A 50,517-nucleotide genomic window follows, 5' to 3' on the forward strand; every position below is an offset into this window, starting at 1 on the left:
GCTGCCGGGGGCCGCGCCGGTGCCGCCGTCGGTCTCCGCGCCGCCCCGGGGCGCCGTGCCGCCTGACGCGGCCGCCCCGCCCGTGCGGGCCGTGCCGGCGGTGGAACCGCCTCCCCCGGTGGTGTTCTGCCCCTGCCCTGCGGGCGCCTCGTACCCGGCCGCCACGTACAGCTTGCGTACCGCCTCGACGGTGGCCGGTCCGTACGTGCCGTTCACCGCCGTCCCGTACAACGGCTGCAGCGCGCGCTGCAGTTGCTGCACGTCCGGCCCCTTGTCGCCCGCCTTCAGGTCCCGGTACGCGGGAAAGCGCCCGGGGAGCAGCAGGACCGGCCGTCCCGACACCTCCGCGACGACGGCCCCGGCCTTGAGGCTCTTGCCCGCGGCCGCGGGCAGGGCCGTCACGACCGCGCAGTCGGTGCCATGCGGCCGGCCGCCGGTGATGGTGGTGCGGGAGGCCGTCTCGACCTTCCCGGTCAGCTCCATCCTCTCGACGAGCTGCTGGTCGGACACCTTTCCCGTGATCTGGGAGGGCGGGGGCGCGGCGGCGTCGGCGGCACGCTGCTCCGGGGTTCTGGCCTGGGAGGCGATCCACCAGACGGAGCCGGAGCTGCCGAACAGCACGAGGACGACGGCGGCGACGACCAGGCCCCGCCTGGACCTGCGCCGCGTGTCCGTCGCCCGCCCGGCCGACGGCTGGGCCACCTGGGTCTCATCGGGGTCTTCGAGGCTCATGACAGTATTAGGACGTCTCTCGCAGTAGATCCTGGGCCTTGCCCTTGGCCTTCGTGATGAGTTCCAGCCACGCCGTGATCTCCGCCTCGTGCTTCACCAACGAGGCGGCCGAGGCCCGACTCTTGGCCTCCCGAGCCTTCGTGTTGAGACCGGCCTTCGTGCCGCACTCGGCATCGGTGGTGGCCTGCTTGATCTCCGCACGCTGCGCGTTGTCGAGCGCCGCGGTGTCACCGTCGGGGATATTCGCGTAATGCGCGAGCGCCGATTCCCGGGCCTTCTCCGGAGTCGCGATCTCCGGATATCCGCCGGACTTCATGCAGGAGGACCACTCCGAGAGCGCCTTCTGATATCCGTCGTCATCGGCGAGGATATTCGCGCCGTTCTGCTTGACGCTGTTGTAGACCGTCCAGTTGAGCCGGAGGTATTCCTTCACGTCCCCGTACACGGCCTTGAGGGTTTCACCGCGACAGCCTTTCGACGGCACCATGACCTTGCCGCCGCCGAAGTCGAACTCCACGCCGCCCTCGGGCTTGTCGACGTACCCGTCCATGGCCATGCTGTGGGCGCGCTTGACGTCCTCGGGCAGGGCGTCGAAATCGTCCAGGTTCTCCGGGGACTTCTGGTTGTCCGACCTGCGCGGGTCCGCCCCGTAGCCCACGGTGCGGGCGGTCTCGGCCGACGGGGAGAGGTCCTCGCCGCGCTTCTTGCCGCTGTCGGTGGCGGTGCCGCCCGCCGGGAAGACCTTGAAGCCCTTGTCGTTCATGCACTTGCGGATCAGCTTGGTCTCCGCCTCACGCTCCTGGTCCAGCGCCGCGTTGGCGCTGTCGAGCGCCGCCTGCGCCCTGCGGGCCGTCTCCATGTCCTGCGGGGCTTCCTCCGAGCAGGCCGATACGGCCGCGCCCAGCAGCACCGTCACCGCGATCGCCGTCATACCCCGGGTGCGCTTCTTCAATGTCGTGTCCTCTTGAAGGTGCGGCCGGGCCGCCCCCGCGACGCGGGGGCGGCCCGGCCTTCAGGCGGTGATCAGCAGCTGCTGCCGTCGTTCAGGGTGTTGCTCGCGCCGTCGTCGTTGGCGTCCCAGTAGTAGTTCACGGAACCACCGGGGACGAGGCAGATCTCCACGCCGAACGTCATCCAGCGTCCGCCGTACGTCTTGGACGACTGTCCGCGACGGTTCCACCAGGAGCTGTCGTTCTCGTAGACGGCCGGCATGTCGATGTCCCAGCGGGCGGACTCGTACTTCGTCCGGTACATCGAGTTTCCGGTGCTGTAGTTGCTGTCCTTGTAGATGCAGAAGTTGCCGTCGTAACACGTACGGTCCACGGCCGCTGCGGACGGTGCCGCGGCGATGACGCCGGCCACGGCCGCCATCGCGATGAATCCGGCCGAAATCCTCTTACTGAGCACTCGTGACTCCCCCTCGTCGGGTGGTGACTGATGCAGTGAGAGGGCAGGGCAGCCGAAGCCCTTCCCCCCGGTCGGCTGAGATCAGGCTAGGCCACGCCCACCGGAAACAAAAGGCCAATTGCCTTTACCCAAGGGGCCGTTGATGTTTGGAATTGATCATTCACCGACGGATACCCGATGCGCGAATCCACCATTCCGGCGCACCGTCACCCACTGCGGGAACCGGGGTCGACGCAGGTCAGCCCCACGGGCACCAGGAGGGGGCGGCGGAGCGTCGCCGTAGCCGCGCCGCCCGGATGCCCGCGGTCCGGATAAACCTCGAACACGCCCTGAAAATCGGCGCGTTCGTGACGTGCGCCACGCCCTGGAGGCCGAAACCCGTGGAGCCGCGGGGCGCGCCTTCGTAGGCTGGCCCGATGGAGACGCGCGTACGGCTGGAGCCCTGGTCCGCCGGGGACTTCTGGCTGCTGGAACGCAAGAACGAGCCGATCATGACCCAGTTCCTGGGCGGCCCCGAGCCGGCCGCGAAGCTCGTCGACCGGCAGCGGCGCTACGAGGCGATGAGCGCGCGGGAGCCGGCCGCCGGCCGGATGTTCCGCGTGGTGTGGACGCCCGCGGACCAGGGCCCCGGCCCCGGCGACGACGACTGCGGCGGGCACGGGCGCGGACGCGGGCGCGGGCGCGCCGAGAGCGTCGGATCCGTCGGCTTCTGGGAGCGGGAGTGGCGGGGCGAGCCGGTCTACGAGGCCGGCTGGGGCATCCTGCCCGAGTTCCAGGGCCACGGGCTGGCCGTGGCGGCGCTCACGGAGCTCCTGGCGTACGTCCGCGCCCATGGCTCCCGCGACAGCGTCCACGCCTTCCCCGGCACCGACCACCCGGCGTCCAACGCGGTGTGTCGGCGGGCCGGGTTCGAGTACCTGGGCGACGTCGACTTCGAGTACCCGCCCGGAGTGCCCCACCCGAGCTGCGACTGGCGCTACCGGGTGGAGCCCCCGCAGGACGGGCTCACACCGTCAGGATGACGCGGCCGCGGACCCCCGGCGTCTCCAGGTGGGCGTGGGCCTTGGCGACCTCCGCGAGCGGGAAGGTGTCGGCGACCCGGAGCGTCAGCGCGCCCACGTCGACCAGATCCACCAGCCGGGCCAGGTGCGCCCCGTCCGCCGCGACCTCCTGCTCCACGACCCGGACACCCCGCTCCGCGGCCGGGGCGTGGTTCGGGATCAGGCCCACGTAGACCCCGCCGTCGCGTACGGAGCCCAGCGCGACCTCGCCCAGCACCGCCGCGTCCAGGACCCCGTCGACGGGCCCGGCCGGAACCGTGCCGCGCGGGACGAACCCGGTCGCGCCCAGGGACCGTACGAACTCCTCGTCCTCGGCGCCCGCCAGCGCCGTCACCACCAGCCCGGCCCGCACGGCGAGCTGGACGGCCAGGGCGCCGACGACGCCCGCGGCTCCGGTGATCAGCACCGAGGAGCCGGGGGCGAGCTCCAGCAGGTCCACGGCGCGGGCGGCGGTGAGGCCGGCGAGCGGGAGCCCGGCCGCGGTCACCGCGTCCACGGTGGTCGGGGCGGACGCGACGGCGGAGGCGTCGAGCACCACGTACTGCGCGTGGGTGCCCAGCGGCTTCACCGGCCCGTAGTGCAGGCCCACGACCCGCTCGCCGGTGCGCCGGCCGGTCACGTCGGCGCCGATCTCGTCGATCTCCCCGGACACGTCCCAGCCGAGACCGAGGCGCTGCCCGGCGCCGCCGAAGATCCCGGCGCGGACCGCGCCGTCCACCGGGTTGAGCCCGGCGGCGGTGACCTTGACACGCAACTGGCCGGCCGCGGGGCGGGGCACCGGGACCTCGGCCAGTACGACCTGCTCCGGACCACCGAACTCGGTCACCACGGCCGCCGACATCGTCTGCTCGCTCATCTTCGTCTCTCCCGTTCGCCGATTCGCGCGTTCGCTCGTTCGTTCGCGCGTTCTCGATGAGCACTAACCTAGGGAGAGGTACTCTCTTTTCGTAAGTACGCACTCGAAGGTGCGTACCCGACCTGGAAGTGGGGCACCCATGGCCACCAGCACCGCCGCGGCCCGCCGCGAGGAAGCACGTTCCGCCTACGACGCCTTCCTCAAGGAATGCCCCACCGGCCAGCTCCTGGCCCGCATCAGCGACAAGTGGGTCGGCCTCATCGTCAGCGCCCTCGGCCAGGCCGAGAACCGCTCCCTGCGCTACAGCGACCTCGGCCGCAAGATCCCCGGCGCCAGCCAGAAGATGCTCACCCAGACCCTGCGCTCCCTCGAACGCGACGGCCTCGTCACCCGCGCCGTCACCCCCACCGTCCCCGTCCGCGTCGACTACCGGCTCACCGACCTCGGCAGCAGCCTCGGCTGCCTCCTGTCCTCCGTGAAGCTCTGGGCCGAGAACCACTTCGACGAGGTCAGCGCCCACCGCGACACCTACGACCGAGCCACCGCGGAGGCGTAATTCGGGCGCGCCCACCACCTCGGCAATGGCATGCTGAGCGGGTGAACGGACCCGGCATTCAGCTCACCCTCGCCCCCGAACTACGCCTCTTCGCCCCGCCCAGCCGGCGCGCCGACCGCGTACCGACCACCACCGACGGCGCCTCCAGCCTCGGCCACGTCGTCGAATCGGCCGGCGTCCCGCTCACCGAGGTCGGCCGCCTCCTCGTCGACGGCCACGAGGTACCCGTCTCCTACGTGCCCCAGGACGGCCAGAACGTCGAGGTGTTCGGCGTCGAACGACCCCAACAGGTCCCCGGCGCCCCCCTCCGCTTCCTCCTCGACGTCCACCTCGGCACCCTCGCCCGCCGCCTGCGCCTGCTCGGCGTCGACGCCGCCTACGAGAACGAGGACATCGGCGACCCCGCCCTCGCCACCCGCTCCGCCGCCGAGCGACGCGTCCTGCTCTCCCGCGACCGCGGCCTGCTGCGCCGCCGCGAACTGTTCGCCGGCGCGTACGTCTACAGCGACAACCCCGACGAGCAACTGCGCGACGTACTGGGCCGCTTCGCACCCACCCTCGCGCCCTGGACCCGCTGCACCGCCTGCAACGGCCCGCTCCACGAGGCCGACAAGGAGAGCGTCGGCGACCGCCTGGAAGACGGCACGCACCGCTCCTACGACGTGTTCGCGCAGTGCACCGAGTGCGAGCGCGTCTACTGGCGCGGCGCCCACCACGCCCGCCTGGAACGGATCGTCGACGAGGCCCTCGTGGAGTTCGGCACGGCCTAGAAGGCGGGCGCGCCCGGAAGACGGGCGCGCTGGACACCGGGCGCGCTGGACACCGGGCGCGCTAGAAGGCGTACGTGTCGCCCGTGTCCAGCGCCAGCACCACGTGCTCGTTGTTGGTGTGGTTCCGGTCGGTCGCACCGCCGTTCCACCACGTGTCGACCCGCACCGCCACCTCCGGGGCCGGCTCCCGCAGCTCCAGCAGCAACGCGACGTGCCGGCCCCGCCCGTGCAACGGCAGCGGACCCGTCTCGCACACCACCTCGCGCGAACCCGCCCGAGCGCAGCCCTCCGCCAGCCGCTGCCGGTCCGCGAGGTCGGCCGACAGCCGCACCCGCAGCGTCGCGTTCGGCAGCGCGGCGGGCCCGTCGTTCTCCGGCACCAGCCAGATCCGCAGCCGCGCCCCCGACAGGGCCACCCGGCCGTGGTAGGCCACATCGGCCTCCGGCCCGTCCGCCACCCACGCGCGGGCCGACGCCTGGGCCGACCCGGGGACACCCGCGCCGAGCGCCAGCAAACCCGCCACCACCACACTTCGTACGGCACCACGGCGCACCGACACCACCTCCTCGCGCGGAGGCTAGCCACCGGCGACCCCCACCGGTCGGACCATCACACGAACGAGGGCGCGCCCACCCCCATCTGCCCTGCGTACCTTTGAGCCATGCCGATCGCCCTCCTGGCCCGCTCCGCCGCCCTCTTCCTCCTCGCCGCGCTCCTGGAGATCGGCGGCGCCTGGCTCGTCTGGCAGGGCGTCCGCGCACACAAGGGCTGGGCCTGGATCGGCGCCGGAGTGATCGCCCTCGGCCTCTACGGCTTCGTCGCCACCCTCCAGCCCCAGGGCGACTTCGCCCGCGTCCTCGCCGCCTACGGCGGGGTCTTCGTCGCCGGATCCCTCGTCTGGGGCGTCGTCGCCGACGGCTACCGCCCCGACCGCTGGGACATCGCCGGAGCCCTGGTCTGCCTCGCCGGCATGGCCGTGATCATGTACGCCCCGCGCGGCCGCTGAGCCACGCCTATGCTGGCGGGTAATCGCCCGTACGAACGACCGAGGAGCCCGCACATGAGCACGGCCGCCACCCGAACCGCCGTAGTCACCGGCGCGAGCAGCGGCATCGGCGCGGCCACCGCCCGGCAGCTCGCCGCAGCCGGCTACCACGTCGTCCTCACCGCCCGCCGCAAGGACCGCATCGAGGCCCTCGCCGCCGAGCTCACCGAGGCCGGCCACCAGGCCACCGCCTACGCCCTCGACGTCACCGACCGCACCGCCGTCGACGCCTTCGCCGCCTCCCTCGACCGCTGCGACGTGCTCGTCAACAACGCGGGCGGCGCCATCGGAGCCGAGCCCGTCGCCACCGGCGACCCCGCCGACTGGCGCACGATGTACGAGGTCAACGTCATCGGCACGCTCCACGTCACCCAGGCCCTGCTCCCCGCCCTGACCGCCTCCGGCGACGGCACGGTCGTGGTCCTCTCCTCCACCGCCGGCCACTCCACCTACGAGGGCGGCGCCGGCTACGTCGCCGCCAAGAACGGCGCCCGCGTCCTCGCCGAGACCCTGCGCCTGGAGATCGTCGGCCAGCCGGTACGCGTCATCGAGATCGCCCCCGGCATGGTCAAGACCGAGGAATTCGCGAAGACCCGCTTCCGCGGCGACGCGGAGAAGGCGGAGAAGGTCTACGCGGGCGTCGCGGATCCCCTGTCCGCCGACGACGTGGCCGACACCATCACCTGGGCGGTGACCCGCCCCAGCCACGTCAACATCGACCTCCTGGTGGTCCGCCCCCGCGCCCAGGCCTCGAACACCAAGGTCCACCGCGAGCTCTAGTGCTGTGACCGGAAAGGTCCACCGGGTCACAGCACTAGAGAACTCCCGCCGCCTTCAGGTGCGGCATGAGGGCCGCCGGCTTCAGCCCGGCGGTCCTCGCCGCGTCCAGGGCCCGCCGGAGGTCCGCCGCCAGCGTCGGCGTGAAGTGCAGCAGCACGATGTCCCCGGCCTGCAGCCGCGGCGTCGGCGGGGTCTCGCCCCAGGTGGTGAAATCGTGTGTCCAGGTGATCAGCGCCTTCACCCCGCACGCCTTGGCCGCGAGCCGCACGTCGTCGTTCACCGCCCCGTAGGGCGGCCGCAGCAGCTTCGGCGTCCGCCCGAAGGTCTCCTGGAGCCGCTCCCCGGCCCCGCACACCTCGGCGTCCTTGCCGGCCGCGTCGAGCGTGGTGAGGTCGGGGTGGCTGACGGTGTGGTTCTCGACGCCGACGCGCCCCTCCTCGGTGAGCCGGGTGAAGTACCCGGTGTCGTACGAGACCGCCCCGGGCAACAGGAACAACGTGGCGGGCACCCGCTTCTCCGACAGGATCCGCGCCGCCTCCGGATCGTGGGTCCAACCGTCGTCGACGGTGATGAAGACGACCTTCTCCTGAGTCGGCACATGCGACACGACGGGCGGCAGCCCCACCTTCGCCTGGGCGGACCCGACGGCCCCGAGGCCGAGTGACAACGACGCGAGCGCGGCGATCAGCGCGCGGGATCTCCACATGCCGCACACCTTGGTCTAGACCAACTGGCCGGTCAACCCTCCTGCAGCAAAAGGGAGTTGGCACCCCACACTCCTGGGCCCGTACGGGTGAATGCGTACGAAATGTCGGCGGGCGCGACTACGATCCGAAAGCGTGAGCCGCGAGAAGGAGGAAGCTATGGCCGTGATACAGCACGAGACCACGATCGCGGAGGCCGCCGATCGACTCTCCAAGGAACTTCCCGGACACCGAGTGGAGATTCTCCAGGGGAGGCTCACCGTGACACCACCCGCGGACGGGTCACACGCACTGTCGCTCAGCTGGCTGATCGAGAAGTTCTACGACGCCGGCGCCCGGAACGCAGGGCTGAGATACGTCCAGGGGATCGGTCTCTGGCTGCCGACCGGCTCCGACGACTACGCGATTCCGGATTTCGCCCTCGTCGAGGCCGACTTCCGCGACCACAAGGTGCAGAAGAACTGCTACGCGGCCGACGTCTTCCGCCTGGTCGTCGAAGTGACCTCGTCGAACTGGTCCGACGACATCGGCGTCAAGGTCGACAGCTACGCGAAGGCCGACATTCCGGTGTACGTCATCGCCGACCGCCACCACGACGAGGCCGTCCTCTGCTGCGACCCCCGCAACGGCTCCTACCGCCTGCGCAGGACCTACAAGCGAGGCGAGTCCATCCCCCTACCCCCGTCCATCGGAGTCTCCGTCGAGCTCCCGGTGGACCTCCTCCTCGACGGCGACGAGGCCTGACCCCGGACGCGCGGGAGCCCGGACCGATCACCATCGGTCCGGGCTCCCGCGCTCCCCCGACATCCGCGCCCGGGCCTCAGCCCTTGACGCAGATGACCTGCTTGAGCTTGGCCACGACCTGCACCAGGTCGGTCTGCTGGTCGATGACCTGCTCGATGGACTTGTACGCGCCCGGGATCTCGTCCACGACGCCCGAGTCCTTACGGCACTCGACACCCTTGGTCTGCTCCGCCAGGTCGCGCGCCGAGAACCGCTTCTTCGCCGCCGTCCGGCTCATCTTCCGCCCCGCGCCGTGCGAGGCCGAGTTGAAGGACTTCTCGTTGCCGAGGCCCTTCACGATGTACGAGCCCGTGCCCATGGAGCCCGGGATGATCCCGTAGTCGCCGCTGCCGGCGCGGATCGCGCCCTTACGCGTGACCAGCAGGTCCATGCCGTCGTACCGCTCCTCCGCCACGTAGTTGTGGTGGCAGCTGATCTCCCGGTCGAAGGAGACCTTCGCCTTCCGGAACTCCTTGCGGATGACCTCCTTGAACAGGCTCATCATCGCGGCGCGGTTGTACTTCGCGTACTCCTGCGCCCAGAAGAGATCGTTGCGGTACGCCTCCATCTCGGGTGTCGCCGCGAGGAAGACCGCCAGGTCCCGGTCGACCAGGTTCTGGTTGTGATCGAGCCCCCGAGCCACGCCGATGTGGTGCGCGGCGAGCTCGTTGCCGATGCCGCGGGAGCCGGAGTGCAGCATCAACCAGACCGAACCTGACTCATCAAGACAGAACTCGATGAAATGATTGCCGCTTCCGAGCGTTCCGATCTGCTTCATGGCACGCTCGTGACGGAATTTGACCGAATCGGTGAGGTAGTCGAACCGGCTCCAGAGGCCCTCGTACCCCTCCACCGAGAACCCGTACAGGCGTGACGGGTCCACGGGCTCCTTGTGCAGGCCCGTCCCGACCGGAATGGCCCGCTCGATCTTCGACCGCAGACCCGACAGGTCCCCCGGCAGGTCGTTCGCCGTCAGGGACGTCTTCACCGCCGACATTCCGCAGCCGATGTCCACGCCCACCGCCGCCGGGCAGACCGCGTCCTTCATGGCGATCACCGAGCCGACGGTGGCTCCCTTGCCGTAGTGGACGTCCGGCATGACGGCCAGGCCCTTGATCCAGGGGAGGGTGGCGACGTTGTGCAACTGCTGCATCGCGCTGCCCTCGACCGACGCCGGGTCGGTCCACATCCGGATCGGGACCTTCGCCCCAGGTACCTCTACATACGACATACGGAATCAATCCCCCGAGAACCACAGAAAAGTCAGAATACGCAAAAGCCTCGCTCTTGATCCCAAATGCGACAGGAGACCGGCGCCGGCACCAGCGTGTGCGATAGACATTGTGTCCAGCCGCGCCCAAGTCGCGGCAACGTATTTTCCTGACCGTCGGGGGGCCCGCCGGTCGAAGGGAGCCAGTGGACGTGCAGCGCAAGGCGGTACGGCGGCGAGTCCTGCCAGGCATCGCGATGCTCACCGCGCTCGCGGCCGGGGCGGCCGGCCTGACCGGGTGCACCAGCGGGAGCGGCGACGGAAGCACCAGCGACTCGAAGGCCGGCGGCAGCTCCGCCGCGCCCGCCCAACCGGGGAAGTACCGCAGTCTGCCCGCGCCCTGCAAGGCCGGCGCCGACAGCAAGAAGCTCAAGGGCATGCTCCCGGCCGGCGACAGCCTCACTCCCGAGCAGCGCGACCGGATGTACGCCGGTGTCGCGGACGCCTCGTACGACGGCGACCGCCACGTCGGCTGCCGCTGGACCGGGCAGAGCCCCGAGGAGACGCGGCTGCTGTCGGTCGGCTTCGAGCGCGTGGTCTCCTACGACCGGACCGCGAGCAGCGACGACGACAAGGCCAAGCAGGTCTACGTACGCCGGCTCACCGACGCGAAGCTGCCCTTCCCCGGCCCGACCGCGAGTCCCACCCCGGCCGCTCCCACCCCCGCCGCCCCGACCCCGGCGGCACCGAGCCCGAGCGTGCCCGCGGCCCCCGGGGCTCCGGTGTCCCCCTCCGCGAGCCCGTCGGCCCCCGTCGAGCTCGGATCCCGCGTCCTGGAGGACCTCGGCGACGACGCGTTCCTGGAGGACAAGCTCAGCCCCGCCGGGGCCAGCGCCGCGCAGTCCCGCACCGTGCGCATTGTGTTCCGTACCTCGAACGTCATCGTCACCATCGAGTACAGCGTGCAGCCCGCGCTGCCCGGAACGGTCCCGCCGAGCACCGAAACCCAGGACAAAGCACGGCAGTTGGCGCAGGCTCTGGCCGAGCGTCTCAGCGAGTGAGCGGTGCGCGCCGCGGTCTCGCGTGACGGCGCGCACAGCAGGCGGGCATCCGATCGGGCTACCGTTGCCCGGGTCCCGCGTCCGAAGAACAACCGACAAACGTACTGAAGGAACCATGCACCGATCAGCCTCGCGCCTCACCCGCGTTCTCGCCTGCGCAGCCGTCCCGGTGATCCTCACCGTCGCAGGGTGTTCGTCCGACTCGGGCAAGGAGTCGGGCTCGAACGGCGAGAAGAAGTCCGGTTCGTCCTCGTCGGCCAAGCCGAACCCGAAGTCCTCCAAAACCCTGGAGAAGCCGGCCTTCTCGGCGCTCCCGGACCCGTGCAAGGCGCTCGCGACGGCGACGATAGACACGCTCGTCCCGGAGGCGAAGGACAAGGCCGGGGCGGCGCCCAAGTCGAACGACCTGGCCACTCGTGCCAGCTGCGCCTGGAACGGTCTGGACGAGGACGGTCTGAAGGGTTCGCAGTACCGCTGGCTGTCGCTCTCCTACTTCCGCTACGACTCCCAGGCCACCCTCGGCGACGCCAGCAAGCGTGCCGAGGAGCAGTACAACAAGGAGGTCGAGGCGGCGAAGACCGCCGAGGGCGCGCAGGGCCCGAAGGCGGAGGCCGTCGGCGAGGTCGGCGACCAGGCGACGTCGGTGATCTACGCGGTGAAGAAGGACAACAACGACCACTACAACACGACGGTCGTGGCGCGCACCCAGAACGTGGTGATCACGCTCGACTACAACGGTGCGGGTCTGGAGGGCGCCTCCGCGCCGGACCACGCGAAGCTGCTGCAGGACGCGATCTCGGCCGCCAAGGAGGCTGTGACCTCGGTGGGCGCGGCGAACAAGGCGCCGGCGGAGCAGCCGCAGTCCCCGCAGCCCCAGTAGGAACGGTCGCGGGGCGGGGCCGCCTTGGGCGTTGACATCGGGTCACCCGTACGCTGTGCCTGCTGCAGCTCGGTAAAGGCACGGTAAGTGTCCCGTACCCAGCACCAGCACTCTGCGCTCGGTATGTGCTCGACAAGGGGAGGGGATCGCGGGTGGCCGCGATGCAACTGACTCGTACGCACCGGATACTCATAGGCGTGGTGGTCGCGGGAGCCGTGGTCATCGCGGGGATCGGTTTCGCGGGCTCGTACTCCGCGGTGCGTGCCCTCGCCCTGCAGAAGGGGTTCGGCAGCTTCTCGCTGGTGTTCCCGATCGGTATCGACGCGGGCATCTGTGTGCTGCTCGCGCTGGACCTGCTGCTGACGTGGCTCCGGATCCCCTTCCCCCTGCTGCGCCAGACGGCGTGGTTGCTGACGGCGGCCACGATCGCGTTCAACGGTGCGGCCTCCTGGCCGGATCCGCTGGGTGTCGGGATGCACGCCGTGATCCCGATGCTGTTCGTGGTGACGGTGGAGGCCGCCCGGCACGCCGTGGGTCGGATCGCGGACATCACCGCGGACCGGCACATGGAGGGTGTGCGCATCACCCGGTGGCTGCTGTCGCCGATACCGACCTTCAAGTTGTGGCGCCGGATGAAGCTGTGGGAGCTGCGCTCCTACGAGCAGGCGGTCGGTATGGAGCAGGACCGGCTGATCTACCAGGCCCGGCTGCAGGCACGGTACGGGCGCGCGTGGCGGCGGAAGGCTCCGGTGGAGGCGCTGATGCCGCTGAAGCTGGCGAAGATCGGTGTGCCGCTCGCGGAGACGACCGCGGAGGCGCTGGCGGCGACGGGCATCGAGCCCGCGGTGCTGCCGCCGGTCGACCAGCAGGGTCAGCAGCAGCTCCAGCAGGCCCCGGCGCTGGCGGCAGCCGCGCCCGGGCCGGGGCAGCAGGGCGAGCTCGCGCAGCAGGGTCAGCTCGCGCAGCAGGCCGCCGCGCAGGCCCAGCAGCTGCAGCAGGTGCAGCAGAGCCAGCAGGTGCAGCAGACGCAGAACCCGGCCGGTGCCCCCGGTGCCGCCCAGCACGCCCCGCTGCCCTTCGCGGTGGACCCGACGGCCATGCCCGCGGCCCACAACAGCGCGTGGTTCGCCGCTCCGCTGGCGCCGCAGGCGGCGTACGAGGGCGGCTACAACCCCCAGTACGTGGAGGGTCTGGAGCCGACCCCGGTCCTGCCCCCGATGGGCCCGGACGAGGAGCGGCCCGCGCAGCAGGAACTGTCGATCCCGGCTCCGCGCCAGGAGGAGGCCCCGGAGGAGGGTCCCGAGACGCCGGACGAGGCCGAGTTCGCGGAGGTCGCGTACAAGGTGTTCTGCGCGCTGTCCGACGAGAAGCAGGACTACCCGTCGGCCGAGGCGCTCGACATACACCTGTCGGACGGGTACGGCGTGACGCACCCGCGCAGCGGTTCGCTGCTCCGCCGGATGATCCCGGCGTTCAAGCTGCGGTACAACAAGGACCGCGAGGCCGAACACATCGCCTGACGGCGACGGACGGACGGACATGCGGAGGGGCCCGCACCCCTCGAGGTGCGGGCCCTTCCGCATGTGCTGCGAGCCCGGGTGGGCTCAGACGGCGAGCAGCTTGCGCACGCGGTCGGCGCCCACCGCCAGCAGCAGCGTGGGCAGGCGCGGCCCGGTCTCCCGGGTCACGAGGAGCCGGTAGAGCAGCGCGAAGAAGGTGCGCTGCGCGACCTTGAGTTCCGGGGTCGGCTTGGCGTCGGGTTCGAGGCCGGCCATGACCTTCGGAACGCCGTAGACGAGGGTGGTCAGCCCGTCCAGGGACCAGTGCGAGTCCAGCCCGTCGAGCAGCAGCCGCAGCGATTCGCGGCCCTCGTCGTCCAGGGACGACAGCAGCTCGGTGTCGGCCTCCTCGCGTACGAGGGTCCGCTGGTCGGCCGGGACCTGGGTGGTGATCCAGTTCTCGGCGCGGTCCAGGCGCGGCCGTACCTCGTCGAGGGACGTGAGGGGCTGAGTCGGGTCGAGGTCGGTCAGGATGCGCAGGGTCTGCTCGTCGTGGCCGGCGGTGATGTCGGCGACGGAGGCGAGCGTCCGGTACGGGAGCGGGCGCGGGGTGCGCGGCAGCTCGGCGGCGGCGGTGCGCACGGCGCGGGTGTGCGCGGCCGCGTCGGCGGGCAGGACGGAGCCGTCGGCGACCTTGGCCTCCAGCTTGTCCCACTCGTCGTAGAGCCGCTGGATCTCCTGGTCGAAGGCGATCTTGAAGGACTGGTTGGGGCGGCGGCGGGCGTAGAGCCAGCGCAGCAGCTGCGGTTCCATGATCTTCAGCGCGTCGGCCGGGGTGGGGACCCCGCCCTTGCTGGAGGACATCTTGGCCATGCCGCTGATGCCGACGAACGCGTACATCGGTCCGATCGGCTGCTCGCCGCCGAAGATGTGCACGATCTGGCCGCCGACCTGGAAGGACGAGCCGGGCGAGGAGTGGTCGACGCCGGAGGGCTCGAAGATCACGCCCTCGTAGGCCCAGCGCATCGGCCAGTCGACCTTCCAGACCAGCTTGCCGCGGTTGAACTCGCTGAGCTTGACCGTCTCGGTGAACTCGTCCTCGGTGCAGACGTAGGTCATCTCGGTGGTCTCGTCGTCGTACGAGGTGACCTTGGTGAAGTCCTTGCCGCACCGGCCGCAGTACGGCTTGTACGGGAAGTACCCGCCCTCGCCGGTGCTGCCGTCGTCCTCGGCGGCGGCGCCGGAGCCCTCGGCGGCCTCCAGCTCGGCCTCGTCGACCTGCTTCTGCTGGGGCTTCTTGCCGCCCGGCTTCTGCTTGGTGCGGTACTGGTCGAGGACGGCGTCGATGTCGCCACGGTGCTTCATCGCGAACAGCACCTGCTCGCGGTAGACGCCGGTCGTGTACTGCTCGGTCTGGCTGATCGGGTCGTAGTCCACGCCCATCTCGGCCATGGCCTCGACGAAGGCGGCCTTGAAGTGCTCGGCCCAGTTCGGGTACGCGGATCCGGCCGGGGCGGGCACGGAGGTCAGCGGCTTGCCGATGTGCTGGGCGTGGGACTCCTCGGAGACGCCGGGAATGCCCTTGGGCACCTTGCGGTACCGGTCGTAGTCGTCCCAGGAGATGAGGTGGCGGACCTCGATGCCCCGGCGGCGGATCTCGTCCGCGACCAGGTGCGGGGTCATGACCTCACGGAGGTTGCCCAGGTGGATGGGGCCGGAGGGGGAGAGTCCGGACGCGACGACGACAGGTTTGCCGGGTGCTCGGCGCTCCGCCTCGGCGATGACCTCGTCCGCGAAACGGGAGACCCAGTCGGTCTCGGTGCTGCTCTGAGCCACGACACGTCCTTCTATCTCGAATGCTGGCTTCAGCCATTCTCCCAGACGGAAGGGGCCGCTTCGGGGTTGCCTGCCGGGCCGCACCGGGTCCGTCATTCGGCGCCGAGCGGGATCCGTCCGAGGCGCCGCACGGCGGCGAGGATCTGCGGCTGCGTGGCGTCGAGCGCCATGGGCATCAGCACGAGCGGGCTGCCGTACCGGCGGACGTACGTCGCGGCCCGGCGTTCGGGCCGGCTGAAGGGTGCCGCGCTGGGCACCACGGGCAGCTCCACCCCGGGCCGGGGTATCAGCACCACGGCGCCCTTCTTGCTGCGGACCTCGCTCAGGTCTCGCCACGGGATGGCGGGTCCACCACCGATGCCGACCCCGTGCGAGTCCAGCCGCACCAACACCCCCAGCGCCCGCTGCCGCGCCTGCACGACCAGCAGGAGCGGGAGGGCGACGGCCATGAGGGCGCACGTGACCGCGGCGAGCACGAAGCGGATGCCGCCGGACGCCGTGAAGAGGTTCGCGACGACGGGGAGCCCCAGCAGCAGCTGGCCGAACACCAACCCGCCGGACCCGATCGCGCGGATTTCCAGCGGTCCGACTTCAGGGAGATTCGCTGCTTCGCGCAGGGTGATCCGGTCCATGGCGTCACCGTAGCGGCGGGGAAATCCCGAAATCCGGCCGGTCCCTCCGTGGGATACTCGGGGCTTGTCGGAACAACCAAGTGCACCCACCGGCACAACCTCACAGGAACGGCAGCTCATGGCCTCGGTCCCTTCCCTCGCTTCTTCCGTCAATCAGCGCGTCGCGGACGCCCTTGCCTCCGCCCTGCCGGAGGCCGGTGGCGCGGACCCGCTGCTGCGACGAAGCGACCGGGCCGACTTCCAGGCCAACGGCATCCTGGCGCTCGCGAAGAAGGCGAAGGCCAACCCGCGCGAGCTGGCGGCGACCGTGGTCGAGGGCATCCCGACGGGTGACCTGATCCAGGAGATCGAGGTCTCGGGCCCCGGCTTCCTCAACATCACCATCACCGACCGGGCGATCATCCAGACGCTGGCCGCGCGGGCCGGCGACGACCGTCTGGGCGTCCCCCTCGCGGCGAACCCGGGCACCACGGTGATCGACTACGCGCAGCCGAACGTGGCCAAGGAGATGCACGTCGGGCACCTGCGCTCGGCCGTGATCGGCGCGGCGATGGTGGAGATCCTGGAGTTCACGGGCGAGAAGGTGGTCCGTCGCCACCACATCGGCGACTGGGGCACGCAGTTCGGCATGCTCATCCAGTACCTGCTGGAGCACCCGCACGAGCTGGACCACAAGTCGGACGAGGAGGTCTCCGGCGAGGAGGCCATGTCCAACCTGAACCGGCTCTACAAGGCCTCGCGCGCGCTCTTCGACTCGGACGAGGAGTTCAAGACGCGGGCCCGGGCCCGGGTGGTGGACCTCCAGGCGGGCGACCCGGAGACCCTCTCCCTGTGGCAGCGGTTCGTCGACGAGTCGAAGATCTACTTCTACTCGGTCTTCGACAAGCTGGACATGGACATCCAGGACCCCGACGTGGTCGGCGAGTCCGGCTACAACGACATGCTGGTGGAGACCTGCAAGCTGCTGGAGGACTCGGGCGTCGCCGTCCGCTCCAACGGCGCGCTGTGCGTGTTCTTCGACGAGTACAAGGGCCAGGACGGCAACCCGACCCCGCTGATCGTGCAGAAGTCGGACGGCGGCTTCGGCTACGCGGCGACCGACCTGTCGGCGATCCGTGACCGGGTGGGCAACCTGAACGCCTCGACGCTGCTCTACGTCGTGGACGCCCGCCAGTCGCTGCACTTCAAGATGGTCTTCGAGACGGCCCGCCGGGCCGGCTGGCTGAACGACGAGGTCAAGGCCGTCCAGCTGGCGTTCGGCACGGTGCTCGGCAAGGACGGCAAGCCGTTCAAGACCCGTGAGGGTGAGACCGTCCGGCTGGTGGACCTGCTGGACGAGGCCGTGGAGCGGGCGACGGCCGTCGTGCGCGAGAAGGACAAGGACCGCGGCCTGCTCACCGAGCAGGAGATCGTCGAGAACGGCCTCCAGGTCGGCATCGGTGCGGTCAAGTACGCGGACCTCTCCACCTCGGCGGCGCGCGACTACAAGTTCGACCTGGACCAGATGGTGTCGCTGACCGGTGACACGTCCGTGTACCTCCAGTACGCGTACGCCCGGATCCGGTCGATCCTGCGCAACGCGGGCGACCGTTCCCCGGTGGCCCACCCGGAGCTGGAGCTGGCTTCGGCCGAGCGGGCGCTGGGGCTGCACCTGGACGGGTTCGGCGCGCTGATCGAGGAGGCGGCCGCGGAACACGCCCCGCACAAGGTGGCCGCGTACCTGTACCAGCTGGCCTCGCTGTTCACGACGTTCTACACCGAGTGCCCCGTCGTGAAGCCGGAGCCCGAGCTCGTCGTCGGTGAGAACCGGCTGTTCCTGTGCGAGCTGACCGCCCGCACCCTGAACAAGGGCATGGCGCTCCTCGGCATCCGGACCCCCGAGAAGCTCTGACCTCGCTCGATCCGCACAACCCGCGCCAAATGTGTACGGCCCCGGCAGCTGCTGCTGGGGCCGTACGCATTTCGTGATCTCCACGGCCTCCACAATCCACCCACCCCCATTAATCTGATCGTGTTCAAAACTTAGTGGGGGGGGAACACATGAAGAGCTTCAAGCGTATGGCCGCCGTGGCCGCGGTGGCCGTCGCCGGTCCGACCATCCTGACCGCGACGCCCGCGATGGCCGCCGACCAGCCGGCCGTCGTCGTCCCGGACGTGGCACCGAAGGACGACGCCGCCGACGCGGGTACGCCGACCCCGGCCGTGCCGGACGTCCAGACCCCGGCGCCGGTCCCCGTGCCCGCCGTCCCCGCGCCCGCCGTCCCGGACGTCCAGGCGCCCGCGCCGCAGCCGGCGCCCGTCGCCGACAAGGCGGCGAAGGACGCCAAGAGCGACGAGGACGCGCAGGACGCCGAGTCCGACGGGATCCTCATGGGTCCCGACGTCACGGTGGCGGGCATCCCGAAGAACGGTTTCAAGGCCGACGACAGCTGGACCCCGCTGCAGGTGACGGTCGACAACGGCGGCCACGTCGCCGTTCCGAACTACACGCCCACCCTCTCCGTCGACGGGTACGGCGGCACGTTCAAGCCCTCCCAGGTCAAGGTCGAGTGGAAGACCGCCGGCGGAACCTGGCAGTCCGCCAAGCTGACCCAGGGCGAGGCGTTCGGCAGCAGCCTCCAGTACAGCTTCGGGACCGACCCGACCCTCGCCAAGGCCACTTCCTACACGGTCGACGTGCGGATCGCGTTCGCCGCGGGCACCACGGTGATGCCCTTCGATCTGGTCTCGGCCGGCTACAGCCGCGTCGGGAACCACGTCAATTACTCGCCCTCCGCCTGGTACAACGCCAAGATCGTCGGTGCGGTCGACGACCGTGAGAACCCGTTCGTCGAGGGCCCGGCGCTGACGGTGAACGGCGTGCCGGAGACCATCAAGGCCGGCGGTGACTGGACGAACCTCTCCGTCCGCGTGGACAACTCCGGGAAGGAAGCCCTGAAGGGCTTCGACGTCGGGCTGGTCCTGGCCCGTCCCGACTGGGTCAAGATGAAGCCCTCCCAGATCAAGGTCGAGGTCCTGAGCAAGGACAAGAACGGGAAGGCCGGCTGGCACGAGGCCGAGGTCTGGTCCGAGGAGGAGAGCGTCTTCTTCGGCATCGATCTCGCGGGCGGCCCGGTCGCGGCCGGCCAGAGCTTCGACGTCCAGTTCCGGATCCGCTTCGCCGCCGACGCGCCGCTCGGTGCCGTCAGCATCTTCTCCTGGGGCTCGTCCCAGGTCGGCCCGGACACCCCGACGCCGTGGGCGGACTCGCGTTCCAGGGCCCGCCTGACGACCATCGTCGCCGCCTCCACGAACACGGGCGGGAACGGCAACCAGCCGAACCCGAACGGTGGCGCCAAGCCGATCACCGACACGACTGGCACGACCGGCGCCACCGGTGGCGAGCTCGCCGCCACCGGCAGCGACCCGGCCACCACCTGGGCCCTCGGTGGCGCGGGCGTGGCCCTGGCCATGGGCGCCGCCCTGGTCGCGGGCACCGGTCGCCGCCGCCGCACCACCGCCTGAGGCACTATCCGCGTTCACCCGTACGGCCCGACCCGGGCCGTACGGGGCCGCGCGGCCCCGTGGACACGGGTGGCGGAGAGACCGTACATATTTCGCAATCCTGTAGCCCTCTGCAAGCTCCTCCCGCCTCACTAACCTTGGCGCCTCCCAAGGGGTTTGGGGTGGCTCCGGACATGTCCGGAGCCCGGGGAGGTAAAGAGCATGCAGTTCAAGCGCATGGCCGTCGTGGCAGCAGCCGCGGTGGCCGGCCAAACACTCCTGATGGCCGCGCCCGCGATGGCCGAGGAGCATCCGGCGGTGTCCGCGCCGGACGTGGTACCCGCGGACACCGCCGGGCCGTCGGACGAGGCGCAGGCACCGGCGAAGGAGAAGAACCAGAAGAACCAGGGGCAGAAGCAGGAGAAGGCCGAGGAAAAGGCCGAGCAGACGCCGGAGAAGAAGCCGGCGGAGAAGGCCGGGGGGCAGGCCGAGGAGAAGACACAGGCCGAGGACACCGGCGCGCAGCAGCCCGCCGTCCAGGCCGTGGCCGTACCTGCGGCGCCCGACGCACCCGCCGTCCCGGCCGCGCCCGAGGCAGGGGCCCGGACGCCGGCGCAGGCCGCTGCGCCCGAGGCCCTCGAAGCCGGTGAGGACACCGGGTCCGACCGGATCCTGATGGGGCCCGAGGTCACGGTCCAGGGCATCCCGGCGGCCGGGTTCAAGGCCGACGGCAGCTGGACCCCGCTCACCGTGACCGTCGACAACTCGGGCCATGTCGCCGTCGACGAGTACACCCCGATGTTGGGCGTCTCGCAGGCCGCCGGACAGTTCGGGCCGGCCCACATCAACGTCGAGTACAGCACCGCGGGCGGGCCGTGGACGGCCGCCGCACCGGTCCAGAGCGCGGCCCCCACGCTGGGCTACGCCCTCGGTAGCGCCGCCGCGATCCCCGCCGGGCAGATCCGGACCATCGACGTCCGGATCAGCTTCGCCGCGGACACCCCCGTCGTACCGTTCGACCTGACGGCGGACGGCCGCGGCCGGGTCGGGACCTCCACCGGCAGCTCCCCCACCTCCTCGTACGCGACCAGGATCACGGGCGCGCCCGGCGGTGACGAGGACCCCGTACGGGTCGAAGGTCCGGCCCTGACGGTGAGCGGGCTCCCGGAATCGGTGCGGGCGGGCGGTGACTGGACGGAACTCTCCGTCCGGGTGGACAACGCGGGGAAGGCCGAGCTGGCCGCCTTCGACCTGGGACTGGTCCTGGCCCGGCCCGACTTCGTCTCGATGCAGGTCTCGCAGATCACGGTCGAGGTCCTGCGGCCGGCCGCGGACGGACAGCCGGCGGCCTGGCAGTCCGTCGAGATCACCTCGGACGAGGACGGCTACTTCTTCGCGGGCGGCCTCGTGCGCGGCCCGATCGGCGCGGGCGCGGCGTTCGACGTCCCGGTCCGCGTCCGGTTCGCCGCCGACGCCCCGACCGGCTCGGTCTCCTTCTTCGCCTGGGGCACCTCCCAGGTCGACGCGGAGACACCCCCACCGTGGGCCGGCTCCCGCTCGACCCGCCGCCTGACCACCCTCCTGGAACCGGCCCCGACTTCGGGTGGGGAAACTCCGGGAGGGGAGACCCCGGGCGGTGGGACCCCCGGTGGGGAAACGCCGGGTGGCGGGACTCCGGGTGGCGGGACTCCGGGTGGGGAAACGCCCGGCGGCGGGACTCCCGGTGGTGAGACTCCCGGCGGCGGGACTCCGGGTGGGGAAACGCCCGGCGGTGGAACTCCCGGCGGCGGGACCCCGGGCGGGGAAACGCCCAGCGGGGGCACCCCCGGCGGCGAGACACCGGGCGGCGGAACCCCCGGCGGGGAAGCACCCGGCGGAGGCACCCCGGGTGGAGGCATTCCCGGAGGCGAGACTCCCGGCGGGGGCACTCCCGGAAACGGCACGCCCAGCGGGGAAACCCCGGGCGGCAGCGCCCCCGGCGGCGAGACACCCGGCAGCAACACCCCGGGCGGTGCACCCGGCGGCAACGTGCCGTTGCCGAACGGCGGCGCCACCACCACCCCGATCAGCACCGTCCCCCACAGCGGGAGCGCTTTGGCCGCCACCGGCGCCGACCCGGCCACCAGCTGGGCCCTGAACGGCGCGGGCGTGGCCCTCGCCATGGGCGCCGCCCTGGTCGCGGGCACCGGTCGCCGCCGCCGCACCAACTGACGCCCCACCCGGTTTCACCCGTACGGCCCGATTCGGGCCGTACGGGCCGGGTAGGGGACGGCCCGTCCTTCCCCCACGCACCATCGGAGGCCTCCGTGCCCGACATGAACGGCCCCTACAAGCCCGGCACTCCCTGCTGGATCGACCTGATGGTCCCCGACCAGCAGGCGGCCCTCGACTTCTACTGCGACCTGTTCGGCTGGCAGGGCGAGGTCGGCCCGGCCGAACAGGGCGGCTACTCCGTCTGCACCCTCAAGGGCCGGCCGGTCGCCGGCATCATGAAGGCGAGCAACCCGGACGGCACCGTCCCGGACCCGATGCCGCCGACCGTGTGGACCACGTACCTGTCCACCGATGCCATCGACCCCACCCTCAAGGCCGTCACCGACGCGCACGGCACGGTCATGATGGGCCCGATGGACGTCATGGACCTGGGCCGGATGGCTGTCGTTGCCGACCCGACCGGTGCCGTGTTCGGCCTCTGGCAGCCGGGCTCCTTCGACGGCGCCGGCATCGTCAACGAGCACGGCGCCCTCATCTGGAACGAGCTCAGCACCAGCGACGTCCCGGCCGCCGCAGCGTTCTACTCCGCCATCCTGCCGATCTCCACGGCCGCCTCCCACATGCCCGGCGCCGAGGGGTACACGGAGTTCAAGGCCTCCGGTCGCGTGGTGGGCGGAATGATGAACCTGGACAAGACGCCGCCCGGCACTCCCCCGAACTGGCTGCCGTACTTCCAGGTCGACAACGTGGACGACATCCAGGCCGCCGCCGTACGGGCCGGGGCCACCGTCCTCGCCCCCGCCTTCGACATGGTGGCGGGCCGCATGGCCATCCTGGCCGACCCGCAGGGCGGCCCCTTCGCGGTGATCACCTCGACGGTCACGGAGCAGCCCGCCTGATGTGACTGGGCCCACAGGAATGTTCCTCCTGTGGGCCTCCTCCTTCTCGGTGACGGTTCGTCCATCACGAAGGGGGCTCACATGGGGAACAAGCGCGCGGGGACGGCTGTGGCCGGACTGCTGGCGGCCGACGGACTGGTCCACCTGTACTGGGCCACCGGCGCGACCTGGCCCGCGCCCGACGAACGGAGCCTGTCCCTGGCCGTCCTCGGCCTGGACGCCTCCTTCGGCCCGGCCGCGGTGCTCCCCCTGGCCGCCGTACTGCTGACGGGAGCCACCGCCGTACTCGCCCACACCCGAGGCCGCGGCGGCCGGGCGACCCGCGCCGTGACGGGGGCGGTCGCGGCCGGGCTGGCCGTACGGGGTCTCGCGGGCCTGGGCTGGGCGGCCGGCCTCCTCGACAGCCCGCCGGACAGTGCCTTCTACGTACTCAACCTGGCGCTCTACACCCCGGTCTGCCTCGCGGCGGCCTGGGCGGCGGCCCAGGTGGCCGCGCAGCGGAACTCGCACCAGACGACCTTCCCGGGCGTCCGGGCCAGCACCCCCCAGTCGTCGGAGAGCGCGCCCACGAGGGCCAAGCCGTGACCGTGCGGCCGCTCGGTGATCCGGGAGAACCCGGGCCCGCCGTCGTGCACTTCGATGCGGACGGTCGCGTCCTCGAAGCCGTACATCCGCAGCAGGTACCCGCGACCGGGCGGGACGCCGTACCGCAGGGCGTTGGTCGCGAGCTCGCTCACGCAGAGCAACATGTCGTCCCGGCGGTCGGCCACCCCCCACGCCCGCAAGGTGTCACGTGTGAACTGGCGCGCAGCTGCGACGGTTCGGGGCGAGCGCAGGTAGAGACGCTCGCGCATGAGCGCCGCCTGAATAGTTGGATTCACCCGGCGATCGTCGCGTTGCGTGACTAGCGTGTGGCTGAGCGCCGACCCGTACTCCTCGATGAGTACGGGTCCGCGCGGGGTATTCCGCTTGCGTGGGTGGGGAGTTCGCTGTCATGCCACCGAGGAAACGAGTACGGCCGAACGCGACGACCATGAAGATGGTCGGCGCGATGGTGGCCGCCGCCCGCATCGCCAAGAACCTGACCCAGAAGCAACTCGGAGAGCTGGTCCGGCTGGATGCGGAGACCATCGCGTCCATCGAGCAGGGCCGTCGGGCGTTGATGCCGAACGTCGCCGAGCTGATGGACCAAGTACTGGGGCTGCCCGGCATCCTCACGGTCGCGGCGCACAAGATGCCGCAGATCGACGTGATCCCGCCGTGGGCCGAGCCGCTAATCAACCTGGAGCAGAAGGCGGTCGCCCTGTCGTCGTACCAAAACCAGGTCGTTCCGGGCTTGCTCCAGACCCAGGCCTACGCGGAGGCGGTCTTCCGGAGCCGCGTCCCGCTGTACATCGACGGCGAGGTCGAGGATCAGACTGCGGCCCGACTCGGTCGTCAGGCCGCCCTGCGGCGGGAGCAGCCGATGATGGCCAGCTTCGTCATCTGGGAACCGGCCCTCACATGCCCTCTGGGTGGTCGAGCGGTACTCCACGAGCAGCTCCGCCACCTTCTGACCTGCTCCGAGCTGACGGGGGTGACCATCCAGGTCCTCCCACTGGACCGCACCCTGCATCCGGCCCTGGACGGCCCCTTTGTCCTGCTTGAGACCCCAAAGCACCAGCACGTTGCGTACCTCGAAACGCAACGTGGCAGCCTGGTCGTCTCCCACCTCGACGAGGTCAGCATCCTCTCGATGAAATATGCGATGCTGCGGACACAGGCCCTCAACCCCGAGGAAACCAGGGACCTGTTGAAACGGCTGCTAGGAGACCCATGAGCACCGAACTCGCGTGGTTCAAGTCCAGCTACAGCGCCAGCGAGGGCGGCGACTGCGTCGAGGTGGCCGCCTCCGCGAGCCAGGTGCACGTCCGGGACTCGAAGGTCCAGGACGGCCCCGTCCTGGACCTCGCGCCGGCGAGCTGGGCGGCGCTGACCGGCTGGCTTGCTCGATAGCCACGAGATGTGCGAATGGCAGGTGCCGTTTGATGTACCCGACAGAGCCGGCGGAAGCCTGGATCGATGATGCGCGCAACATACTGGTCGCACCGTCGACGTTGCGGGGCAGCGACCTGATCAGGGACTTCTTCGGGTCCACGATCACACCGGAGGACCTCTCTTCCGGTTCGCCCGACCTCGCGCGGAAGACCGTCTACCTGTGCGGCGACGTATCCGGGATCAGCCGCCACCAACTGGATTCGGCGGAACGGGTGTTCGTCATCCGGGAGCTGTCGCACGGTTACGACGGGGACGTCGACGCACCTTGGACCCTCGTCGGTGTCGGCCGGGTTCCCGTCCGGGTACACGGTGCCGGCGTGTATTACCGCCGCTTCTTCGATCTCGACGCCGATCACTTCGGACGGATCCGTGCGGAGCACGCCTTCCAGTCCCTGACGGAGTCCACCAAGCCCGGAACGGCCCATCGCAGCGGAATCTATCTGACGCCCGTCAAGCGGAACGGTGACGAGCTGCATTTCCGCCTGCTCCGGTGCTCCACGAATCTCTCGGGGCCGACCGAGGGATTTCGCGCGACCGACACCCGCATCGTCGAGGCTCTGAATCGCGAGGCGGCCACCGTCTTCCGGAACCAGGCACCGCTGAATCATGTCCTCGCGCAGATCTACCACAACACGCTTGCCACGGCCGAGCGCAAGCAGTCCAAGGCCAAGATATCGGCGCATGCCGACAAGACCAAGGACATGCCACTCAATGGCGTCATGGCCTTCTGCACCTTCTACGACGGGCTCGAAAAGCTGCAGCCCATGGCCGAAGACGCCTTCGACTACGGTGTGAAGCGTGCCAGCGGGCTGACCGAACTCCGCTTTCGCCTCAAGGAGCCGATCGAGGAACGCGACGGGACCGCACTCCCCCCGCAGTTCGACCTGACGCTCTACCCCGGCTCGGTGTTCTTCATGCCGCTGTCCACCAACCGCCTGTATACGCACGAAATCCGGCCCTCGACGTTGGGCGCCGATGCGCTCCCGACCCGCCTCGGGTACGTGGTGCGCTGTTCGAGCGCCGAAGCCGTTCACAAGGACGGCCGGACGTTCCTCAAATCGGCCGGGGATCTGGTGAAGCTGGGGCCGCCCACACCGGAGGGCATGGACGAGCTACGCAGGCTGTACGCCGAGGAGAACAGGACCTCGTCCTTCATCGACTACGGCGACGAATTCCTCTTCAGCATGAACACGGGAGACTATGTTGCCCCCCGCGTCTAGGATCTCGGACGAGATCATCTCGCACTCGTTCCCGGCCGAGCAGGATCTCTTCGCGGAGCTGTCCACGTCGGCTCGTCTGGAAGACGTGGGAAAGGGCCGACAAGGGGCCGCGCTCACCAAGATCGACGGGGCGCAGGGGGTGCCTCTCGTACGCACCACCACTCAGTACACCAGCCCGGCGCAGCGTTTCCGCGCGGTGCACGAAAGGCTGGCGCAACAGATTCAAGAAAATGCGGCGATCTCGATCGGCTTCAACAACGCTCTCATCGAGAGCTACACGAACGCGTACAGAACCATGGGCGGCCATTCCGACCAAGCCCTGGATCTGGCCGAAGAGTCCTTCATCGCCGTCTTCTCCTGCTACCGGAACCCCGAAGCGGGTCCACCGCGGAAGCTGATGTTCGAATCGAAGGGGTCCGGTGAGAGCGACACGTTCGAGATCCCTCTCACCCACAACAGTGTCGTCGCGTTCTCCGTCGACTCGAATCGGCGATTCAAACACAAGATCGTGCTGGACACGTCCGTCCCGACGGCGGACAACCAGTGGTTGGGCGTGACGTTTCGGACGTCGAAGACCCTCGTCCGGTTTCGCGACGGACACGCATACCTCCCGCAGGGCGCGCGCCTCACATCGGCCGACGACGAGCAGAGGCGCGAGTTCTACCGACTACGGCGCCGCGAGAACGATGAACCGGACTTCGTCTACCCCCCGCTGACGTACACCGTCAGCGAGAGTGATCTATTGCTGCCCCTCTGACGTCCAGGGCGATGACGGCCTCCGCCCTGCCGCCAGCGGGGCCAGCCCGTCCAGGATGCGGTCCAGGCCGAAGCGGAATTGGAAGTCCGGCTCGCCGGATCCGCTGAACGCATCCGAGTCCAGCAGCCGCGTCACCGCGGGGTGGCTGTCCGGTCCGGTCATGAGCCGCAGCGTGCGCACGTACTGGCCGAGCGCCTGCTCCGGGGCGACCCCGGACTTGATGATGGCGTCGATCATGTCCGCGGCCATGGTGGCCTCGTTCCGGACCAGGCCGCCGATCAGGATGATCGTGGAGAGCTTCTCGCTCTCCTTCAGGCCGGTGCCGGCCATGGACGCGAGGCCGCGGTCCATCCAGGCCAGCTGGTTCGGGGAGACGGGCGCGGCGGTGATCGGGATGCGCAGGATCCAGGAGTTGGCCATCAGGACGGCCCGCTGCGCGTACGCCCAGTTCGTGAGCAGCTCGCGCCAGCCCCACCCCTCCGCCTCCGGCGGCAGCGGCGGAGGGGTGCCGACGCCCGCGTCGGACATGAGGACGTACAGCTCCTCCTTGGCGGCGACGTACCGGTAGAGGGACATCGTCGAGACGCCCAGCTCCTTGGCCACGCGGCCCATGGAGACGGCGTCCACCCCCTCAGCAGCGGCCAGCGTCACGGCCGCCTCCACGATCTTCGGCAGCGTGAGCGTGGGACGCGGCCCCTTGCCGGGGCGCTCGCGCAGGCCCCAGGCCATTTCCAGGCTCGCCGGGAGCCCTGTCGCGCTGTCCTCGTCCGCCATGTCCGCCCACTCCTCGATTGACCCCCATCCTAGTTCTGTGTATTACTTACACAGAAGAGCGTAAGGCATACGCAGAAACGGGGAAGGGAGCAGCATCCCTCATGACCACGCACGCCTCCGGCAACCTCGGCATCCACGCCACCGGTCTGACCAAGTCCTACGGCGATCTCCGCGTCCTCGACGGCATCGACCTCGCCGTCCCGCGCGGTAGCGTCCTCGCCCTCCTCGGCCCCAACGGCGCGGGCAAGACCACCACCGTCCGGATCCTGGCCACCCTCACCGCCGCCGACTCCGGCACCGTTCGGATCGCCGGGCGCGACACCGTCACCGAACGCTCCCGGGTCCGCGAACTCATCGCCCTCACCGGACAGTTCGCTGCCGTGGACGAGCTCCAGACCGGCGCCGAGACCCTCCGCATGATGGGCCGCCTGGCCGGGCTCTCCCCGCGCGCCGCCCGTACCCGCGCCGACGAGCTCCTCACCCGATTCGGCCTCACCGAAGCGGCCGGACGCACCGCGAAGACGTACTCCGGCGGCATGCGCCGGCGCCTCGACCTCGCCGCGAGCCTGGTCTCCCGGCCGGAGGTGATCTTCCTCGACGAGCCGACCACCGGGCTGGACCCGCGCAGCCGCCAGGACCTGTGGGACCTCGTACGGGAACTGCGCGCCGACGGCACCACCGTGCTGCTCACCACCCAGTACCTGGAGGAGGCCGACCAACTCGCCGACCGCGTCGCCGTCCTCGCCGACGGCCGCATAGCCGCCGAGGGCACCCCGGCCGAGCTCAAGGCCCGCGTCGCCGGACACCGGCTCGACCTCACCCTCACCACCACCGCCGCCTACGAGGCCCTCGCCCCGCGCGCCGTCCACCTCGCCCCCGACGAGCTCACCCTCGGCCTGCCCACCGACGGCACCGCCGCCCACGTCCGGACCCTGCTCGACGAACTCGACCCGGACCGCACCGACATCGACCGCTTCACCCTGCGCAGCGCCACCCTCGACGACGTCTTTCTCACCCTGACGGGAGCCGACCGATGACCGCCACGCCCGTGCACGCCTTCGCCCTGGCCGGCCGCAGCCTGCGCATCAGCAGCCGTCGGCCCGACGCGCTGATCGCCGCCCTGATGCTGCCCGTCATGCTGATGCTGATCTTCGTCTACTTCTTCGGCGGGGCCATCGACACCGGCACCGCCTACGTGACCTACGTGGTGCCGGGCGCGATGCTGCTCTGCGCGGGCTTCGGCGCGGCCTCCACCGCCGTCAGCGTCACCGAGGACATGACGAACGGCGTCATCGACCGCTTCCGCTCCCTCGACATCGGGGGCATCCCCGTCCTCGCCGGGCACGTCGCGGCCTCGGTCGTGCGCAACCTGATCTCCACCACCCTGGTCCTCGCCGTCGCCCTCGCCATCGGCTTCCGGCCCCAGGCCGAACCGGCAGCCTTCCTCGCCGCCGCCGGGCTGCTGCTGGCGTACATCACGGCGATCTCCTGGCTGGCCGCCGCGCTCGGGCTGCTCGCCAGAACGCCGGAGGCGGCGGGCGGCTTCACCTTCCTGATGATGTTCCTGCCGTACCCGTCCAGCGCCTTCGTCCCCATCGAGACCATGCCCGGCTGGCTCCACGGCTTCGCCGACCACCAGCCGCTGACCCCGGTGATCGAATCCCTGCGCGCCCTGCTCCTGGCGCAGCCCGCCGGAAGCGCCCCCTGGGTGGCCCTGACCTGGTGCGCGGGCATCACGGCCGTGGCCATGGCCCTGGCGGCGATCCTGTTCCGCGGCAGAACCCGCTGACGGGCTCCGGTCGGAGCCCCTCAGCGGGCCTGTGAGCCTGCCGCTCAGCTGTTGAGCGGGTAGGAGTGGCGGCCCGTGGCCTCATCGATCTCGGCGTGGGCCTTCTGCAGCATCTGCGACGCGAGATCCATGAGCGCACGAGCGCCCGCGATCTCTTCCCCGACCCTCAACTGCTCCGGGTCGGAGGGATGACGCAAGGCATAGCCTCGCGCCTTGATCTCGGAGCCGTCCCCGAGCCTGACCAGGGCCGCCGCACTCGTGCGGTGGCCCTCCTCGGTGAATTCGAGCTCCACATGCCACCCGACGAGCGTGGCCATGGTGCATCACCTCCAGGGGGTCACCCGTCCTTCCAGGGTGCGCCCGGGGGCAGGCGAGCGCGAGCGGGGGCTCCGGGGCGGGTGGGCACGGATCGCTCCTCCCAGGGCTCAGCAGTCGAAGGTCCAGAACAGGCCGACCTCGGTGTCGGAGACGATGACCAGGCCGGCGTCCTCCCAGTAGAAGGTCATCGGGGTGTAGCCCCAGTGGGACGCCCCGAAGTCCAGCGTGCCGTTCCTGCCCGCGCCGACGGTGACATTGGTGTAGCACGTGAACGTCTCCCCGTAGCGGGCGAGGACGGTGCGGGCCATGTCCCGCAGCTCGTCGAAGCCCTCGGCGAACCGTTCGAGGTTCCGCAGCGTGCAGCCGCCGTCGGTGAGCGCGAGGAGGAGATTCTCGGCGCTCGCACGGTCGATCTCGTGCAACCGTTCCCCGATGTCGGCCGGGGTGAGCCGCTGCTGGGGATCGGCCTTGAAGGGCGGGCGAAAGGGAAAGGCGGGCGCTTCCGTCGTGCGCTCGCTCGCGGTGTCGTCGAGACCGGTCCAACCGCGCGGGTCGGGGACGGAACGTTCCATGACGGCGAGCACGTCAACCCGCCAGTCCTCGTGCTGCAGCGGACCGGTGGCACTGAACGTGAACGCGTCCTCGTAGAGGTGCCGTACCGCCGCTTCCCAGGACGTCTGGTCGATGGACATCTTCGAAGGGCCTTTCTCACCTCAGGGCATGGATGCCGTCCGCAGGTGGAGGGTGTGCTGGGTGAGTTCGCGCTCGGGCCGGCCACCTGCTGGTCGCGCAGGCGCTGCACCAACTTCTCGTCCGCCGCACCACATGCGTACCAACGCCCATGAGTTTCGCGGGTCATCGAGCGAGTCACCTGAGTACAGGCACTCATGTTCGGGCTTCTTCGACGGAGTTCACTGGATCCATGACTCCGGACACCGCCCGCCACCCCCGCGCCTACGTCGCGCCGCTCGTCGCCACGCTGCTGACGCTGCCGATGGCCGCCGTCACGTTCTTCTTCGTCGGGCTGTCCCCGATGGCCTGCGACTCCTGCGGGGACGCGGCGAGCGACCGGTTCGACGCCTCGTACGACGTCGCCTTCCCCGCCTTCGGGTTCGGCCTGCTGGTGGTTCTGGCCGTGCTGGTCGCCGCCTGGGCGCTGCCCTGGCAGCGGCGGTACGCCGCCGCCAGGGTGTGGCTCGCCGTCGTCGCTCCGGCCGCCGTCGTCCTCGACGCCATCGTCTTCAACGGCCTCGTCGACTGGCCGTAGCCGCCGCGGTGTCGGTCAGCGGGCCTCGCGCAGCCAGCCGGCGACCTCGGTCGCCCAGTAGGTGAGGATCGTGTCGGCGCCCGCCCGCTTGATGCCCAGCAGGGTCTCCAGGATGGCGCGGTCGCGCTCGATCCAGCCCTTCTCCGCCGCCGCCTCGATCATCGCGAACTCGCCGCTGATCTGGTACGCCGCCACCGGGACGTCCACCGCCTGCGCCACCCGGTAGAGGATGTCGAGGTAGGGACCGGCGGGCTTGACCATCACCATGTCCGCGCCCTCCTCCAGGTCGAGGGCGAGCTCCCGCAGCGACTCCCGGGCGTTCGCCGGGTCCTGCTGGTACGTCTTGCGGTCGCCCTGCAGCGAGGAGGCGACGGCCTCGCGGAAGGGACCGTAGAAGGCGGAGGTGTACTTCGCCGTGTAGGCGAGGATCGAGACGTCCTCGTGCCCGGTCTCGTCCAGCGCGTCACGGATGACGCCGACCTGACCGTCCATCATCCCGCTCGGCCCGACCACGTGGACGCCCGCGTCCGCCTGGACCTGCGCCATCTCGGCGTAGCGCTCCAGCGTCGCGTCGTTGTCGACGTGCCCGTGCTCGTCCAGCACGCCGCAGTGGCCGTGGTCGGTGTACTCGTCCAGGCAGAGGTCCGACATGATCACCAGGTCGTCCCCGACCTCGGCCTTCACGTCGCGGATCGCGACCTGCAGGATCCCGTCCGGTTCGGTGCCCGCCGTGCCCAGCGCGTCCTTGTTCTCGTCGGCCGGGACACCGAACAGCATGATCCCGGCGACCCCCGCCCGGGCCGCCTCGACGGCGGCCTTCCGCAGCGTGTCCCGGGTGTGCTGCACGACGCCCGGCATCGCGGAGATCGCCAGGGGCTCGCTGATGCCCTCCCGTACGAACGCCGGGAGGATCAGGTCCGAGGGGTGCAGCCGGTTCTCCGCGACCATCCGCCGCATCGCCGGGGTGGTGCGCAGCCGGCGGGGCCGCGAACCGGGGAAGGATCCGTACGCACTCATCTTCAGTCGCCTCTTCGAGCATCGACAGCAGTCCGGACAAGGGTAGAGCCCGGGCCCCCCGCTCCCGGGCTCCACCCGTCCGTCGACCGCCCCGCGGTCAGTGCGACAGCTCCACCGACAGGTACGGGGCCAGCGCCCGCAGGAAGTCCGGCGCGTCGAACATCGCGGCGGCCGAGGCCACGCCCGTCGTGCGGGTGCGTCCGGACAGGACGCGCTCGACGGCCTCCACCACCAGGGGCGCGGTGACCGCGTAGATGTCCCGGCCCTCGGCCGTGGCGCGGCGCTCGACCCCGCCCGCCCGCACCAGGACGTCGACGACGAAGGTCTGGTCCGAGCGGCCGAGGTCGTCGACGGCCTCCGGCGCCGGAGTGTCCGCCCCGGCCAGGTCCCGTGCGGCTTCGACCGCCATGTAGGTGCGCACCTCGGGTACGGCCACGTGGCTGGGCACGGTGACGACGTCGGCCATGGTGAACTCGGCGATCACCGTCCGTCGGCCGTGCGGCTCGGGGAAGACCCAGTCCTGCTCCCTCAGCTGGTCGTCGTGGTAGCGCAGGGCGCCGTCCGTGAACCGCACCCGCCGGCCCGCGCGGCGTTCGTGGGACACGGCGCCCGCTTCCCGGGTGCCCGCCGTGGGCCGCCAGCTGCTCAGCCCGTACGCGATGTGCACCTCGTCCGCCGCGGTCCACTCGCCCATGGCCGCGCCGACCAGCAGGTCGCCCAGGCCCCCGTAGAAGGCCATGGCCGGCACCACGGGCACCTCCGCCTCGCGGGCCGCTTCCGTGCGGTCGGCGAACATGGCCGCGTTCGCCTCGATCTCCGCCGCGACGTCGACGTACGGGATTCCGGCGCGCAGGGCCGCCTCGACGATCGGGCCGCCGGTCACGGCGAAGGGGCCGGCGGCGTTGACGACGGCCGCCGCTCCGGCGAGGGCCCGGTCCAGGGAGTCCGGGTCGTCCACGGTGGCCGGGCGGACCAGTACGTCCGCGCCGCGCTCGGCGGCCAGCGCCTCCAACCGGGCTTCGTCGCGGCCGGAGACGACGGTGGCGATACCGCGCCTGCGCAGCTCGGCGACGATGAAACGACCGGTGTGTCCCGTCGCCCCGTAGACCACCACCGCGCCAGCCGTACCGTTCGTACCCGCCGTGCCCACCGTGCTCATCGCTGTCCCCGTTCGCGTCGTTCGCGTCGTGCCCGTCGTCTTGATGAGCCCAGTCTCGGGGCGGACCGGGCCCGCACGTGAGGGTCCGGAACGACATCACCCGTACAGTTTCGGACATGCCCACCGTCGCCCTGGCTGCCGCCGGCCGCATGCTGCACTTCGAGCTGGCCGTGGCCCACGAGATCTTCGGCAATCCTCCGCTCGACGCCCCGCAGGGCTGGTACGACGTACTGCTCTGCGGCCCGGGCCCGGTGCGCGTCGGCCCGTTCACCGTCGAGCCCGACCACGACCTGGAGCGCCTGGTCCGGGCCGACACCGTGATCGTGCCCGCGTGCGCCGACGTGGACGAGCCGCCGCCGCCCGAGCTGGTCGACGCCGTGCGCGCCGCCCACGCGGCCGGCGCCCGGGTCGCCTCCCTGTGCACCGGGGCCTTCGTGCTCGGCGCCGCGGGCCTGCTGGACGGGCGGCGGGCCACCACCCACTGGGCGCACGCCGCGGAGCTGAGCGCACGCCATCCGCTGGCCGAGGTCGACCCGGACGTGCTCTACACGGACAACGGCAGTGTGCTCACGGCCGCGGGCAAGGCCGCCGCCGTGGACCTGTGCCTGCACCTGATCCACCTCGACCACGGCGCGGCCGTCGCCAACTCCATCGCCCGCCGTCTCGTCATGGCACCGCACCGGACCGGCGGCCAGGCCCAGTTCGTGGCCACCCCGGTGCAGGTCACGGGCGGCGACCACCAGCTCGCCGATCTCCTCGCCTGGGTCCAGCAGCGCCTGGACCGGCCGCTGACCGTCACCGACATGGCGCGCAGGGCCAGTACGAGCCCGCGCCACCTGGGACGGCAGTTCCGGGCGGTGACCGGCCGGACCCCGCTGCAATGGCTGCTGACCCAGCGGGTCCGCCGGGCGCAGGAGTTGCTGGAGGCCACCGACGAGACGATCGAGGCGGTCGCCGTGGCCACCGGCATGGGTACGGCCACCACCCTGCGGCGCCAGTTCAAGCGGGTCGTCGGCGTCCCGCCCGACACCTACCGGCGCGCGTTCCGCACCGCGAACCCCGCCTGACGGCCGGACCCCTCGCCGAGGACGAACGAAGGGGCCCGGGCGCGGCTTCCACCGCACCCGGGCCCCTCACCCGTTCCGTCGGCCGGAGTCCGGCCGGGCCTAAGGCGCTCACGTCGTACGACGCCGCCGCGCCCCCGGCCGTCGCTCGCTCGGCCGGAACACCGTCTCGCCGGCCTCCTTGGCCGCCTCGCGGCGCGCCGCACCGTACTCGGCGAGGGCCTCCGCCAGCTTCGACACCGACGGCTCCGGGGACAGCACGTCCACGCGCAGCCCGTGCTCCTCCGCCGTCTTGGCCGTCGCCGGCCCGATACAGGCGATGACGGTCACGTTGTGCGGCTTCCCGGCGATCCCGACCAGGTTGCGGACGGTCGACGAGGACGTGAAGAGAACGGCGTCGAAGCCGCCGCCCTTGATCGCCTCGCGGGTGTCCGCCGGCGGCGGCGACGCGCGCACCGTCCGGTAGGCGGTGACGTCGTCGACCTCCCACCCGAGCTCGATCAGCCCGGCGACCAGCGTCTCGGTCGCGATGTCGGCACGCGGCAGGAACACGCGGTCGATCGGGTCGAAGACCGGGTCGTACGGCGGCCAGTCCTCCAGCAGTCCGGCGGCGGACTGCTCACCGCTGGGCACCAGGTCCGGCTTCACGCCGAACTCCACGAGCGCGGCGGCGGTCTGCTCGCCCACCGCGGCGACCTTGATGCCCGCGAAGGCACGCGCGTCGAGCCCGTACTCCTCGAACTTCTCGCGGACGGCCTTCACGGCGTTGACCGAGGTGAAGGCGATCCACTCGTAGCGGCCCGTCACCAGGCCCTTCACCGCGCGCTCCATCTGCTGCGGGGTGCGCGGCGGCTCCACGGCGATGGTCGGCACCTCGTGGGGCACCGCGCCGTAGGAACGCAGCTGGTCGGAGAGCGAGGCGGCCTGCTCCTTGGTGCGCGGTACGAGGACCCGCCAGCCGAACAGCGGCTTCGACTCGAACCAGGACAGGTCCTCGCGCCGCGCGGCGGCGCTGTGCTCACCGACCACGGCTATGACGGGCCGGGCGCCCTCGGGCGACGGGAGCACCTTGCCCTGCTTGAACACCTGGGCGATGGTGCCGAGCGTCGCGCACCAGGTCCGCTGCCGCGTGGTGGTACCGGCGACGGTCACGGTCAGCGGGGTGTCGGGCTTGCGCCCGGCGCCCACCAGCTCGGCGGCTGCCGCCGAGACGGTCTCCAGCGTCGCGGACACGACGAGGATGCCGTCGCTGGCGCCCACCTCGCTCCAGCAGCGCGCCGAGGCGGTCCTCGCCTCGACGAACCGCACGTCCGCGCCCTGCTTGTCGCGCAGCGGGACACCGGCGTACGCGGGTACGCCCACCGCGGTCGCGACGCCGGGCACCACCTCGAAGGGGATACCGGCGGTAGCGCAGACGAGCATCTCCTCGGCGGCGTTGCCGTCGAGCCCGGGGTCGCCCGTGACGGCACGCACGACCCGCCTGCCGGAGCGCGCGGCCTCCATGACAAGATTGGCCGCGTCCCGGATCACCGGGACCCCGGCGGCTGCTGACACTTCATCAGCAATCGTCAGCTGCGGCGTGTCGACATTCGCCCGCGCATGAGTCCGTACGACCTCGAGCACCTCGGGCTCCGCGATCAGTACGTCCGCGGCGGCGAGCGCCTCGACGGCGCGCAGCGTCAGCAGACCCGGGTCGCCCGGGCCGGCACCGAGGAAGGTGACGCGTCCGTGGGCGGCGACGGCCGGATAGGCGGAGGTGGTCGGAATTGAGGGGTTCAAAGCGATCGCTCCCCCATCAGACCGGCCGCGCCCTTGGCCAGCATCTCGTCCGCGAGTTCGCGGCCGAGCGCCATGGCCTCGTCGTACGACTGGGGCACGGGACCGGTGGTGGACAGCTGCACCAGCGTCGTGCCGTCGAGGGTTCCGACGACGCCGCGCAGGCGCATTTCATTGACAATCTCCCCGTCCGCCAGCAGGTCGGCGAACGCGCCCACGGGTGCGCTGCAGCCGGCCTCCAGGGCGGCGAGCAGGGAACGCTCGGCGGTCACGGCGGCCCGGGTGTGCGGGTCGTCGAGTTGACCGAGCGCGGCGATGAGGTCCGTGTCGGACGCGAGGCACTCCACGGCCAGGGCGCCCTGGCCGGGGGCCGGCAGGACGCCGTCGACGGACAGCAGGTCGGTCGCTTCGGCGCCGCGCCCGATCCGGTTGAGACCGGCGGCGGCCAGGACGACGGCGTCGAGCTCTCCGTCGTGGACGAAGCCGATCCGGGTGTCGACGTTGCCGCGGATGGGCACCGTCTCGATCCGCTTGCCGAGCGACAGCGCCAGGTGGTTGAGCTGGGCGGTGCGCCGGGGCGAGCCGGTACCGATCCGGGCACCGTCGGGCAGCTGCTCGAAGGTCAGGCCGTCCCGGGCGACGAGCGCGTCCCGCGGGTCCTCGCGGCGCGGCATGGCCGCGATCACCAGGTCGTCGGGCTGCGCGGTCGGCAGGTCCTTCAGCGAGTGCACGGCGAAGTCGACCTCGCCGCGCAGCAGCGCGTCGCGCAGGGCGGTGACGAACACGCCCGTCCCGCCGATCTGCGAGAGGTGCTCGCGCGAGACGTCGCCGTAGGTCGTGATCTCCACGAGCTCGACGGCGCGGCCGGTGACGGCCCGTACCGCGTCGGCGACGTGCCCCGACTGGGACATGGCCAGCTTGCTCCGCCGCGTACCGAGCCGCAGCGGCTGGTCGGGACGTGTGTTCATGATGCCCGTCCTGGGTCGTCGTCGTTCATCGGATCGGCCGCGTCCGCCCGGCTGACGGAAGCAACCGTCTGAGGGTCGAGGTCGAAGAGTTCGCGCAGCGCTTCCGCGTACCCGGCGCCGCCGGGCTCGCTCGCGAGCTGCTTGACGCGCACGGTCGGCGCGTGGAGGAGCTTGTCCACGACGCGGCGCACGGTCTGGGTGACCTCGGCGCGCTGCCGTTCGTCGAGGTCGGGCACCCGTCCGTCGAGCCGCGCCACTTCCATGGCCACGACCTCGGCCGCCATGGCGCGCAGGGCGACGACGGTGGGCGTGATGTGGGCGGCTCGCTGGGCCGCCCCGAAGGCCGCCACTTCCTGGGCGACTATTCCGCGTACGGCGTCGACGTCGGCCGCCATCGGGGCGTCGGCGGACGCCTCCGCGAGCGACTCGATGTCCACGAGCCGGACGCCCGGAATCCGGTGCACGGCCGCGTCGATGTCCCTGGGCATGGCCAGGTCGAGCAGCGAGAGCCGGACGGTGGTCGCGTGGGGCTGCGTACGGGTGCTCCTGCGGGGCTGCCGCTGTGCGGCGGCCTCGCCCTGGTCGGCCCAGGTCCCGTGCAGTTCGAGGGAGTTGGCGTCGACCCCGGTCAGCGCGGCGCGCCCGTCCGGACCGACGGGACACCCGTCGGGCTCGACGGCCCCGGCGATGGTCCGCACGGCCCCGGCATCGGCGAGCCGCCTCCCGCCTTCGGCAGCGGCCGCGAGACGAGCCACGACATCGGCCAGTTCCAGCCCCGCCAGGGGGCCCCTCCCAGCGGTAGCTGGGGGAGTTCGAGGCGCGGGGGCCACATCCAGCCCCGCCGGCCTTTGAGGCGCGGGGTCTGGGGCGGCGCCCCAGGACACGGCGGCCAGCACGTCGTCGGCGGTCAGCACCAACCCCGTCGCACCGGTGCAGGACACCACGAGGTCGACTCGTGTCAGCTCGTCGGCGACGCGAGCCATCGGCACGGCCACGGCCGACACCCCGGTGCCCGAGGCAACCAGAATCTCCGCCAGCCGCTCCGCCCGATCGGCGGTCCGGTTCGCCACGACGATCTCGGCGACACCGACCCGCGCCAGCGTCGCCGCGGCCAGCGAGGACATCGACCCGGCGCCGATGACCAGCGCCCGCTTGCCCGCGGCCCACTCGACCACCGGCGTCCCCACGGCGAGCTGCTCCAGCCCGAAGGTCACCAGCGACTGACCGGCCCGGTCGATCCCGGTCTCGGAGTGCGCCCGCTTGCCGACGCGCAGCGCCTGCTGGAACAGGTCGTTGATCAGCCGACCGGCGGTGTGGAGCTCCTGCCCCAGCGCCAGCGCGTCCTTGATCTGGCCGAGGATCTGCCCCTCGCCGACGACCATCGAGTCCAGGCCGCACGCCACCGAGAACAGGTGGTGCACCGCCCGGTCCTCGTAGTGCACGTACAGGTAGGGGGTGAGCTCCTCCAGCGCGACACCGCTGTGCTGCGCGAGCAGCGTGGACAGCTCGGCGACGCCGGCGTGGAACTTGTCCACGTCCGCGTACAGCTCGATCCGGTTGCAGGTGGCCAGCACGGTCGCCTCGGTCGCCGGTTCGGCGGCGAGGGTGTCGTGCAGCAGCTTCACCTTGGCATCGGCGGACAGCGAGGCCCGCTCCAGCACGCTGACGGGTGCGCTGCGGTGGCTCAGCCCTACGACGAGCAGACTCATGCCGGCATCACCGCCGGTACGTCGCCCTCGGGCCCGCCCTTGCGCTGCTCGGCGGCGGTCCGCCCGGCCGGCGGCACCACGGCCGCGGCGGGTGCGGCGCCGCCCACGGAGGAGCTGCCGGCGGCAGCGGCGGCCGCTTCCTCACCGGCCTTGCGCTGCTCGTGGAAGGCGAGGATCTGGAGCTCGATGGAGAGGTCGACCTTGCGCACGTCCACGCCCTCGGGCACGGACAGCACCGTGGGCGCGAAGTTCAGGATGGAGGTGACGCCGGCCGCGATCAGCCGCTCGCTGACCTGCTGGGCCGCGCCCGCGGGGGTCGCGATCACGCCGATCGAGACGCCGTTCTCCTCGATGATCTTCTCCAGATCATCGGTGTGCTGCACGGACATGCCGGCGACCGGCTTGCCGGCCATCGCCGGGTCGGCGTCGATGAGGGCCGCGACCCGGAAGCCGCGCGCGGAGAAACCGCCGTAGTTGGCGAGGGCGGCGCCGAGGTTACCGATACCGACGATGACGACCGGCCAGTCCTGGGTCAGGCCGAGCTCGCGGGAGATCTGGTAGACGAGGTACTCGACGTCGTAGCCGACACCGCGGGTCCCGTAGGAACCCAGGTACGAGAAGTCCTTGCGCAGCTTCGCGGAGTTGACTCCGGCGGCGGCCGCGAGCTCCTCGGAGGACACCGTGGGCACCGATCGCTCGGAGAGCGCGGTGAGGGCACGCAAGTACAGCGGAAGCCGGGCGACAGTGGCCTCGGGAATACCTCGGCTGCGGGTCGCCGGTCGGTGAGTTCGGCCAGTTGCCACGATGCTCCTGCGGGATGAGCGGGGCTGCAGGCGGCCACTTGTCCCAGGACCGCCCCGTCGACAGCAGGCTATGCCTTTGTGAACGCGTGCACAAAGATTGTGTCCGGTTTGTCCGACCAAAGTGACCGGGGTCACGCGCTTCCGGCATGTAAAGCCGGAACCATCGGCACGCCGAACCCGTTCAAATCCCAAAGGGGGCAAAACCGTGCACACTCCTCACAGATACACCCCCGAGACCCCATAAATCGCCCATGATGGTAACCGGGGAGAGGGTCAGGCCCCCAACGCCCGCCGGAGCCGGTCGGGGTTCACCCTCCAGAAGGTGTGCTGCTCGCCGTCCACGAGCACGACCGGAATCTGCTCCCAGTGCAGTCGGTAGAGCTCCTCGTCCTGCGAGATGTCCTTCTTCTCCCATTGCGCACCCGTCTCGGCGCACACCTTGGCGACCACCTCCTCCGCCTCGTCGCACAGGTGGCACCCCGGCTTTCCGATGAGCGTCACCGTCCGCTCGCCGGGACGCTTCTTTTCCTTACGGCGCAACAAAGGGCTCATGCCACCCATTCTCCCGCGCCCTCGCGTAACAGCGGCGCCTCGCAGAGTTCACGCCTCCGCATCCCATCGGTTCGGGAACTCCCGAACACAGTGGCTATGCTCGCGTCATGGCCGCTCTCGGATGGCTCCCCCCTCGTCGGCGCTCCGCCACCGCACGCAGCGTGCTGGCGGGCGAGGCCTCGGCCGAGGCCGCCCGCAAAACCGCTCTGGCCGAGGCCCCACCGTTCACCGAACCAGAAACGGAACCGGAAGCCCTCGCCGAAGAGGGCCCGGACCAGGCCCCGGAAGAGCCCGTCTTCCCGGTCGCCGGCGACGATCTCGCCGCCGCCTTCTTCGACCTCGACAACACCGTCATGCAGGGCGCCGCGATCTTCCACTTCGGCCGCGGCCTCTACAAGCGCGAGTTCTTCCGCCGCCGCGAGCTCGCCCGCTTCGCCTGGCAGCAGGCCTGGTTCCGGCTCGCCGGGGTCGAGGACCCCGAGCACATGCAGGACGCCCGCGACAGCGCCCTGTCCATCGTCAAGGGCCACAAGGTCTCCGAGCTGATGGCGATCGGCGAGGAGATCTACGACGAGTACATGGCCGAGCGGATCTGGCCGGGCACCCGCGCCCTGGCCCAGGCCCACCTCGACGCCGGCCAGAAGGTGTGGCTGGTCACGGCCGCCCCCGTGGAGACGGCCACGATCATCGCCCGCCGCCTCGGCCTGACCGGCGCCCTGGGCACCGTCGCCGAGTCCGTCGACGGGATCTACACCGGCCGCCTGGTCGGCGAGCCGCTGCACGGCCCCGCGAAGGCGGAGGCGGTCCGCGCCCTGGCCGCCGCCGAGGGGCTGGACCTCGAACGCTGCGCCGCGTACAGCGATTCGCACAACGACATCCCGATGCTGTCGCTGGTCGGACATCCGTACGCGATCAATCCCGATACAAAACTGCGCAAGCATGCCCGCACCAACGACTGGCGACTGCGCGACTATCGGACCGGCCGCAAGGCCGTGAAGGTCGGCGTCCCGGCGGCCGCCGGCGTCGGCGCGATCGCGGGCGGCGCGGCCGCGGCCATCGCCCTGCACCGCCGCCGCAAGTAACAACACCAGGCCCGGGGGCCCACGCACCCCGGGCCCGCCCGGACCACGGCTCCGACCCGGTCATTCGCTCACCTCTACCCGCGCCCCCGGCGCGGCACTCGGGCATGCCCGACTCGGTCGCGGGACCCCATGGAAGCGTCCATTCCGCGTACCCAAGTGATCAAGAATCGATCACCAACTGCGACTGAATATGCCCTCGACACGCAACAGAAGTGTCGGAACCGGTGATTTGAGCAACTGGGTGTAGCGCCGCCTGTACGAAGCGTTATTCTCCTCAAACGCATGCCACCGGCCATCTGTCGCCACGACGGGTGAACGGTCCCGCACTGCACGTGATGGAAGCTCTGCCTCTGGGAGTCCCGTGTACCCACCTGTCGGGGTTGACGCCTCGGGCCTGGCTCAGCTGCGCGCAACGGTCCTCGACCACCTGCGCGGCTTCGTCCCCACCGCGTACGCCGTCCCCGCCTTCGCCGCCGCGGTCCCTGCCGGCTTCGGCCCGGCCGGTCCTTGCTATGCCCTGACCGACGGCGGCGCGACGGTGGGCAGACGAGGTCGCCCCGCCGGCGGCTCGAACGCCGCCGGCACCGGCACCCAGGCCACCACCCACCGCCGCCCCACCGCGGACAGCGACCAGGCCCGCATGATGGACCTGGTCGAACGCGCCCAGGCGGGCGAGGCCGAGGCCTTCGGCCGCCTCTACGACCAGTACAGCGACACGGTCTACCGGTACATCTACTACCGCGTCGGCGGTAAGGCGACCGCGGAGGACCTCACCAGCGAGACGTTCCTGCGCGCCCTGCGCCGGATCTCCACCTTCACCTGGCAGGGCCGCGACTTCGGCGCCTGGCTCGTGACGATCGCCCGCAACCTGGTGGCGGACCACTTCAAGTCCAGCCGGTTCCGGCTGGAGGTCACCACCGGCGAGATGCTCGACGCGAACGAGGTCGAGCGCAGCCCCGAGGACTCCGTCCTGGAGTCCCTCTCCAACGCGGCCCTGCTGGAGGCCGTGCGCAAGCTCAATCCGCAGCAGCAGGAGTGCGTGACCCTGCGCTTCCTGCAGGGCCTCTCGGTCGCCGAGACGGCCCGGGTGATGGGGAAGAACGAGGGCGCCATCAAGACGCTCCAGTACCGGGCGGTGCGCACTTTGGCCCGCCTGCTCCCCGAAGACGCCCGCTGACCCTCCGACACCAGACAACCTCACATTCGGTGACCCCTCGATGACGCTGTGGTCAGATCATCCTTCGTCCGTAACCCAAGTGCCGCGACGCTCGTTGTGCGGAATGCAGGCTCCCTGTGGACACGCTTTGCCCGAAGCCGCTCACTCGAAAGTGTGGATGTGCTCAAGGAAGGCAACCTTCCGGACACCTTGGGGAGTCGATCGTCATGACGAGAGGAGGTGCCGCCAGTGATCGCGAACGTGACCCCGCACCGGCGAGCGAACGCCTTCGCCCAGGCCCTGGAGGATCGGACCCCGTCCGACCTTCCAGATCCGGACTCGGCGGCCGAGCAGTCCGAGGCACCTGCCGAACCTGCCGACCACGACCGGCTGTTGGCCCTGGCGAGCGTGCTCGGCGAAAGAATGCCGCGCCCGGAGCTGGACCCCGAGGTCAAAGTGGTGCAACGAGCCCAGCTCATTGCCGCCATGGAGGCCATGGTGCTGGAGGAGAGGGCCGGGGGCGGTGCCGCCTCGGACCCTCAGGTGCCCGAACAGCGGACCGGCCGCGGCGCCCACCGGGCGACCTCGCTCCGGAAATTGCGGCCCCGCTCCCGCTGGTCCAAGGGCATCGCAGCGGGTGGCCTCACCGTGGGTGTGGCCGCCGGGGCCTTCAGCGGAGTGGCCGCTGCCAGCACCGACGCCCTACCCGGTGATCACCTCTACCCCGTGAAGCGGGGCATGGAGGACCTGAAGCTGGGGATGGCCGACGACGACGCGGACCGGGGCGAGCTCTATCTCGACCAGGCCTCGAACCGTCTGTCGGAAGCCCGTCGGCTGATGGAACGAGGCCGGCTCGGCGACCTGGACCACGAGTCCCTGGGCGCCATCCGCCGGGCCCTGGCGGGCGTGAAGCACGACGCGGAGGAAGGCCACCGCCTCCTCCAGGCCGCGTACGAACGGGACGGCTCGCTCGGCCCGATCCAGAAGCTGTCGTCGTTCTCCCGCTCCCACCGCGACGCGTGGGGCAAGCTCCGCGAGAAGCTCCCGGCGCAGCTCACGGACGTGGGCGGTGAGGTGGAGTCGGTCTTCCAGGCCATAGACGAAGACGTCGCGCCGCTGCAGAGCCTGCTCCCCAAGGCACCGGAGCAGAGCCGCGGCACCGGAGGCGCCACCGGCCCGTCCGCCAAGCCGGGCACCCCCAGCGGCGCCCACCAGTCCGCCCCGGCCGCCGGCACGCCGTCCGGCAGCCCCGCGGCGCCCTCCCCCTCGGGGAGCTCCCGGCCCCCCGCCGGCGGCCTCCTCGGCGGTACGGGCGACCTGCTCAACCCGCCCGCGGGACAGTCGGCCCCGCCCCCCTCGGGCACGCCGGAGAGTCCGAAGCCGGACATCACCATCCCGCCCCTGCTCCCGGGGCTCCTCCCGGGCCTGGGTCTGGGCGCGGAGGACGCCGAGTAACAGGAAGGGGCGGGGCTGCCTCGGCAGCCCCGCCCCTTCCTTCGGCCGCTCGGCCGTCTTCCGACAGCACGTCAGAAGAACACGGACCGCCGCTGCACCAGCAGCTTGTAGAGCGTGTGCTGGATCTGCTCCCGCACCTGGTCCGTGAGGTTGAACATCAGCATCGGGTCCTCCGCCGCCTCCGCGGCGTACCCGTCCGTCGGGATCGGCTCCCCGAACTGGATCGTCCACTTCGTCGGCAACGGCACCGCACCCAGCGGCCCCAGCCACGGGAACGTCGGCGTGATCGGGAAGTACGGGACCCCCAGCAGCCGTGCCAGCGTCTTCGCGTTGCCGACCATGGGGTAGATCTCCTCCGCCCCCACGATCGAGCACGGCACGATCGGCGTGCCCGCCCGCAGCGCCGTCGACACGAACCCGCCGCGCCCGAAGCGCTGCAGCTTGTACCGGTCCCCGAACGGCTTCCCTATCCCCTTGAAGCCCTCCGGCATCACCCCGACCAGTTCCCCGGCCTCCAGCAGCCGCTGCGCGTCCTCCGCGCACGCCAGGGTGTGCCCCGCCTTGCGGGCCAGCTCGTTGACCACCGGCAGCATGAACACCAGGTCCGCCGCCAGCAGCCGCAGGTGCCGCTCCGCCGGGTGGTGGTCGTGCACGGCGACCTGGAGCATCAGCCCGTCGAGCGGCAGCGTCCCGGAGTGGTTCGCCACGATCAGCGCGCCACCCTCCGCCGGGATGTTCTCGATGCCCTTGACCTCGACCCGGAAGTACTTGTCGTACAGCGGCCGCATCAGGGACATCAGGACCTGGTCCGTCAGTTCCTTGTCGTAGCCGAAGTCGTCGACCTCGTAGTCCCCGGTGACCCGCCGCCGCAGGAACGCCAGCCCGCCGGCGACCCGCCGGTCCCAGCTGTCGCCGGGCGCCGCGGCCGGCGTCGGCTCGGGAGCCACAGGCTCCTCCACCACCGGCTCGGCAGCGGGCACCGCCCGCACACGGCGGGGGATCCGCCGCCGCGGCCGGTCCTCGTCGAACGGAATGACCTTGGCGTCCGCCACTATCGCTTCGCTCCTTCAGCCGCGTAGGCGTCGTCCTTGAGCCCGTCGAGCCCGTTTGCGTCCAGCATGGCCGCCACCCGGTCCACGGCCCGCCCGACCCGCTCAGGGGGCAGCAGCCCGCTCCCCCGGCTCCGCGCGAAGTCCGCGAAGGTCTCGGCGGTCGTGTAGAGCGGCTCGAAGCCGAGGACCTCGCGCATCTGCGTGGTCTCCACGACCCGGCCGTGGGTGAGCAGCCTTATCTGCTCCGGCGAGAAGTCGCTGGCCCCGACCGCCCGCAGCGCGGCGCCCACCCAGTTCAACGCGGGCAGCAGCAACGGCAGCGTGGGCCGCCCGAGCCGCCGCGAGCACTGCGACAGCAGCAGTACGCCGTCACCGGCGATGTTGAACGTCCCGCTGTTCAAGGTCCCGCGCCGAGGCTCCCGGGCCGCCAGCCGCAGGACTTCGAGGACGTCGTCCTCGTGCACGAACTGCAACCGCGGGTCGTACCCCAGCACCGTCGGCATCACCGGGATCGAGAAGTACTCGGCGAGCGCCGAATCCGCGAAGGGCCCCAGGATGTTCGCGAACCGCAGGACGCACACCGCGACGTCCGGCCGTCTGCGCGCGAAGCCCCGTACGTAGCCCTCGACCTCGGCGGCGTCCTTGGCGAAGCCGCCCGCCGGCAGGGATTTCGGCTCCGTGGTCTCGGTGAAGACGGCCGGGTCCCGGGGAGTGCCCCCGTAGACGCTGGTACTGGACTTCACCACGAGCCGCCGTACCGTCGGCGACTTCTGGCAGGCACCGAGGAGCTGCATGGTGCCGATGACGTTCGTTTCCTTGACGGTGCTGTGCGCACCGCCCGTTCCCGCACTGCCTCCGGTGACCGCGAGATGGACCACCGTGTCCACGGCGTGCTCGGCCAGCACTCTGGCGATCGCCGACTGTCTGATGTCCGTACGGACGAACTCGGCCGATCCGAGCCGGTGCGGCGGTGTCACCGCGTCCACCGCGATCACCCGCTCGACATCCGGGTCACGCTGGATCCGGCGCACGAAGCGGCCGCCCAACTGCCGGGCAGCCCCGGTGACGAGTACGACCTTCCCCACGAGCTCGGCGCCTCCCTCGAAAAAGTCCCCCGGCTGCCCCGCAGCCCCCCCACCAGGATGGTGGAGGGGCTGCGGAGAACACGTACAGCTGCCGTTTACTTCTTGTTACGGCGCTGGACGCGGGTGCGCTTGAGCAGCTTGCGGTGCTTCTTCTTAGCCATCCGCTTGCGCCGCTTCTTGATAACAGAGCCCACGACTACCCTCGCTCACTTCTCTTCACTGGTGCGGGGCGTCTGGGCCCACACGACCTACGTCGGCCTAGCCTACCCGCCCGAGCTCTGAGCTTGTAATCCGAGCGCTTCCGCGTCGTAGCCAGGGGCATCCCGAGCCTCAGTCTCAGGCCGACTCCACCCCCACATAGGACTCTCGGAGGTATTCGTGGACCGCGTTCTCGGGGACCCGGAAGGACCGGCCCACCCGGATTGCGGGCAGATGACCGTTGTGCACCAGCCGGTACACGGTCATCTTCGACACTCGCATCACCGAGGCGACCTCCGCCACGGTCAGGAACTGAACCTCACTGAGAGGCCTCTCGCCAGCAGCCATGACACACCTTGACCTTCCGCGCATGACGGGCACCGGCTTCCCCTCCGGTTACTCCTCGTCGTCGCACGCTCACTCCCCAGAGTAGGGGCGCGTGATACGAGTGGGGAAGAGGAGCTACGGCCACTCCTGCCGCCCCGTCAGACTCGCGCGGCCGAGCACGTATCGCGTGAGCGGTCGGTAGTAGTCCGCTCGCACCGCGTCATCAAGTGGAACGGCCACCGAGACCCGCCCCTCGGCTTCCCCGACGAACAGCGCGGGATCATCCGTATCCGCCAACCCGATGGCCTCCACACCGAGCTGACCTGCACCGCAGACCCACCCGTGGTCCCCCACCACCAACTCCGGCAACGGCCCGCCGGCCTCCGCGAGGGCCCCCAGCGCCATCCGAACCGGCAGCGGTGAATGGGTGTGCACGCCGGTCGCACTCCCCGGCACCCGCACGCCGGGTTCACGCACCAGTGCGACCCCCCGTACGTATTCGATCCTGTGCGTGCGTACGCCGAACCGGGTCGCCATGTCGACACTCACCCCCTGCGCCGGGGTGAGGACAACACATCCCGCCGCCGACAACGCCTCTGCCAAACCGGCGTAGAAGCCCAGGAGCCGATGCGGATGACCCGTCCCGAACAGCACGGGCGACCGCGCCCGCGCCGCCTCGCACAGCCGCCCCGCGAAGGCCTCCAGAGCGGCCACCGTCCGCTCCGGATCGATCACGTCCGGCCCGCTGACGTGCGCCGGATCCGCCGAGACCCCGCACTTGTCCGCCATCAGCCTCAGCAGATCACCCTCGCCCCAGGCCCGCTCCGGATCCAGCCCCAGCATCACCCGCGGATCCCGCGCCGCGAACAGCCGGTAACTGCGCAGGCTCTCCTCCCGGGAGGTGGCGACGGGCCCGGCCAACCGGGCGGCCAGCAGATGCGCACGCAGCGCGCCGGTGCTCAACACCCTCCGATGCTGCCCCAACACATCTGGCGGGTCATCAATTCCGGCGAACAGCCCCACAGTTGGCGTAACGATGCGGCAGCACCCCGCCCGGCGATCAGGTCAGCATGCCGCGCAGCGGGAACACCGCCCGACGCGTGGCCAGAACGGCCTGATCCGTACGATCCGCCGGGTCGTAGCCCGCGTCCCAATCCGGCCACAACGGGCTCCGCCCGTCCGTCATCCGGGCCGGCGCCAACTGCCGCGTCCGCGCGTACACCTCGTCCCGCCACGAGGCGGGCACCGCCGCCTCGGGATCCACCGGCCGGTGCGCGGCGATCCCCACCAGATGCGTCCACGACCGCGGGACGACGTCCACCACCGCGTACCCGCCCCCGCCCAGCGCCAGCCACCGCCCGTCCGCGTACTCGTGCGCGAGCCGGTGACAGGCCTCCTGGACGGCCCGCTGGGCGTCCAGCGAGACCGCCAGGTGCGCCAGCGGGTCCTCGAAGTGCGTATCGGCCCCGTGCTGGGTCACCAGCACCTGCGGCCTGAAGTCCGCCAACAGCTCCGGCACGACGGCGTGGAAGGCCCGCAGCCAGCCCTCGTCCCCGGTCCCGGCGGGCAGCGCGATGTTCGCCGCCGACCCCTCCGCCTCCGGACCGCCGGTCTCCTCGGGCCAACCGGTCTGCGGGAACAGCGTCCGCGGGTGCTCGTGCATCGAGACGGTCAGCACCCGCGGATCGTCCCAGAAGGCCGCCTGCACGCCGTCCCCGTGGTGCACGTCCACATCCACGTACGCGACCCGCTCGGCGCCGAGCTCCAGCAGCCGGGCGATGGCCAGCGAAGCGTCGTTGTAGACGCAGAAGCCGGCCGCCCCGCCGGGCATGGCGTGGTGCAGCCCGCCGGCGAAGTTCACGGCGTGCTCGACCTCACCGTGCCAGAGCGCCTCCGCGCCCGCCACGGACTGCCCGGCGATCAGCGCGGCCGCCTCGTGCATCCCGTGGAAGGCCGGATCGTCCATGGTCCCCAGCCCGTACGAACCGTCCGCGACGCCCGGGTCCTCGGACACCTCGCGCACCGCGGCGACATAGTCCTCCCGATGGACCAGCCGCAGCGTCGAGTCACCGGCCGCGGGCGCCGCCCGTACCTCCATCGCCCGGTCCAGCCCGAAGGCGCGGACCAGGCCCATGGTCAGCGCCAGGCGCACCGGGTCCATCGGATGGCTCGGTCCGAAGTCATACCTCGTTACCGCCTCGTCCCACATCAACAGCCCGGTCACCGGCTCGCCGCTCATGCCGGACACCGTATCGGGCGCCCTCGGAGCCGAACGAGCGGGCTTGGAAGAGTGTCACCAGGACCAGCGCCATCGGCACCAGCATCGCGCCCCGGTAGCTCCAGGCGTCACCCACCGCCCCGACGAGCGGGGACCCGATCAGGAAGCCGACGTAGTTGAAGATGTTGAGCCGCGCGACGGCCGTGTCGGACGCCCCCGGGAACAGCCTCCCCGCGGCCGCGAAGGTCTGCGGCACGATCACGCACAACCCGATCCCCAGCATGGTGAAGCCGAGCATCCCCATCCAGGCCCCCGGCGCCGCGGCCACCACGGCGAACCCGCCGGCCGCCACCAGCGTCCCGGCCCGCACCACGGCCGCCGCCCCGAAGCGCCGTACGCCCAGGTCCCCGACGGCCCGCCCCACGAGGGTGGTCACCATGTACACGTTGTAGGGGACGGTCGCCATCTGCTCCGAGCTCCCGAGCACGTCCTGGAGGTACTTGGCACTCCAGTTCGCCACCGTCGAGTCACCGATGTACGCGCACGCCATCACCAGGCAGAGCGGCAGCAGCAGCTTGAACCCGCCGGCCCCCAGCCCCTTCCCGTCGGCCTCCCCCTGCCCCGCCGAACCGTCGACGTAGCGCCGGCTCCCCAGGAAGGCCAACGGCAGCAGCACGACCACGGCCGGCAGATAGCTGACGAAGAGGTTCAGCTCCCAGTGCGCGCCCGCCCACGCCGCCGAGGCCCCCAGGATCCCGCCGAGGCTGTACGCGGCATGGAAGCCGAGCATGATGCTCCGCCCGTACGCCCCCTGCAGACTGACCCCGAGCATGTTCATCGAGGCGTCCAGCGCACCCACCGACAGCCCGAACGCCCCCAGCGCCACCGCCACGTGCCACATCTGGCCGCCGGCTCCGACACCGAGCAGGGACAGCAGCACCAGCGGCTGCGCCCACCGCAGTACGACGCTGGGCGCCACCCGTTTCACCAGGTGCTCGGTGGCCACGCTCGACGCCCCCGCGAGGATCGGCACGGCCGCCAGGAAGGCGGGCAGCAGGCCGTCGGATATCCCGTACCGGTCCTGGATGGCCGGGATCCGAGTCACGAGCAGCGCGAAGGCGACGCCTTGCACGAAGAAGCTGAACCCCAGAGCGCCGCGGCCACGCCGCAGCCGCACATCATCCGTCATGGCGGGTCAGCGTAGGCCCACGGGCTACCCGTGGGTAGAGAGATCACATACCCAGTCCTGCTTCCAGTCCGAGCAGTCCGGTGAGCTGCTTCATGTCACCGAAGTGGCCGGTGGCTCCGGGGAGCCGGTCGGCGGGCAGCATCGCCGTGAACCCGTACACGTCCATACCCGCGGCGACGGCGGCCTGGATCCCGAGCGGACTGTCCTCGACGACCACGCAACGGGCGGGCTCCACACCCATCTGCCGCGCCGCGTGCAGGTACAGATCGGGAGCCGGCTTGCCCTGGCCGACGTCCTGGGCGCTGAAGATCCACTCCTCCTCGAACCACCCGTCGAGCCCGGCGACCCGATGCCCCACCCTGATCCGGTCGTGACTCCCGGAGGAGGCCAGGCAGTACCCGATCCCCTGCGCGGTCAGCGCCCCCAGCACCTCCTCCACCCCGGGGACGGGCTTGAGCTCCTGCTCGAACGCGGCGACGGTCCGGGTGTGCAGGGTCTCGTCGAAGTCGGCCGGCAGCTGCTGCCCGGTCCGCTCGAGGACGAGGTCGTGCACGCGGTGCACGGCGGAGCCCATGTAGTCGCGGACCGACTCCTCGTAGGTGGTCGGGTGCCCCAGCTCGGTCAGGTACTCGGCGAGGACACTGTTGGCGAGCGGCTCGCTGTCCACCAGCACGCCGTCGTTGTCGAAGATGACGAGGTCGTAGCCCATACCCCCACAGTACGAACTAAAGGGACGTAGGGCCCGTCTCGCCGGGCCGCCGACGACGCGTCACCGGCCTGCTGCGGCCATTCGGACGACAGACGACGGTCGGCAGACCTCCGGCCGGCCGGCCCGATCGGTCGCGACCTGCCCGTGAACGCAGAAAAGCCCCGCACCGAACCCGTAAGGGCTGGTGCGGGGCTTCCGCAATGATTGTTCGGCGGCGTCCTACTCTCCCACAGGGTCCCCCCTGCAGTACCATCGGCGCTGAAAGGCTTAGCTTCCGGGTTCGGAATGTAACCGGGCGTTTCCCTAACGCTATGACCACCGAAACACTATGAAATTTGAACGCTGGCATGAACACAGCTGTTCGTTATTTCAGAACTAACACAGTGGACGCGAGCAACTGAGGACAAGCCCTCGGCCTATTAGTACCA

Annotated in this window: 52 protein-coding genes, 1 rRNA gene and 1 pseudogene; 25 read left to right on the forward strand and 29 right to left on the reverse strand. The window is 70.9% G+C overall.

All coding sequences use genetic code 11. The features are described 5' to 3' along the window. From AB8A24_RS30905 to AB8A24_RS30915, 3 genes are all read right to left on the reverse strand, one after another. The coding region (locus AB8A24_RS30905) for a peptidoglycan-binding protein (protein WP_369478142.1) at positions 1 to 732 on the reverse strand (732 nt) is incomplete at its 3' end. Positions 733 to 739: 7 nt separating this feature from the next. Further along, complete coding sequence (locus AB8A24_RS30910; RefSeq protein ID WP_369478143.1) at positions 740 to 1,684, reverse strand: hypothetical protein; 945 nt, start codon at positions 1,682 to 1,684, stop codon at positions 740 to 742. A 71-nt stretch (positions 1,685 to 1,755) separates the two neighbouring features. Next, complete coding sequence (locus AB8A24_RS30915; protein WP_266381851.1) at positions 1,756 to 2,139, reverse strand: peptidase inhibitor family I36 protein; 384 nt, start codon at positions 2,137 to 2,139, stop codon at positions 1,756 to 1,758. Positions 2,140 to 2,555: 416 nt separating this feature from the next. On the opposite strand from AB8A24_RS30915, the gene AB8A24_RS30920 reads away from it, so the two are divergent. Next, positions 2,556 to 3,161, forward strand: a complete 606-nt coding sequence (locus AB8A24_RS30920; protein ID WP_369478144.1) for a GNAT family N-acetyltransferase — start codon at positions 2,556 to 2,558, stop codon at positions 3,159 to 3,161. On the opposite strand, the gene AB8A24_RS30925 is transcribed toward AB8A24_RS30920, so the two are convergent. After that, the gene (locus tag AB8A24_RS30925; RefSeq protein WP_369478164.1) at positions 3,145 to 4,041 is read right to left on the reverse strand and encodes an NADP-dependent oxidoreductase; all 897 of its coding nucleotides are present in this window, start codon (positions 4,039 to 4,041) and stop codon (positions 3,145 to 3,147) included. The genes AB8A24_RS30920 and AB8A24_RS30925 overlap by 17 nt on opposite strands. A 154-nt stretch (positions 4,042 to 4,195) precedes the next feature. Between AB8A24_RS30925 and AB8A24_RS30930 the strand changes: the two genes are divergently transcribed. After that, positions 4,196 to 4,612, forward strand: coding sequence for a winged helix-turn-helix transcriptional regulator (locus AB8A24_RS30930; RefSeq protein WP_369478145.1), 417 nt, complete (start codon positions 4,196 to 4,198; stop codon positions 4,610 to 4,612). A gap of 41 nt (positions 4,613 to 4,653) precedes the next feature. Further along, on the forward strand, positions 4,654 to 5,382 hold the full coding sequence (locus AB8A24_RS30935; protein ID WP_328962175.1) for a Mut7-C RNAse domain-containing protein: 729 nt from the start codon (positions 4,654 to 4,656) through the stop codon (positions 5,380 to 5,382). Positions 5,383 to 5,443: 61 nt separating this feature from the next. On the opposite strand, the gene AB8A24_RS30940 is transcribed toward AB8A24_RS30935, so the two are convergent. Continuing rightward, entirely contained in the window at positions 5,444 to 5,905 is a 462-nt protein-coding gene (locus AB8A24_RS30940) for a hypothetical protein (protein WP_328962176.1), read from the reverse strand. Between the two features lie 138 nt (positions 5,906 to 6,043). Between AB8A24_RS30940 and AB8A24_RS30945 the strand changes: the two genes are divergently transcribed. Next, entirely contained in the window at positions 6,044 to 6,388 is a 345-nt protein-coding gene (locus AB8A24_RS30945; protein ID WP_266381864.1) for a YnfA family protein, read from the forward strand. A gap of 54 nt (positions 6,389 to 6,442) precedes the next feature. Then, complete coding sequence (locus AB8A24_RS30950; RefSeq protein WP_033224119.1) at positions 6,443 to 7,207, forward strand: SDR family NAD(P)-dependent oxidoreductase; 765 nt, start codon at positions 6,443 to 6,445, stop codon at positions 7,205 to 7,207. A gap of 34 nt (positions 7,208 to 7,241) precedes the next feature. Here the strand turns inward: AB8A24_RS30950 and AB8A24_RS30955 are convergent, their stop codons facing one another. Further along, positions 7,242 to 7,913 (reverse strand): polysaccharide deacetylase family protein, encoded by a 672-nt coding sequence (locus AB8A24_RS30955; RefSeq protein WP_369478146.1) that lies wholly within the window; start codon positions 7,911 to 7,913, stop codon positions 7,242 to 7,244. A 157-nt stretch (positions 7,914 to 8,070) separates the two neighbouring features. Here AB8A24_RS30955 and AB8A24_RS30960 point away from each other — a divergent pair, with 157 nt between their 5' ends. After that, positions 8,071 to 8,655, forward strand: coding sequence for a Uma2 family endonuclease (locus AB8A24_RS30960; RefSeq protein WP_328962178.1), 585 nt, complete (start codon positions 8,071 to 8,073; stop codon positions 8,653 to 8,655). 76 nt (positions 8,656 to 8,731) lie between these two features. On the opposite strand, the gene AB8A24_RS30965 is transcribed toward AB8A24_RS30960, so the two are convergent. Next, on the reverse strand, positions 8,732 to 9,925 hold the full coding sequence (locus AB8A24_RS30965; RefSeq protein WP_369478147.1) for an RtcB family protein: 1,194 nt from the start codon (positions 9,923 to 9,925) through the stop codon (positions 8,732 to 8,734). A gap of 191 nt (positions 9,926 to 10,116) precedes the next feature. Here AB8A24_RS30965 and AB8A24_RS30970 point away from each other — a divergent pair, with 191 nt between their 5' ends. The 3 genes from AB8A24_RS30970 to AB8A24_RS30980 all read left to right on the forward strand — a co-directional run bounded on the left by AB8A24_RS30970 (position 10,117) and on the right by AB8A24_RS30980 (position 13,365). Continuing rightward, entirely contained in the window at positions 10,117 to 10,965 is an 849-nt protein-coding gene (locus AB8A24_RS30970; protein ID WP_328962180.1) for a DUF3558 domain-containing protein, read from the forward strand. A 115-nt stretch (positions 10,966 to 11,080) separates the two neighbouring features. Next, a complete protein-coding gene (locus AB8A24_RS30975) occupies positions 11,081 to 11,845 on the forward strand; it encodes a DUF3558 family protein (RefSeq protein ID WP_328962181.1) in 765 nt (254 codons plus the stop codon). Positions 11,846 to 11,997: 152 nt separating this feature from the next. Beyond that, positions 11,998 to 13,365 carry a DUF2637 domain-containing protein gene (locus AB8A24_RS30980; protein ID WP_369478148.1) on the forward strand — a complete coding sequence of 456 codons (1,368 nt, stop codon included), beginning with the start codon at positions 11,998 to 12,000 and terminating at the stop codon, positions 13,363 to 13,365. 84 nt (positions 13,366 to 13,449) lie between these two features. On the opposite strand, the gene lysS is transcribed toward AB8A24_RS30980, so the two are convergent. Both lysS and AB8A24_RS30990 read right to left on the reverse strand, forming a co-directional pair. Beyond that, positions 13,450 to 15,180, reverse strand: a complete 1,731-nt coding sequence (gene lysS / locus AB8A24_RS30985; RefSeq protein WP_369478149.1) for a lysine--tRNA ligase — start codon at positions 15,178 to 15,180, stop codon at positions 13,450 to 13,452. A 92-nt stretch (positions 15,181 to 15,272) separates the two neighbouring features. Then, positions 15,273 to 15,812, reverse strand: a complete 540-nt coding sequence (locus AB8A24_RS30990) for a hypothetical protein (RefSeq protein ID WP_369478150.1) — start codon at positions 15,810 to 15,812, stop codon at positions 15,273 to 15,275. Positions 15,813 to 15,930: 118 nt separating this feature from the next. On the opposite strand from AB8A24_RS30990, the gene argS reads away from it, so the two are divergent. The 5 genes from argS to AB8A24_RS31015 all read left to right on the forward strand — a co-directional run bounded on the left by argS (position 15,931) and on the right by AB8A24_RS31015 (position 22,993). Further along, positions 15,931 to 17,703 carry an arginine--tRNA ligase gene (gene argS / locus AB8A24_RS30995; RefSeq protein WP_369478151.1) on the forward strand — a complete coding sequence of 591 codons (1,773 nt, stop codon included), beginning with the start codon at positions 15,931 to 15,933 and terminating at the stop codon, positions 17,701 to 17,703. Positions 17,704 to 17,852: 149 nt separating this feature from the next. Then, complete coding sequence (locus tag AB8A24_RS31000; protein ID WP_369478152.1) at positions 17,853 to 19,316, forward strand: hypothetical protein; 1,464 nt, start codon at positions 17,853 to 17,855, stop codon at positions 19,314 to 19,316. A 201-nt stretch (positions 19,317 to 19,517) separates the two neighbouring features. Continuing rightward, entirely contained in the window at positions 19,518 to 21,506 is a 1,989-nt protein-coding gene (locus AB8A24_RS31005) for a hypothetical protein (RefSeq protein ID WP_369478153.1), read from the forward strand. Between the two features lie 104 nt (positions 21,507 to 21,610). Beyond that, a complete protein-coding gene (locus tag AB8A24_RS31010; protein ID WP_369478165.1) occupies positions 21,611 to 22,408 on the forward strand; it encodes a VOC family protein in 798 nt (265 codons plus the stop codon). 81 nt (positions 22,409 to 22,489) lie between these two features. Beyond that, positions 22,490 to 22,993 carry a DUF3995 domain-containing protein gene (locus AB8A24_RS31015; RefSeq protein WP_369478154.1) on the forward strand — a complete coding sequence of 168 codons (504 nt, stop codon included), beginning with the start codon at positions 22,490 to 22,492 and terminating at the stop codon, positions 22,991 to 22,993. Here the strand turns inward: AB8A24_RS31015 and AB8A24_RS31020 are convergent. Then, positions 22,978 to 23,262 (reverse strand): annotated as a pseudogene (locus tag AB8A24_RS31020) (ATP-binding protein); the annotation flags it as partial. The gene AB8A24_RS31015 and the pseudogene AB8A24_RS31020 overlap by 16 nt on opposite strands. 179 nt (positions 23,263 to 23,441) lie before the next feature. Between AB8A24_RS31020 and AB8A24_RS31025 the strand changes: the two are divergent. Genes AB8A24_RS31025 through AB8A24_RS31040 form a run of 4 tightly spaced genes read left to right on the forward strand, consistent with a single transcriptional unit; the run spans position 23,442 to position 26,422 of the window. Beyond that, on the forward strand, positions 23,442 to 24,227 hold the full coding sequence (locus AB8A24_RS31025) for a Scr1 family TA system antitoxin-like transcriptional regulator (RefSeq protein ID WP_369478155.1): 786 nt from the start codon (positions 23,442 to 23,444) through the stop codon (positions 24,225 to 24,227). Continuing rightward, positions 24,224 to 24,403: a DUF397 domain-containing protein gene (locus tag AB8A24_RS31030; RefSeq protein ID WP_266381898.1), complete on the forward strand. Its 180-nt coding sequence runs from the start codon at positions 24,224 to 24,226 to the stop codon at positions 24,401 to 24,403. Before AB8A24_RS31025 ends, AB8A24_RS31030 begins: the two co-directional genes overlap by 4 nt. 32 nt (positions 24,404 to 24,435) lie before the next feature. After that, positions 24,436 to 25,665, forward strand: a complete 1,230-nt coding sequence (locus AB8A24_RS31035) for a hypothetical protein (protein WP_369478156.1) — start codon at positions 24,436 to 24,438, stop codon at positions 25,663 to 25,665. Beyond that, positions 25,649 to 26,422 carry an alpha-ketoglutarate-dependent dioxygenase AlkB gene (locus AB8A24_RS31040; RefSeq protein ID WP_369478166.1) on the forward strand — a complete coding sequence of 258 codons (774 nt, stop codon included), beginning with the start codon at positions 25,649 to 25,651 and terminating at the stop codon, positions 26,420 to 26,422. Before AB8A24_RS31035 ends, AB8A24_RS31040 begins: the two co-directional genes overlap by 17 nt. On the opposite strand, the gene AB8A24_RS31045 is transcribed toward AB8A24_RS31040, so the two are convergent. Continuing rightward, positions 26,405 to 27,196: a TetR/AcrR family transcriptional regulator gene (locus AB8A24_RS31045; RefSeq protein ID WP_369478157.1), complete on the reverse strand. Its 792-nt coding sequence runs from the start codon at positions 27,194 to 27,196 to the stop codon at positions 26,405 to 26,407. The two genes, AB8A24_RS31040 and AB8A24_RS31045, sit on opposite strands and share 18 nt — an antisense overlap. A 101-nt stretch (positions 27,197 to 27,297) precedes the next feature. On the opposite strand from AB8A24_RS31045, the gene AB8A24_RS31050 reads away from it, so the two are divergent. Both AB8A24_RS31050 and AB8A24_RS31055 read left to right on the forward strand, forming a co-directional pair. Beyond that, a complete protein-coding gene (locus tag AB8A24_RS31050; protein WP_369478158.1) occupies positions 27,298 to 28,233 on the forward strand; it encodes an ATP-binding cassette domain-containing protein in 936 nt (311 codons plus the stop codon). Continuing rightward, entirely contained in the window at positions 28,230 to 28,985 is a 756-nt protein-coding gene (locus AB8A24_RS31055; RefSeq protein WP_369478159.1) for an ABC transporter permease, read from the forward strand. The genes AB8A24_RS31050 and AB8A24_RS31055 overlap by 4 nt, the downstream gene beginning before the upstream one ends. Before the next feature lie 44 nt (positions 28,986 to 29,029). Here the strand turns inward: AB8A24_RS31055 and AB8A24_RS31060 are convergent, their stop codons facing one another. Together AB8A24_RS31060 and AB8A24_RS31065 are read right to left on the reverse strand one after the other, a co-directional pair. Further along, the gene (locus tag AB8A24_RS31060; RefSeq protein WP_030722627.1) at positions 29,030 to 29,302 is read right to left on the reverse strand and encodes a DUF1876 domain-containing protein; all 273 of its coding nucleotides are present in this window, start codon (positions 29,300 to 29,302) and stop codon (positions 29,030 to 29,032) included. 108 nt (positions 29,303 to 29,410) lie between these two features. After that, the gene (locus AB8A24_RS31065; protein WP_266381913.1) at positions 29,411 to 29,995 is read right to left on the reverse strand and encodes a hypothetical protein; all 585 of its coding nucleotides are present in this window, start codon (positions 29,993 to 29,995) and stop codon (positions 29,411 to 29,413) included. Positions 29,996 to 30,225: 230 nt separating this feature from the next. Here AB8A24_RS31065 and AB8A24_RS31070 point away from each other — a divergent pair, with 230 nt between their 5' ends. Next, positions 30,226 to 30,570, forward strand: coding sequence for a hypothetical protein (locus AB8A24_RS31070; protein WP_369478160.1), 345 nt, complete (start codon positions 30,226 to 30,228; stop codon positions 30,568 to 30,570). A gap of 15 nt (positions 30,571 to 30,585) precedes the next feature. Here the strand turns inward: AB8A24_RS31070 and hemB are convergent, their stop codons facing one another. Both hemB and AB8A24_RS31080 read right to left on the reverse strand, forming a co-directional pair. After that, the gene (hemB, locus tag AB8A24_RS31075) at positions 30,586 to 31,587 is read right to left on the reverse strand and encodes a porphobilinogen synthase (RefSeq protein ID WP_033226821.1); all 1,002 of its coding nucleotides are present in this window, start codon (positions 31,585 to 31,587) and stop codon (positions 30,586 to 30,588) included. A 97-nt stretch (positions 31,588 to 31,684) separates the two neighbouring features. Next, the gene (locus AB8A24_RS31080; RefSeq protein WP_328962199.1) at positions 31,685 to 32,746 is read right to left on the reverse strand and encodes a saccharopine dehydrogenase NADP-binding domain-containing protein; all 1,062 of its coding nucleotides are present in this window, start codon (positions 32,744 to 32,746) and stop codon (positions 31,685 to 31,687) included. Between the two features lie 116 nt (positions 32,747 to 32,862). On the opposite strand from AB8A24_RS31080, the gene AB8A24_RS31085 reads away from it, so the two are divergent. Beyond that, the gene (locus AB8A24_RS31085) at positions 32,863 to 33,813 is read left to right on the forward strand and encodes a helix-turn-helix domain-containing protein (protein ID WP_328962200.1); all 951 of its coding nucleotides are present in this window, start codon (positions 32,863 to 32,865) and stop codon (positions 33,811 to 33,813) included. A 108-nt stretch (positions 33,814 to 33,921) separates the two neighbouring features. Here the strand turns inward: AB8A24_RS31085 and AB8A24_RS31090 are convergent, their stop codons facing one another. The 5 genes from AB8A24_RS31090 to AB8A24_RS31110 form a co-directional block, all read right to left on the reverse strand. Beyond that, positions 33,922 to 35,589 carry a bifunctional uroporphyrinogen-III C-methyltransferase/uroporphyrinogen-III synthase gene (locus AB8A24_RS31090; protein ID WP_328962201.1) on the reverse strand — a complete coding sequence of 556 codons (1,668 nt, stop codon included), beginning with the start codon at positions 35,587 to 35,589 and terminating at the stop codon, positions 33,922 to 33,924. Next, positions 35,586 to 36,554 carry a hydroxymethylbilane synthase gene (hemC, locus tag AB8A24_RS31095; protein ID WP_328962202.1) on the reverse strand — a complete coding sequence of 323 codons (969 nt, stop codon included), beginning with the start codon at positions 36,552 to 36,554 and terminating at the stop codon, positions 35,586 to 35,588. The genes AB8A24_RS31090 and hemC overlap by 4 nt, the downstream gene beginning before the upstream one ends. Then, a complete protein-coding gene (locus AB8A24_RS31100) occupies positions 36,551 to 38,263 on the reverse strand; it encodes a glutamyl-tRNA reductase (protein WP_328962203.1) in 1,713 nt (570 codons plus the stop codon). The genes hemC and AB8A24_RS31100 overlap by 4 nt, the downstream gene beginning before the upstream one ends. Then, a complete protein-coding gene (locus tag AB8A24_RS31105; protein WP_033226827.1) occupies positions 38,260 to 39,066 on the reverse strand; it encodes a redox-sensing transcriptional repressor Rex in 807 nt (268 codons plus the stop codon). Before AB8A24_RS31105 ends, AB8A24_RS31100 begins: the two co-directional genes overlap by 4 nt. A 273-nt stretch (positions 39,067 to 39,339) precedes the next feature. After that, on the reverse strand, positions 39,340 to 39,627 hold the full coding sequence (locus tag AB8A24_RS31110; protein ID WP_266381933.1) for a glutaredoxin family protein: 288 nt from the start codon (positions 39,625 to 39,627) through the stop codon (positions 39,340 to 39,342). Positions 39,628 to 39,725: 98 nt separating this feature from the next. Here AB8A24_RS31110 and AB8A24_RS31115 point away from each other — a divergent pair, with 98 nt between their 5' ends. From AB8A24_RS31115 to AB8A24_RS31125, 3 genes are all read left to right on the forward strand, one after another. Further along, entirely contained in the window at positions 39,726 to 40,700 is a 975-nt protein-coding gene (locus AB8A24_RS31115; protein ID WP_266381937.1) for an HAD family phosphatase, read from the forward strand. A 361-nt stretch (positions 40,701 to 41,061) separates the two neighbouring features. Then, positions 41,062 to 41,877, forward strand: a complete 816-nt coding sequence (locus tag AB8A24_RS31120) for an ECF subfamily RNA polymerase sigma factor, BldN family (protein ID WP_369478161.1) — start codon at positions 41,062 to 41,064, stop codon at positions 41,875 to 41,877. Between the two features lie 228 nt (positions 41,878 to 42,105). Further along, positions 42,106 to 43,311, forward strand: a complete 1,206-nt coding sequence (locus AB8A24_RS31125) for a DUF5667 domain-containing protein (RefSeq protein ID WP_328962204.1) — start codon at positions 42,106 to 42,108, stop codon at positions 43,309 to 43,311. 71 nt (positions 43,312 to 43,382) lie between these two features. Here the strand turns inward: AB8A24_RS31125 and AB8A24_RS31130 are convergent, their stop codons facing one another. The 9 genes from AB8A24_RS31130 to rrf form a co-directional block, all read right to left on the reverse strand. Beyond that, the gene (locus AB8A24_RS31130) at positions 43,383 to 44,363 is read right to left on the reverse strand and encodes a lysophospholipid acyltransferase family protein (RefSeq protein ID WP_369478162.1); all 981 of its coding nucleotides are present in this window, start codon (positions 44,361 to 44,363) and stop codon (positions 43,383 to 43,385) included. Then, on the reverse strand, positions 44,363 to 45,448 hold the full coding sequence (locus AB8A24_RS31135; protein ID WP_266381948.1) for an NAD-dependent epimerase/dehydratase family protein: 1,086 nt from the start codon (positions 45,446 to 45,448) through the stop codon (positions 44,363 to 44,365). Before AB8A24_RS31135 ends, AB8A24_RS31130 begins: the two co-directional genes overlap by 1 nt. Positions 45,449 to 45,543: 95 nt before the next feature. Then, complete coding sequence (locus AB8A24_RS31140) at positions 45,544 to 45,642, reverse strand: AURKAIP1/COX24 domain-containing protein (protein ID WP_003948845.1); 99 nt, start codon at positions 45,640 to 45,642, stop codon at positions 45,544 to 45,546. 142 nt (positions 45,643 to 45,784) lie between these two features. Then, complete coding sequence (locus AB8A24_RS31145; protein ID WP_008738568.1) at positions 45,785 to 45,994, reverse strand: helix-turn-helix domain-containing protein; 210 nt, start codon at positions 45,992 to 45,994, stop codon at positions 45,785 to 45,787. A gap of 114 nt (positions 45,995 to 46,108) precedes the next feature. After that, the gene (locus AB8A24_RS31150; protein WP_328965896.1) at positions 46,109 to 46,939 is read right to left on the reverse strand and encodes a phosphatase; all 831 of its coding nucleotides are present in this window, start codon (positions 46,937 to 46,939) and stop codon (positions 46,109 to 46,111) included. Positions 46,940 to 47,033: 94 nt separating this feature from the next. Next, complete coding sequence (locus tag AB8A24_RS31155) at positions 47,034 to 48,182, reverse strand: acetoin utilization protein AcuC (RefSeq protein WP_369478167.1); 1,149 nt, start codon at positions 48,180 to 48,182, stop codon at positions 47,034 to 47,036. Continuing rightward, positions 48,154 to 49,380 (reverse strand): MFS transporter, encoded by a 1,227-nt coding sequence (locus AB8A24_RS31160; protein WP_369478163.1) that lies wholly within the window; start codon positions 49,378 to 49,380, stop codon positions 48,154 to 48,156. The genes AB8A24_RS31155 and AB8A24_RS31160 overlap by 29 nt, the downstream gene beginning before the upstream one ends. A 43-nt stretch (positions 49,381 to 49,423) precedes the next feature. Then, a complete protein-coding gene (locus AB8A24_RS31165; RefSeq protein ID WP_030722685.1) occupies positions 49,424 to 50,089 on the reverse strand; it encodes an HAD family phosphatase in 666 nt (221 codons plus the stop codon). A gap of 206 nt (positions 50,090 to 50,295) precedes the next feature. Then, positions 50,296 to 50,412 (reverse strand): 5S ribosomal RNA (gene rrf, locus AB8A24_RS31170). Between the last annotated feature and the right edge of the window lie 105 nt (positions 50,413 to 50,517).

Source organism: Streptomyces sp. BF23-19, from assembly GCF_041106355.1.
GTDB classification, from domain to species: domain Bacteria; phylum Actinomycetota; class Actinomycetes; order Streptomycetales; family Streptomycetaceae; genus Streptomyces; species Streptomyces virginiae_A.

Coding starts and splice junctions, on each gene's coding strand:
- AB8A24_RS30920 (WP_369478144.1), top strand. CDS start 2,556: ATGGAGACGCGCGTACGGCTGGAGCCCTGGTCCGCCGGGGACTTCTGG.
- AB8A24_RS30925 (WP_369478164.1), bottom strand. CDS start 4,041: ATGTCGGCGGCCGTGGTGACCGAGTTCGGTGGTCCGGAGCAGGTCGTA.
- AB8A24_RS30930 (WP_369478145.1), top strand. CDS start 4,196: ATGGCCACCAGCACCGCCGCGGCCCGCCGCGAGGAAGCACGTTCCGCC.
- AB8A24_RS30945 (WP_266381864.1), top strand. CDS start 6,044: ATGCCGATCGCCCTCCTGGCCCGCTCCGCCGCCCTCTTCCTCCTCGCC.
- AB8A24_RS30950 (WP_033224119.1), top strand. CDS start 6,443: ATGAGCACGGCCGCCACCCGAACCGCCGTAGTCACCGGCGCGAGCAGC.
- AB8A24_RS30955 (WP_369478146.1), bottom strand. CDS start 7,913: ATGTGGAGATCCCGCGCGCTGATCGCCGCGCTCGCGTCGTTGTCACTC.
- AB8A24_RS30960 (WP_328962178.1), top strand. CDS start 8,071: ATGGCCGTGATACAGCACGAGACCACGATCGCGGAGGCCGCCGATCGA.
- AB8A24_RS30965 (WP_369478147.1), bottom strand. CDS start 9,925: ATGTCGTATGTAGAGGTACCTGGGGCGAAGGTCCCGATCCGGATGTGG.
- AB8A24_RS30975 (WP_328962181.1), top strand. CDS start 11,081: ATGCACCGATCAGCCTCGCGCCTCACCCGCGTTCTCGCCTGCGCAGCC.
- AB8A24_RS30990 (WP_369478150.1), bottom strand. CDS start 15,812: ATGGACCGGATCACCCTGCGCGAAGCAGCGAATCTCCCTGAAGTCGGA.
- argS (WP_369478151.1), top strand. CDS start 15,931: ATGGCCTCGGTCCCTTCCCTCGCTTCTTCCGTCAATCAGCGCGTCGCG.
- AB8A24_RS31000 (WP_369478152.1), top strand. CDS start 17,853: ATGAAGAGCTTCAAGCGTATGGCCGCCGTGGCCGCGGTGGCCGTCGCC.
- AB8A24_RS31005 (WP_369478153.1), top strand. CDS start 19,518: ATGCAGTTCAAGCGCATGGCCGTCGTGGCAGCAGCCGCGGTGGCCGGC.
- AB8A24_RS31010 (WP_369478165.1), top strand. CDS start 21,611: ATGAACGGCCCCTACAAGCCCGGCACTCCCTGCTGGATCGACCTGATG.
- AB8A24_RS31015 (WP_369478154.1), top strand. CDS start 22,490: ATGGGGAACAAGCGCGCGGGGACGGCTGTGGCCGGACTGCTGGCGGCC.
- AB8A24_RS31025 (WP_369478155.1), top strand. CDS start 23,442: ATGAAGATGGTCGGCGCGATGGTGGCCGCCGCCCGCATCGCCAAGAAC.
- AB8A24_RS31030 (WP_266381898.1), top strand. CDS start 24,224: ATGAGCACCGAACTCGCGTGGTTCAAGTCCAGCTACAGCGCCAGCGAG.
- AB8A24_RS31035 (WP_369478156.1), top strand. CDS start 24,436: ATGTACCCGACAGAGCCGGCGGAAGCCTGGATCGATGATGCGCGCAAC.
- AB8A24_RS31045 (WP_369478157.1), bottom strand. CDS start 27,196: ATGGCGGACGAGGACAGCGCGACAGGGCTCCCGGCGAGCCTGGAAATG.
- AB8A24_RS31050 (WP_369478158.1), top strand. CDS start 27,298: ATGACCACGCACGCCTCCGGCAACCTCGGCATCCACGCCACCGGTCTG.
- AB8A24_RS31055 (WP_369478159.1), top strand. CDS start 28,230: ATGACCGCCACGCCCGTGCACGCCTTCGCCCTGGCCGGCCGCAGCCTG.
- AB8A24_RS31060 (WP_030722627.1), bottom strand. CDS start 29,302: ATGGCCACGCTCGTCGGGTGGCATGTGGAGCTCGAATTCACCGAGGAG.
- AB8A24_RS31065 (WP_266381913.1), bottom strand. CDS start 29,995: ATGTCCATCGACCAGACGTCCTGGGAAGCGGCGGTACGGCACCTCTAC.
- AB8A24_RS31070 (WP_369478160.1), top strand. CDS start 30,226: ATGACTCCGGACACCGCCCGCCACCCCCGCGCCTACGTCGCGCCGCTC.
- hemB (WP_033226821.1), bottom strand. CDS start 31,587: ATGAGTGCGTACGGATCCTTCCCCGGTTCGCGGCCCCGCCGGCTGCGC.
- AB8A24_RS31080 (WP_328962199.1), bottom strand. CDS start 32,746: ATGAGCACGGTGGGCACGGCGGGTACGAACGGTACGGCTGGCGCGGTG.
- AB8A24_RS31085 (WP_328962200.1), top strand. CDS start 32,863: ATGCCCACCGTCGCCCTGGCTGCCGCCGGCCGCATGCTGCACTTCGAG.
- hemC (WP_328962202.1), bottom strand. CDS start 36,554: ATGAACACACGTCCCGACCAGCCGCTGCGGCTCGGTACGCGGCGGAGC.
- AB8A24_RS31100 (WP_328962203.1), bottom strand. CDS start 38,263: ATGAGTCTGCTCGTCGTAGGGCTGAGCCACCGCAGCGCACCCGTCAGC.
- AB8A24_RS31110 (WP_266381933.1), bottom strand. CDS start 39,627: ATGGGTGGCATGAGCCCTTTGTTGCGCCGTAAGGAAAAGAAGCGTCCC.
- AB8A24_RS31115 (WP_266381937.1), top strand. CDS start 39,726: ATGGCCGCTCTCGGATGGCTCCCCCCTCGTCGGCGCTCCGCCACCGCA.
- AB8A24_RS31145 (WP_008738568.1), bottom strand. CDS start 45,994: ATGGCTGCTGGCGAGAGGCCTCTCAGTGAGGTTCAGTTCCTGACCGTG.
- AB8A24_RS31155 (WP_369478167.1), bottom strand. CDS start 48,182: ATGTGGGACGAGGCGGTAACGAGGTATGACTTCGGACCGAGCCATCCG.
- AB8A24_RS31160 (WP_369478163.1), bottom strand. CDS start 49,380: ATGACGGATGATGTGCGGCTGCGGCGTGGCCGCGGCGCTCTGGGGTTC.
- AB8A24_RS31165 (WP_030722685.1), bottom strand. CDS start 50,089: ATGGGCTACGACCTCGTCATCTTCGACAACGACGGCGTGCTGGTGGAC.